We start from the raw sequence: 57671 nt of genomic DNA, 5'->3' as shown, positions 1-57671 counted from the left end.
GAAACCATTTTCATCGGGCAGGCTGTTCTGGCCGACAAGCGTTGGCATGGCCGAATCAGTCGAGATCGAAGCGGTACCTTTTGGATTCCACTCATGGTTGTTGGGGATATATAGGCAGGATGGCTCGTTGACGTCGAAGGGGATGGCGCCAATGGCGATGGGATTGTCCTGTCCGGCCCTTCGCGCCCTCTCAAAAGCGGCCTTTATCGCCTTCTGCAAAGGGCTTCCCGCGTCTTCAGCGCCATGGGCAGGAATCGTTATCCTTTCGCGAATGCCTCTGGCACGCAGTTCGCCCGAGCCAGAAGTGAACAGAAATTCTCTATCAAAATCAGTAATTTCGTCGGAATCGACGTCATTCGTCCTGAGTGCTCCCGTTTTCATGGGATGCCTCCTGTGCGAGTGGTTGACGGTGGCTTATACTTGATTATGATAATCATGTTTTGTCAATCGGTGCAAATTCACATGCTAAATTTAACCCCCATGCAGGTTGCCTACTGGGTTGGCCGAGAGGCGGACGGGATACTCGGAAAAGTTACGCCGCATCTCTATATCGAGTTCGAAGGCAGGGGGCTGGAGGCGGAAAGACTGGCTGTCGCGGTCGAAAGGCTTTGCCGGCGTCACCCCATGCTCAGCCTCAGGATTGATGCGGAAGGGCGACAGACGGCGGACCCCGCCGGCCGGCCGCTCCGCCTCGACGTGGAGGACATGGCGTCTCTCAATGAGGAGGCGCTTGCGCACCGTCTTGCCGCCAAACGTGAGGCGTGGAGCCATCGCCAGATCGATCTGCGCGTTGCCCCACCGGCGGCAGTATCGCTCAGCCTGCTGCCCGCAGGTCGCGCCAGGCTGCATGTGGATACCGACATGTTGGCCATCGATCCCGCCAGTATGCGTATCGTGCTGGAAGATCTCGCCCGCTTTTATGAAGCCGACGCGGACGAACTCGAGCCATTGGGGGATACACCACCATCGTTTTTCAGCTGGGCGGAACGTCTTGCATCCGATCCGGAACTCAAAGCCCAGCGTGAAAGGGACCGGCTGTGGTGGCGGCAACATATTGCCGATATTCCGGAGGCACCGCCATTGCCGTTTTTGCCCGAGGACCCGTCACGCGCCGTTCACACCGATCGCCTTGCAGCAAGACTTTCTCCGGCTGAACGCAGCAGTCTGGAACGGGTGGCGCGGCGCTGCGGCGTGACCACGTCGACCCTGTTGCTTGGTATCTTTGCAGTGGTGCTTTCGCAGGCGACGAATACGGAAAAGTTCCGGCTTTCCGTGCCGGCTTTCTGGCGCGCGCCGCTGGTGGAAGGGGTCGATGGCATCGTCGGCGAATTCTCCAATGTGCTCATTCTTGGCGTTGATATCCGGCCTGAGGAGAGCCTTGAGCGACTGCTTGGACGGCTGCTCGGAGAGATGAACGGGCTTCTGGCGCACCAGTCCTATCCCGGGGTCAGCGTCATGCGCGACCTGTCCCGCCTGCGCGGCGGTTTGCAGACCTCACCGGTTGTCTTTACCGCGGGTGTCGATTTGCCCGGGGGCGAGTTGTTTTCGGAAAATGTGGGGCGCGTGTTCGGCCCGATGATCCACACCGTCTCGCAGGGGCCTGGAGTTGCGCTGGATGCGCAGGTCGCAGCGCTCGATGGCGGGCTTTTGATCAACTGGGATGTGCGGCTCGATGCGCTGCCGGAAAGCTGGCTGCAAGCCCTGTTCGACGCCTATACCGCCCTTCTTCGCCACCTCGCCGCCAGCCCCGATCTCGTTTCCGAGACCGTGGAGCGATTAGGCTTGCAAGCGCCTGAAGCGATAGCGCAGACAAAAGGAAAATCCATGGAACGGCCACTCTCAGCCTTGCAAAAGGCCTATCTGCTCGGTCGCGGCACCCATCTGCCGCTGAGCGGCGTGGCGATGCAGGAGTTCCGCGAATATCGCGGCAATATCGATCCCGCATTGCTTCGCTCGCGCCTTACCGCAATGGTCGAGCGGCATGAAAGCCTGCGCACCCACATCGATGAGCGGCGTCTGGTGCAGGTGGTCTCGGATGAGCCGAAGCTAAACCTTGATATTCTTGATCTTTCGGACCTGTCCGTTGCCGAAGCCGAACAGCGGATCGACACCGTGCGGCAGGATTTCTCCCATGCCCATTTCGATCTTGCCGCTTCTCCCTGGCAGGTCACGGTGTTTCGTCTGCCGGAGGTTGCAGTGGGGGACAGCGTGGCGGTCTTGCTGCGCTTCGACGCCCTCATTCTCGACGGACGGGGAATAGCCAGCCTTGCGGCGGAACTCTTCGATGATGTCGTGCCGCCCGCATCAGCCGTCGCAGCCACCGCCGCGCAGCAAGATGTAGCAGCGGCCCGTGCCGAGGATGCCGCATACTGGGCTGAGAAACTTGAGGGTGCGGAAGTGCCCTCGCAACTGCCTTGGAAAGCCCCGCTCGAAACCATTGCCGTTTCGCGTTACAGCCGCCAGAGCCTGACCGTGGAAAAACAACGCTTTACCGCCTTTTCACGGATCGGCGCGAAAGAGCGGCTGTTCAAGAATTCGGCGCTGACGGCGGTAATCCTCGATGTGCTGTCGCTTTGGCTGAACGAAGGTGCCCTCGTCGTCGGCATTCCCGTCGCCCCGCAGGTGGAAGGCGCGTTTGCCAATCGCTCGAGCTTCATCGCGGTCAAATGGGATGCGGCCAGGGGCGATTTTGCGGAGCGGGCCGCAGCTTTGCAAACCGATGTGCTTGAGGGCCTCAATCATCTGGCTTTTTCAGGGGTAGATCTCAATCGCATCCTTCTCAACGCCAATCCCGGCGGGCTCGCCCTGCCTGTCGTCATCACCAACGGCCTCTCATGGCCGACGCTTTCGCAAGATTCCACGCTTCGTTGGACGGACGGGCTGACCCAAACACCACAGGTGGCGCTGGATTTCCGGTTTTCGCAAAACCCGAATGGCGATCTCGTCCTCGATATCGATTATGCGGAGCAGGCGATCGATGCCGCAATGGTGGCGGACATTCTCGGTGCGATAGAGCGTGCGATTGCCGCGATCACCGCCAGCGGGACGTTCTCGATGAATTCCCGTGAGATCGTCGACCTGTCGCACTATCGGCTGAATGGCGACGAGCGGAACTTCGTCTGCCCGCCATTACTGGAACGGATCGCCTCGCATCTTTTCGAAGGAGACGGATCGCGCACGGCCCTGATCAACGGCAAACGGCGCGTGTCATATGGCGAGCTCGGCGATACGGTGGCGCGGGCGATGGCGGGCCTTAAGACGCGCGGCATTGGCCGGGGCGATGTCGTAGCGGTGTGCCTGCCGCGCAGTCCGGAGCATACAGCCGTCACGCTGGCCGCTGCACTTATCGGCGCCATCTGGGTGCCGATCGATGCGAGCTCGCCGGAAGATCGCCTGCACTATCTGCTGACCAATTGCCGCCCGGCCATGATCGTCGCCCGTTCCGTTCCGCAAGGATTCGACGCTGTCGGTCCCGAGCAGCTTCTCGCAGCGCCAGCCGCCTCCGGCGTGCCCGTTAACGCGGCGGAACTGGCGGCACTTTCAGCAAGCGAAGCACCCGCTTATTACCTCTATACCTCCGGTACCACTGGCAAGCCGAAATGCGTCGTGCTCTCTAACAGGGCCACGGCCAATGTCATCGGCAGCACGCTTTCGGAATGGGCGGTGACAGAAAACGACGTCTTCATCTCCGTCACGCCCTTGCACCACGACATGTCGGTCTTCGATGTTTTTGGGTCGCTTGCCGCCGGTGCGACACTGGTGCTGCCGGAACCTGGCGAGGAGAAGGATGCGGTCCGCTGGAACGAGTTGGTGGCCGAACACGGCGTTACGCTGTGGTGCTCGGTGCCGGCGATCCTTGAGATGCTCCTGTCCTGCCGTCGTGGCGACCAGCTCGGCTCTCTCCGGCTCGTCGCGCAGGGCGGTGATTACATCAAGCCCGTGGTTGTCGAGGAGTTGCGCCGGCTGAAACCTGAGCTGCGGCTGATATCGCTGGGCGGGCCGACGGAAACGACCATCTGGAGCATCTGGCACGAGATCGTGGCAGCCGATACCACGGCGATACCCTATGGGCACCCTCTACCCAGCAATCGATATTTCATCCTCAATGATCAGGGCGGCCATTGCCCGACGGGCGTTGTCGGGCGCATCCACACAGTGGGCGTGAATGTGGCGATCGGCTATCTTGAAGATGGTGCCATTACCCAGACGGATTTCGTCACGGTCAGCGATCCCGGTGGACATGCGGTGCGCGCTTTCCGCACCGGAGACCGGGGCCGTTACCGGCCGGATGGCAAGATCATGTTCGCCAGCCGGGTCAACGGTTACGTCAAGGTGCGCGGGGTACGGGTCTCGCTGCCGGATGTGGAAAATGAACTTATCCGCCACCCCTCCATCCAGCGTGTACTGGTGGTGGATTACGGTGCCGAGCAAAAGGGGGAGGCCGCTATCGGCGTGCTTTATGTTCCGATGCCCGGCCTTGAGCTTTCCACCGCCGATCTGCGCAATTTTGCCCGCAGGCATCTGCCGGAATCGCATGTGCCCGGCCGCTTTCTCAATGTGGCCGATCTGCCGCTCTCGGCTAATGGCAAGCCGGATCGCCGCCGCGCCCGCGAATTGCTGACGGCAGTGGAACCGGCAAAGGCACCTGCGGCTGTAACAATCAAAGTCGCCGATCAGGGTGATCGCAGGGTGCTGGATATCTATCTCGGCGTACTGGGCAAAAACCCGGCGAATGTGGACACGAGCAGTGATCTGCTGGCGCTTGGCCTTTTGCCCTCGCATCTGAAAACCGTCTCGGCCGAAATTCGCAGCGCCTTCGGCGTGGAGCTTTCGCCGCAGCAACTCCTGCGTTGCCGAAACGCCAAACAGGTCAGTTCGCTTTTACCCGCTTCGGCGGCATGAGCCGCGTTATTGCGGCCCAAATCACGGAAATAATTCAAGGAAAAACAGATGGCGCATATCGATCCTGCCGGCGGCTGGCTTCCCCTGACCCAGCCGCAACTCGATTTTTGGGAGGAGTTTTCCTTCCATCCCGACGAACCGGTCTCTACCGTCGCCCATTACATCGAGCTTTCCGGTGCCGTGAACGAGGGCGCTCTGCTTGAGGCAATCAGGCGCACCGTGCGCGAATCGGAAGTTCTGTCTATCCGTTTTCGCGTCGGTGAGGATGGCGAGACGCCGCAGCAATGCTGCGATCCGCTCCACGCTCCGATGGTCGAGCTTGTCGATCTCCGTGCCCATCCCGCGCCTTTCGAGGAAGCGCTGGGGCGCATGAACGCGGATGTCGAGGCAAGGCTTGATCTTCGAACCGACAAGCTGTCCGCCCAGGTGCTTTACCGCATCGCCGACGATCGCTACCTCTGGTATATCCGTGCCCATCATATCGTCGTCGACGGTTATGGTCTTACGCTGGTGGAGCAGCGCTGCGGGCAGCTTTACGGGCACTATTGCGGCAAGGGCGAGGCGGGTCCGGATTTCCATCCTTTCCCCAGTTTTCTTGCCGAAGAGGACGCCTACCGGCAAAGCCGCCGTTTCGAAAAGGACCGCGAGTTCTGGGCGGCCTATCTCGCGCCGCCGGTGGATTTGCCGGTGCTGGACAAGGATTGCGAGGATTACGGTGGCGGCGGCCTGCATGCCGATGCGGGATTGCCGGAAGGTTTCAGCACAAGACTGCAACAGATATCCGGCGCACTGGAGATAGGCTGGCCGGACCTGCTGGTGCTGCTTTCAGGCCTTTATCTTCACCGCGTATTGCCGCGCCCGGATCGCGATGTGCTGACGCTGTGGCTGCCCTTCATGAGCCGCTGGGGCAGCGTCGGCGCGCATATGCCCGCCATGCTCGTCAACATCCTGCCTTTCCATCTGACGATAGAACCGCAGGAGAGCCTCGGGAGCTTCCTTGCGCGCAATGCCGCCAATCTGCGCCGGCAGCGCCTGCATGGCCGCTACCGCATCGAACAGATCGCCGCCGATCGCAACATATCAAAGGGCCGGCGGTTTTTCTTCTCACCGCTTATCAACGTCCTGCCCTTCAGCGCGCCGGTATTTGCAGGGCTTGCCGTTATCAGGCACATTCTCGCCAATGGTCCGGGCGACGGGTTCAACCTGACCTTCCGTGGCGAGGATGACGGCAGTGATCTGAACCTGCATATCGACGCAGATTCCGCACTGACCGAAGCCGACGATTTCGCGCGTTACCGCGAGGAGTTGCCGCTGTTTCTGGATGCCATGCTGCGCGACGAGGCGCTGGCGGCTCCGGCCGAAGAGGTTTCCGCGGCCTTCCGTCTGGCGGTTTGAGAAGCCGGGTGCTCTGCAAAAAGGGGACGGAAATCTCTCTGCCGTCACTCTGCATTTGGTCGGGAGTGACTGGGTGCGGATGTGATAAACCCGGCTCCGTTATGCAAAACCCTGCCTGATGGGGTGACATGCTCTCCTCCCACACAACGTCATCCTTGGGTTTGTCCCAAGGATCCAATCACGTCCAATTAAATCCAGACGTCGCAGATGCTGGGGACAGGCCCGAGCATGACGGAAGAGAGCTTTCCGGACATTTGTTAAAAAGCAAAACCCGGCGCCGCCATGCGGAGCCGGGTTTATTGGGAAGCCTGGCCAGCACTCAGGCTAGCGTGGTCAGCACACGGCCCGAAGCGCCTGCTTCGGCGAAACGGCTGAAGACGCCGCTGGTGGTCGTGCGCAGCCGGTCGACATCCTCGGGGCCGTAGCGGTCGGAGCGGTAGCTCATCAACACGCGGATGGAGCGTTCGCCGCCAATCGTTTCTTCCATTACCTCGAATTGCAGCCCCAGCATGGATTCGTGCTTGTCGGGATCGATCTGCCGGAACTCGACGGTTTTGCCGTCCGGCCCTGAAAGCGTGCCGTTCAGCTTGTTCTTGGCGTGGATCTGGATGAATACCTCGAACAGATGGTCGCGGCCGGGCGTCATGCCGAGCGCCTCTTCGACGAGATCGATTGGAATTTCGCTGTGTTCCAGAGAGCCATTGACCGTGTTCTTCACCGAGGAAATCAGTTCGCCGACCGTCATCTCCTCGCGGAAACGCACACGATGGGCAACGACTGTGGTGAAATAGCCGATCGTATCGAAATAGCCGCTGTCGGTGCGCCCGGACGCCGATGTGCCGACCACGAGATCGCTCAGCCCGCCCAGATGGCGCAGCGACGCGGCGATGGCGGCATAAACGACGTTGAACAGGGAAGCGCTGTTCTGCTTGGCGATGGCGTAAAGTCCGTCGCTGACGTGTTTTTCCAGCTTGAACTCGATCCAGCCGCCCGCCGGCGCCTCGTCGTGTGCAGCATCTGTCGGCGTGCTGTTCTGTCCGGTAAGGACCAGGCCCTTCGGTGCGTCCCGCAGCATATCGGTCCAGTAGGCAAGGTGGTCGCCGTTGACGCCGGATGCCACCTGTTTTCTGGCGAACTCATGGAAGGGTGCGGGCTTGTTCGCAAAGACGGGAGCCTTGCCGGTGGCTCTTGCCCTATAGGCCTCGGTCAACTCGTCCATCATCAGGTTTACCGACCATTCGTCCAGTACGATATGGTGGAAGAGGAAAGAGAGCACCTTGCCGCCGGTTTGGGGATTGCGCAGGAAACGCAGCCGCATCGGCAATTCGCGGGCAAGGTCGAACCGCCAGGACGCTTCCGTGTGCCGGTCCACGCCTTCGCTTTCCTCGCTCGTCCAGAACCATTTGTAGCCGGGCAGGTCGTGCATCGGCACGATCTTTTGCAGAACCGTGCCATCCTCGACATAGAAATGGGTTCGCAGACCGGGATGACGCTCGATAATATCGAGGAATGCACATTCGAAAGCGCTCTCATCCACCGGATCGAGGAAATCGAGCGCGAAGGGGATGTTGAAAATCTCGCCGAAACCGAAGGCGGCATAGGCTTTCCAGAGCGACATCTGCGCAAGCGAAAGCGGTGCCGTCAGCGAGCCGGTCGCGGTTGCTTCCGCCTGTGCAGGGGCGGCGGTTTCGAGACGCGTCGCCTGTTTTGCGAGCGATGCGGCGGTGGGATAGCTGAACAGGTCGTTGAAACGTAGCTCGATGCCGTGATTGCTCAAGAGGCGTCCGATGATGCGGGTCGCGATCAGCGAATGGCCGCCAAAATCGAAGAAATCGTCATCCGGTCCCATGTCTGGCGACGCAAGCGCTTCGCGGAATTCGGCAAGAATTGCCGCGGCAGTCTCGTCGTCGCTGGAGCGGGAGGCGGCGGGCAGGGATGCTGCAGCCTCCGGCCCTGCGGACGAGGTTTGATGCGTAATGCCGGAAAAATCCGCACCGCCTTCGAGATGGGCGATGAAACGCTCCAGCAGGAATGCCGTCGCGTGCGGCGAGGCCTCCTTGCCGCCGGTCAGTTCCAGACGGATGTGGCCATCAACCGTGCTGCCGGCAGCGAGCGTCAGGCCAAGGCCGGACTGGAGAGAGGGGAGCGGCAGGCGCTCGAACCGGAGCCGCTCGACGGATGAGGTTTCAGCCGATGTTGCCAGCGTCTGAAGCGTGAAGGTGGCAACCTCGTCGTTGTTTTCGCCATGTCGGGCCAACCCAGCCAGCACGGCTTTTTCGGCCTCCTGCGGCGACTGGCCACGTGAGATCGAGACGCGGGCGACCGCATCTGCCGGAAGCGGCAAGCCGGCCTCGCTCCCGGGTTGCAGGGGCAGGCGCAGGGTAACAGTGTCGAGATCGCCATTGGTCGCCAGAAAAAGCGCGAAACGGGCACCGGTGCGTGCCAGAAGCGCGTCCGGTGTGGCCGAGCCGTTTGGGTCGAGAAGGGCAGCCGGAAGATCGACGCCGTGGCAGTGGCTCGCCGGCTTGGTCCCGTTATTACGCAGAGAGACGACGGGCGTGCTGGAGGCCGGTCCTTGCAGCCAGGGGAGCGGAACTGGATTGACGATGGCGTTTTCGGCGATGCGTGGCGAAAGCGGCTTTGGTGCCTCGCCAGCATAGGCTGCGGCAACAGCGCCCAGCAAAATCTGCGGCGAGAGGGATTCACCAAGCAGGCCATGCACCAGAAGCGCCAGCAGTACCTCTCCTTCGCTCAAGAGCACGATGGCCTGAAACGGCGCATCGATTTCCGCGTCGAACGGGCTTGCCTGAAGGTCGTGCAGAAGGGCCACCGCTTCGTCTTTCGATGCCGTCTGAAACAGTTGCACGAGAGATGCCGAAGGGGCCTCTACGCTCTTGGCAAGGGTGCCGTCTTCTCCAAAGGAAAACCGCACGCGCAGTTCGGGCCATGCCTCGCAAACCGTCTCCAGTGCCGATGTCAGGCGCAGAAGGTCGCTCTCGCCGCCGATGCGGTAGGTGAGAATATGCCGGAAGACCTGATCGGGGTCCTGAAACTGCTGGAACCAGACCCGCTCCTCATATTGGCTTGGCTGCGATCCGCTCCGTGGGGCTTCGTCCGCATTGTCGAAGGTTTGTTCGATGCGGCGCGCAAGCATGCGCGAATTATCTGCTGCCATGGTCCTCTCCTTGGAAGTATAATGTTGAGGTAGGTCGCGCTTGGCGGGAAAAGTCCCCTCTTGCGGGGATCAGCAGCCCGCGCGCGACTGCTCGATCAGCGCCTGCCAGGCGGCAAGCGTGGGCTGACGGGCGAGATCGTCATAGTGAAGTCGCGTGCCGGCGAGCTGCGAAAGCGGCGGGATCAGGCGCATGAGAGCGAGGGAATGAAGTCCGCAGCCGAACAGGTTGGCGTTCGGGCCGATATGTCCCACCTCATCGTCCAGAACCCTGGCGAGATGGGCTTTGAGTTCCGTCGTCATCATGTCCGCCTCCAGCTTGCCAGCCGCCGCGATTGCCGGTTCATTCATCGAAATGATCGTGAACGCCGCTTGCCCCGCGCCGCCAGTAGCCGGAAGCGCGCGTCCATTTGGGGTTCGCGCCGTACTCGCCGATCAGGATGGCGCGCAGGTCTTTCGCCGCTTTCGATTCGCAGGCGACCCAGCTGAAGAAATCGCCCTCAGGCAGTTCAAGCCTACGCAGCGCCTCCGTCAGGGCGTCGTGATTGGCGCCGCCCGCGGCCTCCTGCGTTACCCAGATGATCGACGCGTCAGCTTTCGTGGCGAGGTCCAGGCGATCAGCCTCCGTCTCAACTTCGATCAGCGCTACGACGCGGGTGCCCTCGGGCATTTCTTCCAGTCGCCGTGCAAGGGCGGGAAGGCCGGTATCGTCGGCAATCAGCAGATGCCAGTCGAACGTGAAGGGAATGGTGAACGAGCCGCGCGGGCCTGCAATCCATGCCTTGTCACCCACCCTGGCGGATTTTGCCCAGTTGCTGGCGGGGCCATCATGGTGCGTGGCGAAATCGACGGCGAGTTCACCCTTCTCGGCATCGAAGCTGCGCGGCGTGTAATCGCGTGCGAGCGGGCGCGGCGCGCCTTCGGGAAATTCGAGGCCGTTCGGGCCGACCACTGGCAGGTTAGGTTCGGTTTCGCCGGGAAGCGGGAAGAACATCTTGACGTGGTCGTCAAAACCGAGACTGGCAAAGCCTTCAAGCTCAGGCCCGGTCAATACGATGCGCACCATGGACCGGCTGAGTTTTTCCACCCGGGCCACGTCAAGGCAGCGTAGCTTGACGGCGTAACGATGGCGTTTGGGGGTCCGGTCCGGAACGCCGGTTTCAATGCTTTGTGCAATGCTCATGTTGCTGTCTTCCCTGGGATATCGCCGATGGGGATCGGCAGTTTCGCTGTCCCGGATCGGCATGCCGGACAATCGCGCACCGGAGTTTTCCGGCGGGAGATCCGACGTCGTTGTGTCAAGATGCGCGAACCATAACAGGCGGTTCCGGCGGTCGCAATATAAGTTTCTTCAAAAACTCAAGTTTATGTCCGGCGCATGGTTTGCGCCGGAATTGCGCTTGTCGAAAAGGCGTTTAACGACGGCCTGCCCAGCTTTCCACCGCGTCCAGCGTGTGCAGCGCGCTTGGGATGGACGGCGTCGTGACCCGGCTGGAATCGAGAAAGACGATCCGGCCGTCACGCGCCGGTTTGACGAAGCGTTCCCAGCCGGGAATGATCTTTTCAAGTGCGGCGCGCGTTCCGGCTTCGCCTCGGGCGGGGCTGTTATAGCTGTTCATCACCACCAGCAGATCCGGGTTGAGCTTGCCAAAAGCCTCGGCACTGAGCGGCATCGCCAGGGTGGAACCCAGCCCACCCGACGAGGTGGCGTTGTCGATTTTCAGCCGTGCGTAACCCAGATCCTCGAGCGCCTGCACCGCACCGGACATGTCGCCGACCGCGTTGATCTGGTCGGTCAGTAGAATTGCGAGATAGGTCTTGCCTTTTGCGTCTTCGCCGAGTGCTTTTTTGACGGTGGCGAGTTTCTCGTCATAAGTCTTCCGGCGCTCGGCAAAAGCGTCACTTCTGCCAACGAGACCCGAAAGATTCTCTTCGACGCTGAAGCCATAGGTGTGTCCAGTGCTTACCTTCTGCAGATAGACGGGCGCGATGGTGGAAAGCTGCTCGGCCTTGCCGCTGTCCATTTCCGTGGCGACGATCAGGTCAGGTTGCAGCGCTCTCAGCTTTTCGAGATCGATCTGACCCACCGCGCCGAAACCTTTCGGTTTCGTGCGGCCTTCACCGAGAACGGTGTCGATGAAATCAACGGCGGTTGCGAATTTGCCGTCGCTGTTGCGGCCATAGGCGCCTACAACGTTGGCGCCAAGATCCATCAGCGGCACGCCCAGCAGCGGTTCGTGCATGACGACGATGCGCTGCGGCTGCTCGGGGATGGAGACCGTGCGGCCGGCGGCATCGGTGACGGTTCGCTCTGCGGCAAGGCTGCTTCCGGCGGTCAGAAGTGCTGCTAAGAGGATGGCAAATCGCATGGCATACCCTTTGTTCAATTTCTTCAGTGGCGGTTGGTTCTGCGCAGCGCCTGCAGGCGCAGCGTGAGGATGAAAAGCGGCACGCCGATCAGCGTCAGCGCAAGACCTATCGGCATCGGCGTATCGGCCACCAGCCCACGCGAAAGCGTATCGGCGGTCACCACCAGAATGCCGCCCGTCAGCCCCGACAGGAAAAGCCTGGCGCGACCGACGGCGGGCGACACGAAGGTGGCGAGATGCGGGGCGATGACGCCGAGAAAGGTCAAGGGGCCGACAGCGGTGACGGAAGCGGAGCTGAGGATGACCGCAAAAACGATGACGAGCGGGCGCGAACGTTTGACCGTTTCGCCGAGCGCCATGGCCATCTCGTTACCGAGATCAAAAACCGCAAGCGCCCGGCCGATGAGGAAAATGCCCACAAGGCTGACCGCGAAAAGAGGCGCGAACACGAGGATGATCGGCCAGCTCGCCTGAAACAGCGAACCCGCCATCCAGTCTGCAAGCGACAGCGATGTTTCCGTTGGCGTGTAGAGCAGAAGCACTGAGGAGACGGATGAAAGGGCGGATTCGATTGCGATGCCCATCAGCAGGATGGCGAGCCCGCTGGAACGTTCGCGCCCCACGAGCGCGATGAGCAGGAAAGCTACCGCAAGGCCGCCGCCGACGGCCGCAAGCGCCACCATGGTCTTGGGCGCCGCCGGCACCAGCACCAGAAGCAGCATGATGGTGGTCATTGATCCTTGGCTCAGACCGAACAGGCCGGGATCGGCAAGCGGATTGCGGGCGACCGATTGCAGCATGGCCCCGGCCAGCGCAACGCTCCATCCGGCCATGAAACCAAGCAGGATGCGCGGCAGCCGCACCGTCCACAGCGCATAGGCCTGATCGTCGCTCAAATGCCCGCCGGCAACGCCGTGGAGAAGGTCAATGAGACCGGTCTGTGTATTTCCGAGACTAACGGAAATGGCGGCCATCACCAACGCCAGCAGGATCAGTGCAAGGCCGGCCTTTAGGTTGCCGATGCCGATCTGCAGACCGCTCGGCAGCCGCAGGACCGCTTTGCCATCGGTGGCCAATTGCCTTTTCATGACAGCCCTCTTCATGACAGTTTATTGGCAGAAGGCGAAAGATAGAAGCGCTTGACGATGACGATGAAGACGAGGCCGCCGAGCAGGTCCATGAACAGTCCGGTATTGACCACATACGGCCTGAACAGGGTTTGCGCGCCGAGATCGGCCACCACGCACAGACTCGCCCCGACAAGGGCGGAAGCGGGTAAAGCGAGCGTGAAATTCACCCCGACCAGCGGCCGGACCATATGCGGAACGATGAGGCCGACGAAGCCGATGGGACCGCAGATGGCCACGGCCGAGCCGGACGCCAGCATGGTGGCGAAAAGTGCCACCCGGGAAACGCGCGTGACGTTGACGCCGGCGGAGGCGGCTTTTTCCGCACCCAGCAGAACCAGCGTCAGCGGGCGGGCGACCGACCAGAGCATCACCATCGCAATGGCGCCAATCCACCAGAAATCGGTGAGCCGCTCGGCATAGACGTGGTTGATATTGCCGCCGACCCAGCTCAGGAATTCGGCGCGACGTGTGGGGTTTGACAAAAGGAGGGCATTGGTGATGCCGATCAGCAGCATGGAGACAAGCGCACCGGACAGGATGAGCGACAGGCCGCGCGGATCGTTTGACCGCCCGGCCAGCCGGGCAACAAGGAAGCAGGCGCCAAAGCCGAAGCCGGCGCCGATAAGCGCGATGAGCCCCTGTATTTCGGGCGAGAAATCGAACACCAGCGCACCGGCGACCACAAAAAGCGTCGCACCGGCATTCAGGCCCAGGGTGGAGGGCGAGGCGAGAGGATTGCGGGCAAGCCCCTGCAGCACGCAGCCACTGACGGCCGTGGTGGCGCCGACATAGATCGCAATCAGTGAGCGCGGGATTTGCTGATAGAGGAGAACCGACTGTTCATAGGTTTCGGCCTCGCCATGCAGGAGCGTCGTCGCGATTTCGGCAAGTGGCAGGTCGCCAGTCATCAGCACGAAGTTGATGACGAGAACAACGGCCAGCAAGATCGCGGCGGCAAAGATCAGCATTATTTTAGATGTCATGCCGGAATGGCCTGTTCCTGCCGCTCCAGCCGCGGCACGCAGATGAGCCGCCCCTGCCGGGAAAATATGTCGGCCTCGAGATCAAAGACGTCGGCAACATTGGCTGATGTGACCGTATTCGCGACAGGCCCGGAGGCGAGAACCCGTCCGGCTTTCAGCATGATGACGTCATCGGCGAAGGTGGAGGCGAGGTTGAGATCATGCAGCACGACGATAACAGTTTTGCCGTGCCTGTCCGTCAGTTCGCGCACAAGGCTGAGAACGGCATATTGATATTTCATGTCGAGATGGTTGACCGGCTCGTCCATCAGGATCACCTCCGTGTCCTGAGCGAGCACCATGGCGATGAAGGCGCGCTGGCGCTGGCCGCCGGACAGCGTGTTGACCTGCGCCCTGGCCTTGTCTTCCAGCCCGACGGTCTTCAGCGCTTCGGCAAAAAGCGCCCGGTCGCGTTCGGATGGACCGCCGCCAAGCCCGTAACGTGCATAACCCGCAAGCTCGATCAATTCGCCAAGCGTCATATAGTCAGGGCAATGGCATTCCTGCGGCAGATAGGAGATGCGGCGGGCGAGTTCGCGGCGTCCGATCTCGCCGATCAGGCGGTCACCGAGGCTTATCCTGCCTGAAGATAAAGGCACGAAACCCATGATCGTCTTCAACAGCGTCGACTTGCCACAGCCGTTGGGTCCGACCAGCGCTGTGACGCGGCCGGTTTGAAAGCGGGCAGACAGGCCCTGCAATACGGGGATGTGTCCGTAACTCGCATGAAGGTCCGTGGCATCAAGCACCGGATTACAACTCCTGTTATTCATAGGGCCATGCGTCGACTCGACGCACGTCCTACCTAAGCTGTTGAATTCACGTATCGAACTTGCGGAAATCGGGTTCTGTACCGGCAAGCGCGACAGGCTGGTCTTGATGCGACACTAAACTATAGTAAAATTCTCCACAAATCGAAATTTGCCGATTCACATCGCGGATTTCGTGATGATTTTTTCATTCGAGGTGTTTCATGTCAGTCGCGCTCAAGCTTCACGTCGGCATGTCGCTGGCGCCAACCTGGCTCAGCGGCGAGGCATGGCGGCGTCAAGACAGCGGTATAGACGGGGTTTTCTCCAGCGATTATTTCGTCGATCTTGCAAAGCGCGCCGAGGCTGCGCATGTGGATTTTGTCTTCCGGCCCGACACGCTGTTCCTGCGCACCGAGGGGCTGGAGACCGGCGGCGGATTTGCGAGCATGGACCCGAACATGCTTCTGGCCGCCATCGCACGGGAGACCAGCCATGTCGGCCTGTTATCCACGGTTTCAACGACATTCCTGCCGCCTTATGTGGTTGCCCGCCAACTGCAATCGCTGAACTGGCTGAGCAATGGCCGGGCGGGATGGAACATCGTCACGGCGCTGGACGGCCACGAAAATTTCGGCCTGAAAGAAATGCCGTCGCCACAGGAGCGTTATGAACGCGCCGCCGAGTTCACGCAGGTAGTACAGCAGCTCTGGGCGAGCTTTCCCAACGAGGCGCTGAAGCTGGACAAAGAGAGCGGGCGTTTTGCAGATTCGTCGCTGGTCCAGCCAATCGCGCATGAAGGAAAGCACTTCAGCGTCAAAGGCCCGCTCAACCTGCCGGCCCATTCCAGCCGTATTCCACTGGTGCAGGCTGGAGCTTCCCCCGAGGGCCGCGATTTCGCAGCCTCCGTTGCGGATGCGGTCTTTGCCTCGACGCCGGATATGCAGGCGGCAATCGAGCTTCGGGCGGATTTACGGCAAAGAGCGGAGCGGCATGGGCGCTCACCAGATGTGGTGAAGCTGATGCCGGGTCTCAGTCTTTATCTGGCCGACACCAAGAACGAGGCGCTGGAGCTGTTTGCGGAGACCCACGCAAGGGCCAACCATGGCCGCATATTTGCATCCATTCAAAATCTGACGGGTCTTGACCTTTCCGACTGGTCGCTCACGCGGATCGTCACCCCTTCTGACTTGCCGCCGCCGCCCGAGACACCGAGAAGCCGCACCCATGCCAATCTGCTCCGCCGGCTGATCGAACGGGAAACGCTGAGCGTTGCCGAATTGTTGCGGCGTCCGGAAGTGATGGGGTCGGGCCATTGGCAGATCATCGGCACGGTTGAGGATGCTTTTGAAAGCATCCGCGAATGGGTGGCGGCCGGCGCGATAGACGGCTTTGTCGCGGTGCCTGGCGGTTCGGTCGCGTCGATGCGGCTGGTGCTGGAGCGGCTGCTTCCGAGGCTCGGTGATGCCGGGCTCTTCCGCACCGCCTATTCCGGCAGCACCTTCGCCGACCACCTGGCCGGATAGGTTTACGAGCCGCCGGATTCTGCCGTCGCCTTTCCGGCCGCTTCAAGAAGCTGCGGAAAGTGCCGCTCGGTCTCGGCGGTCGCGAGGAAAGAAACGGTGGTGACGACGCAACAGATTTCCCCCTGCGCGTCGAAAACCGGGGCGGCCTTGCCGGTCAGGGCGGAGAACAGGTGTTCGTTGAGTTCCGCGCCGCCTGTCTCACGAATGGCGTGCAGGACTTTAGCGTCTGGGCGGGACCCGCGAAAGGCGGGCGGCTGCAGCTTGCGCACCGACGCCGTCCTATCCGGTGGCAAATAAGCCTGAAAAACCAGCCCGCAGGCGCTGTTATCCAGCGGTAGAACATCCCCCAGCGCCACGGTGCTGATGGAGAAGCTGGCACTCCTGTACCATTGCACCACGGTCGGGCCGCGATCGGTCCAGATCGCCACGCCGCAACTGGCGCCGATCTGCGAGGCCAGTGCTTTCATCTGTCGACCGGCGGTTTCGACCGGATTGATTCGTCTGAGCGCGCTGACGCCTATCGAGAGCGCGGTTGGGCCGAGGTCGTAGCTGCCGGTTGCAGGGTCCTGGGCCACCAGTCCTTCCCGCACGAGGCTTTGCAGGTAACGATGAGCTGTGGAACGGCCTGTGCCGGCGCGTTTGGCGAGTTCGCCGAGTGCAAGCGCCCCGTCCGATTTTGCCAGAAGGTCGAGAAAACGGGCAGCAATAGAGACCGACTGAATGAGGGCAGAGCGCTTCTCTCCGTCGTTTTCAGGCAGATTGTCCGGCTCGTCATCCATGGCGTCCAAGTCCGCTCCCCGATTTATGTCGTGAACATGCCTAGCGCATCCGACCGGAAATCGGAATCGATTTCTGAGCTATTTCAACGCCTTCCCCTTGAGGCGGGGAACGACACGACAACGGCCAGTCGATAAACTTTGTTGTAAATATGGCACATCCCGTTACGGAACCCTATCCGTCCACAATACGGAACGCATTCTCTATTGCGAAACGGATAACGCTTCCGTTACTTGAATATGACTTTGATACTCATGTTTATTAGGGGTGTGTTATGGGGTTTCGTTCTAGCGGCCGTTTGATGGGCGGGGTCAGCGTTTTGACGCTGGCCGCCCTGTTTGTGACGCCGGTTTTCGCCCAAGAGCAACAGGCCGAGGCCTCGGGAACTACCGTTCTCAAGCCGATTGTGGTGACCGGCGAAAAAGTCGCGCGCGACATGAAGAACACGGCGTCTTCCGTTTCGGTCAAATCCAGCGATGAACTGAAAAAGGAAAAGACCGGCGATCCAACCGTCTCAGACGCGATCAAGGACATTCCAAACGTTGTTTATACCGACAATGTCAGCGCCCCGATCATTCGCGGTCTCGACACGCAGGGCCCGAACACCGGGGCAACGGCGTTCTTCGCCGGCACCGTGCCGCGCGCCACCATCAATGTCGATGGTCACTATCTCGGTTATAACGAGTTCATCTATGGCGCGACGTCCATCTGGGATGTCGAAAGCATCGAGGTCTTCCGTGGGCCGCAGACCACATCGCAGGGCGCTAACGCCATTGCCGGCGCCATTCTCGTCAATACCAAGGACCCGACGTTTACGCCGGAAGCAAGCTATCAGGCCGAAATCGGGAATTATCACCAGAAGCGGGCGTCCTTTGCGGTCTCAGGCCCGTTGATCGAAGACGAGCTGGCGGCGCGTCTGGCAATCGATTATTCGGGTCGCGATACCTTTATCGATTACATCAATTCCGGTTTTGCCCACGCAGGCACCAACCAGGATTTCAAGGAATTCAACGCGCGTTTCAAGCTTCTGTGGGAACCGCCGGAAATTCCGGGCCTGACGACCAAGCTGACTTATTCCTATAACGCCGCCAACCGGCCGAGTCAGGAAGCGGCGTCGCGTCCTTTCGAGGATCTCAACCACGTCACCACCACCATGCCGAGCTGGAGCCAGAATACCCACACCGGTATTCTCGACATCAATTACGACTTTGAAAACGGCGTAAAACTCTTCAACCAGACGCAATTTTCCGCTTCGGATGCGCGCCGCAGGGTGGGTGTGGTCAATAATGGCGACGCCAATATCGATCAGAAGAATGTGTCCCACGAGACCCGTGTGACCTTCGGTGACCAGGAAGACGTTCTGAGTGGCGTCGCGGGCATCTATTACGCCCATACGCAGGCCGATGAAATTCTCTATCTTCTGAACCCGGCAAACAGAAGAACCCTTTCGACATTTGACGATACCAAGGACAATCTCGGCATTTTCAGCGAGTTGAGCTACCGTCTGACCGACCAGTGGACGCTTACCGGCGGCCTGCGTTACCAGACCGATCGTATTCAGCGCGCGGGCCGCTCCGTCTATTCCAACGTCGCGGTTGATTTTGACGAGACCTTTTCCGAATTGCTTCCCAAGGCCTCGCTTGCCTATGCGATCAATGATGACTGGACCGTTGGCGGCATGATCAGCCGTGGTTACAATCCCGGCGGCATATCGCTGAACATCTCGTCGGGCCAATGGTTGCCCTTCGAGAAGGAAACCATCTGGAACTACGAACTCTACACGCGCGCGAAGCTGCTGGATGACAGGCTGACGCTCAACAGCAACCTGTTCTACATGGATTACAAGAACGCCCAGTACAATATTCCGGTCGTTATCTCGTCAGGCATTACTCAATCCTACACCATCAATGCGCAGAAAGCGCATGCCTATGGTCTGGAAGTCGGCGCCGACTATCAGGTTCTCGACAATCTGACGCTGAAGGCAAGTGCCGGCGTGCTGAAGACCGAAATCGACCAGATTTCCAGCAATGCCAGCTATGCAGGCAATGAATTCGCGAAATCGCCTGGTTACATGTTCAGCATCGGGGCAAGCTGGGATGTGACCGACAAGTTCACCGTCTCGGGTCAGGTGCGTCATATCGACGGTTATTATTCCGATACGGCCAACACGGCTGCCTATGCGATCGACCCCTACACCATCGCCGATGTGCGTGCGAGCTACAAGTTCCAGGAGGAGATGGAGGTCTACGCTTACGTGAAGAACGTCTTCGACGAGCGTGCGCCGACCTATATGCAGCAGAACCGCGGCATTGGCGGCATCGAGGCCAGCATGACCGAACCGCGCATGTTCGGCATTGGTGTCAGAGGCGCGTTCTAAGCGATTGCCTGACCCGGAAAAGTAAAAAGGCCTTCGAAGTGATTTTCGAAGGCCTTTTTTCATGAAGGAAATGATGCGGAGAAGGTCTTAGAAAAACGCCTGAATGCCCGTCTGCGCCCGGCCGAGGATAAGCGCGTGAACGTCGTGCGTGCCCTCGTAGGTGTTGACCGTTTCGAGGTTCTGGGCGTGGCGCATCACGTGGTACTCGATCTGGATGCCGTTGCCGCCATGCATGTCGCGGGCCTGGCGGGCGATATCCAGCGCCTTGCCGCAATTGTTGCGCTTGATGATGGAGATCATTTCCGGCGCCATTTTGTGCTCGTCCATCAGGCGGCCGACGCGCAGCGATGCCTGGAGGCCGAGAGCGATCTCGGTCTGCATGTCGGCGAGCTTTTTCTGGTAAAGCTGCATGCCGGCCAGCGGCTTGCCGAACTGCTTGCGGTCGAGACCATATTGCAGGGCGCGGAACCAACAATCTTCCGCAGCGCCCATCACGCCCCAGGAAATGCCGTAGCGGGCGCGGTTGAGGCAGCCGAACGGGCCTTTCAGGCCGGAAACATTCGGAAGCAGCGCATCTTCGCCCACTTCCACGCCTTCCATGACGATCTCGCCTGTTATGGAGGCGCGCAGCGAAAGCTTGCCGCCGATCTTCGGTGCAGACAGACCCTTCATGCCTTTTTCCAGCACGAAGCCCCGAATCTGGTTGTCGTGGGCTTCGGATTTCGCCCAGACGACGAAGACATCGGCGATGGGCGCATTGGAAATCCACATTTTCGAACCACGCAGGCGATATCCGCCGGCGATCTTTTCGGCGCGGGTCTTCATTCCGCCCGGATCGGAGCCGGCATCCGGTTCGGTCAGGCCGAAACAGCCGATCAGCTCGCCGGAGACGAGGCCGGGCAGGTATTTCTTCTTCTGTTCGTCCGAGCCATAAGCGAAGATCGGATGGATGACGAGCGAGGACTGCACGCTCATCATCGAGCGATAACCGCTGTCGATCCGCTCCACCTCGCGGGCCACGAGACCATAGGCCACGTAGCTGGCATTTGCGGCGCCATATTCTTCCGGCAGGGTGACGCCCAGAAGGCCGGTGCGGCCCATCAGGCGGAACAGTTCCGGTTCGGTGGTCTCAGAAAGATAGGCCTCGGACACACGCGGCATAAGTTCCGATTTGCCGAAGGCTGCGGCGGCGTCGCGGATCATCCGCTCGTCGTCGGTCAGTTGGTCTTCCAGCAGAAAAGGGTCCTGCCAATTGAATGCTGCGCGTTCGCTCACTGTGTGCCTCCGGATTTGCTGGCCGGATTATTCGTGTTAGCCCCTGATGGCACAAGCCATGTTTACTCATTTTTGCATTACATATAGTAATGGCTCATGACGTCTCTCAGCCGCAAACTCCTGCCTTCCACCAGTGCGCTTGCCGCCTTTGATTCCGTTGCCCGGCTTGGCAGCTTTTCAGCCGCTGCCGATGAACTTGCCTTGACGCAAGGGGCGATCAGCCGTCAGGTTATGTCACTGGAAGAACAGCTTGGCGTGCGCCTGTTCGAGCGCGGCGCGCGTGGTGTGTCACTGACGACCGAGGGTGGTGCTTACGCGAAATCGATTGCCGCAGCCCTTGGCGAGATACGTGCCGCCTCGTTGCAGATCATGACCAAAACGCATGGCAATACGCTCAATCTAGCGATGCTGCCGACATTCGGCACCCGCTGGCTTCTGCCGCGCATTCCTGATTTCGTCTCCAGTCATCCGGAAATCACCATCAATTTCGCCACCCGCATCGGCCAGTTCGACTTCGAGCGTGAGCAACTGGATATGGCGATCCACATCGGGCAGGCGGATTGGCCGGGGGCGGAATGCACCTTTCTAATGCATGAGATGGTTGCGCCGGTATGCAGCCCCGAATTCCTGAAGGCGCATCCGGTCGAAAAGGGTGAGGATATTGCCAGCCTGCCTCTGCTGCACATGGCCTCGCGGCCTGGTGCCTGGAGCCACTGGTTCGAGAGCCTCGGCCATTCGCTTGCCTTGCCGCAGGGCATGCGGTTCGAGCAGTTTTCCAGCGTGGCACAGGCCTGTATCGCCGGACTTGGCGTGGCTTTGATGCCGCTTTTCCTGATCGATAACGAACTGAAATCGCGGCAACTGGTGAAAGCCTACGATCATCAGGCCAAAAGCCCGAGTTCCTATTATGCGGTCGCGCCGCTATCCCGTGCCAACCACGTTCCAGTCGTGCTGTTTCGGGACTGGCTGGTACGGCAGGTCGAGGCCTATCGTGCGGCTGGCAATCTGCCACTGGAAAAATAAGCGCACTTTTTTCGGGCATTTAGACTTAGTGCTTCAATTTTTGCCCGGTTTTGTCTCTGGCCGGACTCGACAGGACGGTTTTGGTCGATTATCGTGATTAAACGTTTAATCAGCCCTTTCGGACCATCATGGCGTCTTCACGGCCTGCCACCAATCTGAGCGCGATAGCAGCGGCACTCGGCGTGTCGGTTGCAACCGTGTCCAATGCGCTGTCGGGCAAGGGCCGTGTTTCGCCGGAACTGGTGGAGCGCATCCGCAAGACCGCAAGCGAACTTGGTTATGTGCCGAGTTCGGCGGGCAGGGCGCTGCGCACCGGCAGGTCAGGAGTTCTCGGGCTGGTGCTGCCGGATATCGCCAATCCACTCTTCCCACAGATCGCGCAGGCCATCGAAAAGGCAGCCGTCAATGCCGGTTATGGTGTTTTGATCGCCGACTCCCGCGGCGAGATCGCCATGCAGACGGACGCCATCAACCGGCTGATCGAGCGTGGAGTGGATGGCATGGTCGTCGTTCCCCGCCGCGGCACGCGTATCGCGGATGTCGATTGCCCGGTGGCGGTGATCGACAGCCCCTCGACGCCCGGAAACACCGTAGCCGCTGACCACTGGGACGGCGGCCGGCAGATCGGCGAATATCTCTCAGCCCTCGGACACGACAAGGTGGTGCTGATCGGCAAGAACCGCGACTCAAATGTGCAGAACGACCGACTCGGCGGCATTCGCGATGGTTTGGGCAAGGCCTGCGTCACGGAGACGCTGTGGGTGGACGCCATTGAAAAGGCGGATGGTGCGGGTTGCCGTCTCGGCCTTACCGAAAAGGTGAGGGATGGTTTCACTGCCTTTGCTGCCGTATCCGACCTGCATGCGTTGCGCGCGCTCACTGAATTGCAGCGCGAGGGCATCGAGGTGCCGGAAGAGGCGAGTGTCACCGGCTTCGACGATCTGATTTTCTCCGCCGTGGTGACGCCGCCGCTGACGACGATGCGCATGGATATGCGCCGCATCGCCGATCTGGCCGTGGATGCGCTGTTGCGCGCGATCGATGGCGAGGCGGGCTTCGAAAACGGCATAGCTGCCGAGGTCACGGCAGAAATCTCGAAAGTACCGATGGCGCTGATCATGCGCGGCTCCACCGGCGAAAAAAAGCATGATGCGATTGAAGCCAAAAACACGACAGCAGGAGAACTCATACCATGAAAAAAATCATTCTTGCATCGGGCACCGCCCTGATGCTGACGATGGGTGCCGCGCAGGCGCAGGACAAGACGCTGACGATCTCGGTCTACGCCTTCGCGCAGGACGAATTCAAGGAACTGGTCTATACACCGTTCGAAAAGCAATGCGGCTGCAAGCTGGTCGTCGAGACCGGCAACAGCGTTGAGCGCCTCGCCAAGATGGAGGCCAACAAGGCCAATCCGGTGGTCGATCTCGCCATTGTTTCCATGGCGGATGCGCTTTCCGCCACCCGCAAGGACCTGATCCAGAAGATCGATGCCGCCAAGGTGCCGAATATCGGCAAGCTCTATGACATCGCCAAGGATCCGAATGGCGACGGCATGAGCGTCGGCGTCAACTTCTACGCCACGTCAATCGTTTACCGCACAGACAAGATGAAGATCGATAGCTGGGCCGATCTTTTGAAGGACGGTATCGTTGACCACGTCGCTTTCCCGAATGTCACTACCAATCAGGGCCCGCCGGCGCTTTACATGCTGGGAAAGGCCATCGGCAAGGACACGCCTGATCTCTCCGGCGCTATCGAAGCCGTGGGCGAAAAGAAGGACGATATCGTCACGTTCTACGTGAAATCGTCGCAGCTGGTGCAGCTAATGCAGCAGGAAGAAATCTGGGCCGCCCCCATCGGCCGCTTCTCCTGGGCGCCCTTTACCAAGCTCGATCTGCCGCTTGCCTGGGCAACCCCCAAGGAAGGCCAGACCGGCGGCATGAACGTGCTCGTGGTGCCGAAGGGCACGAAGAACGAAGATCTGGCGCTGCAGTTCATGGATTTCTGGCTCTCGACCGACGTTCAGAAGGCGCTGGCCGAAAAGCTCGTGGACAGCCCGACCAACAAGGAAGTCAAGGTGTCCGACGAGGTGGCGAACAACATCACCTATGGCGACGAAACCGCAAAAAGCCTGCAGCTCATTCCTTCCGCCGTGACGCTCGACAACCGTGACAAGTGGCTGTCGGAGTGGAACGCCAAGGTCGGTCAGTAAGTCCTTATCAAGGTTTGGAATGGGGCATTTAAAACGTCCGAAAGGGCGGCTCCATTCCCGGAAAAGCGGTTTGGTCGTCCCCTGACCGCTTTTCCACCTCTCAATTCCGCAAGCTGGCCCTGGCCGCTTGCAGTAACAATCGGCCGCAGGCCGTTCAGGGAATAAAGCGATGTTTCAGAACCGGGCCGAAGCGCTGGCGCTTGCATTGCCCGCCGCTATTTTCGCGGCGGCGGTCTTTCTTGTGCCGGTCTTCATGCTTCTGTCGGAGGGCTTTCACACCACTGACGGCTGGACATTGTCCGCTTACGCCGATTTCTTCTCCGATCCGCTGAACAGGGCGGTTTTCCTGCGCACCCTGAAGCTTGGCGCGCTCGTCACCATCGTATCTGCGGTGGTGGGTTATGCGGCGGCCTTCGCCATCGTCAATCTGTCGCAGGGCGCGAAAGGACATGTCGTCAATCTGGTCGTCTTGCCGCTGATGATCTCGCCGGTTGCCCGAACCTATGCCTGGATCGTCATTCTCGGAAGAACCGGCATCGTCAACCAGGCGCTTCAGGCTGTAGGACTGAGCGATGCGCCGATCCGTATACTGTTTTCCGAAACGGCTGTTTTCATCGGCCTTCTGCAATTGTTCCTGCCATTGATGATCATTTCCCTCATCAGTGCGCTGGAGAATATGCCCAAGGATACGATCGCAGCCGCTCGCGTTCTCGGCGCAAACTGGCTGCAGGTGTTCTGGAAGGTCATCCTGCCGCTCACCAAGGAGGGGCTTGTTGTCGGCGGCACGCTGGTCTTCACCGGTTCGCTCACGGCCTATATCACGCCGGCCATTCTCGGCGGCTCCAAGGTGCTGATGCTGGAAACCCTGCTCTATCAGCAGGTGACGGTCTCCAACAATTTCGTCGCCGCCAGCGTCATCGCCTTCATCCTGATCGTCATGAGCTTTGCCGCCAATATCCTGCTGAAGCGCATCGCCACCGCAAGGAACAAGAAATGACCCGGCAGCTCTTCATTCCGCTCACGCTCCTGCTCGTTGTCGGCTTCCTGATCGGGCCGTTCCTCATCATCGTTGCGGCCTCATTTTCGGCCGGCGACACGCTCGCCTTTCCGCCGCAGGGCTTTTCACTGAAATGGATCGCGAAGGTCTTCACCGTCGAAAGTTTCCGTGAAAGCTTCGCGATGTCGATGTTCCTCGCCATTGGCGGCACATTCACGGCGCTCGTCCTCGGTATTCCCGCTTCCTACGCCATGTCGCGCTACAAGCTGCCCTTTGCGGAAACCGTGCGCACGATCGTTTCGGCGCCGATCATCGTGCCTGGTATCATCGTCGGTCTGGCGCTGCTGCGCTATTTCGTCGTTCCCTTCGGCATCGGCATCACGCTTGCCCTGTTCCTCGCGCACACGGCTCTCATCCTGCCCTATGCGGTACGGGTGGTTTCGGCCAGCCTCAACAATCTGCGTTCGGATATCGAGGAGGCGGCGGTGCTGCTCGGCTCGTCGCGGTTTGGCGCATTTTTCCGTGTGGTGCTGCCCAATATTCGCGGCGGCATCCTGTCGGCCTTCATCCTCGGTTTCGTGACGAGTTTCAATCAGGTGCCCGTGTCGCTGTTCCTGTCGGGTCCGGGCGTGCGCACGCTGCCAATCGATATGCTGGGCTACATGGAAATCGTCTTCGATCCGTCTGTCGCCGCACTCTCATCGCTGCTCGCCTTCCTTTCCATCGGCATCGTCTTCCTGGCCGAACGTTTTCTGGGGTTCTCCCGTTATGTCTGACGCAAATTACCTTTCGCTCCAAAAAGTCTCGCTCGCCTACGGCAACAGCATCGCCGTCAAGGCTCTCGACCTCGATATCCGCAAGGGTGAACTTCTCGCGCTGCTCGGTCCTTCCGGCTGTGGCAAGACCACCACGATGCGCGCCATTGCCGGGCTGATGCCGGTGGCGGGCGGGTGCATCGATCTCGACGGCGCCGATATCACCCGCGTCGCCGCCAACAAGCGCGCCGTCGGGCTGGTGTTTCAGTCCTATGCGCTGTTTCCGCACCTGACGGTTTACGAAAACGTCGCCTTCGGCCTGAAACTCAAGGGCATGAACGGCAAGGCGCTTGATGACAAGGTCGCCTCCGGTCTGAAGTCCGTGGGATTGTCGAACTTCGCATCGCGCAAGCCGGCCGAGCTTTCCGGCGGCCAGCAGCAGCGCGTGGCGCTGGCGCGCTCCATGGTCATGGAGCCGAAGGTGCTGCTGCTCGATGAGCCGCTCTCCAACCTCGATGCGCGCCTCAGGCTTGAAATGCGCACCGAATTGCAGCGCGTGCAGAAGGAAACCGGTGTGACTATGATCTTCGTCACCCATGACCAGATCGAGGCGCTCGCACTGGCCGACCGTATTGTCGTCATGAAGGGCGGAAAGATTGAGCAGATCGGTACACCGGAAGAGATCTATAATGCGCCGGTTTCCGCCTTCGTGGCGGATTTCGTCGGCTTTGAAAACATCTTCGCGCTGGAAGGCGGCGCGTTGAAAACCGAAAACGGCACAACACCGCTTACCGGACCAGTCCCTTCAGCATCTGGACTGGCCTGGCGGCCGCGCATGGTCACCCTTGGTTCAGGTCCTTTCCAGGGAACCGTGCGCGGCACATCCTTTGCCGGAAATACCCGTGAGTACCTGCTGGATACGCTGCTTGGTCCCATCAAGGCGGAGACCGATGCTGCGCTGACCGCCCATACGATCGGTGATACGCTCGCCTTCGACCTTCCGGTCGAAAAGGCGGCAAGCCTCAAGGTGTTTGGCTGATCATGGGTGTGTGGATCGATACCGATATGGGCTTTGACGATATCGCCGCCATCATGGTGGTGCAATCGGCAGGCCTTGCCATAGACGGCATTTCGCTGGTCTTCGGCAATGCGACGCTGGATGTTGTCTGCAGCAACGCCGCAGGCGCGGTCGCCGCCTTCGGCTGGTCCATGCCGCTCCATCAGGGCCGTGCCAAACCCGTCCTTGGCGCGCTCGAAACCGCACAATGCATTCTGGGTGACAGCGGCATTCCGACCGTCGGCCGTAGCCTGCCGGATGCCCCCGCTCTGCCGCAAAGCGACGCTTTCACTGCGCTGTGCGGCTGGCTTGAGGGGGCAGGCGAAAAGCGTATCCTCGCGCTCGGCCCGCTTACCAATATCGCCGCCCTTTGCCTTGCCCGGCCCGATCTTGTTGCCAGAATTTCCGATCTGACCTGGATGGGTGGCGGCGTGACGAGCGGCAACCACACCGCATCTGCCGAATTCAACGCCTTTGCCGATCCGGAAGCGCTGGCCATCGTGCTTTCTCACGGCCTGCCGCTGCGCATGGTCGATCTGGACGCCTGCCGCAAGGTCACCGCCTCGCCAGCCGATGTGCTGCCGATCCGAAATGCTGGCGGCAAAAACGCCGGCCTGATTGCCGACCTGTTGGAAGGTTTCATCGGCATCGCCACGAGACGCGGCAGACCAGCCATGGCGCTTTACGATCCCGTTGCCGCTGTCGGCTTCACCTCCGAGCTGCTTGGCTGGCGCCATACGCGGATCGATGTCGAGCTTCACGCGGCGCTAACGCGCGGGCGAACGGTGGTTGAGCCGCGTGCCGACAAGGTTGCCGCCTTCAACGCGCATTTCGCCGACACCGTGAATGCCGAAGCGGCAAAGGCTGCGGTTCTCGAGGCGTTGCGCCGCGAGGCTGCCCGATGAGTGCACAATCCCCGATACGCGAGCCGGTCGATCTCAACGACGATGCGCTGCGCGCCCGCGCGGTTGCCGCTGCGCGCGGCGATGCGGCTTTCGATGTTCTCATTACCGGCGGAACGCTGGTGGATGTGGTGACGGGGGAGCTTCGCGCCGCTGATATCGGCATTGTCGGTCCGCTAATCGCCAGCGTTCACGAACCGGCAAGCCGCAGCGATGCTGCGCAGCTCGTCGATGCGTCGGGCGCCTTTGTCTCGCCCGGCCTGATCGACACGCATATGCACATCGAAAGCTCGATGATAACGCCCGCTGCCTATGCGGCAGCAGTGGTTGCCCGCGGCGTCACCACTATCGTCTGGGACCCGCATGAATTCGGCAATGTCCATGGTGTCGAAGGGGTGCGCTGGGCGGCGAAATCCATCGAAAACCTGCCGCTGCGCGCCATTCTGCTTGCACCCTCTTCAGTGCCATCAGCACCGGGGCTGGAGCGCGGCGGCGCTGATTTCGATGCCGGAATTCTCGCTGATATCCTGTCATGGCCGCAGATTGGCGGGGTTGCGGAAATCATGAACATGCGCGGCGTCATCGACCGCGATCCGCGGATGAGTGGCATCGTACAGGCCGGTCTTGTCTCGGAAAAGCTCATCTGTGGCCATGCGCGCGGCCTGAAGGACGCCGATCTCAACGCCTTCATGGTGGCAGGCGTTTCTTCCGATCACGAGCTGGTCTCGGCTGAAGACCTGATGGCGAAGCTTCGGGCGGGGTTGACCATCGAGCTGCGCGGCTCGCACGATCATCTGCTGCCGGAATTTGTGGAGGCGCTGAATGCGCTCGGCCACCTGCCGCAGACGCTGACGCTCTGCACTGACGATGTTTTCCCGGACGATCTGTTGCGGGGCGGCGGGCTGGACGATGTGGTGCGCCGCCTTGTCCGTTATGGCCTGAAACCGGAATGGGCGCTGCGCGCCGCAACACTGAATGCTGCGCAAAGGCTTGGCCGTGCCGATCTCGGCCTCATCGCCGCCGGTCGCCGCGCCGATATCGTCGTTTTCGAGGATTTGAGTGGTTTTTCAGCCCGTCATGTCTTGGCCGGTGGCAGGGCGGTTGCGGAAGCCGGGCATATGCTCGTCGACATTCCAGCCTGCGATGCGGCGGCGCTCGAAGGCTCGATGAAGCTGCCGCTGCGCGCAGCCGATGATTTCCGGGTTGCCTGCGAGGGCGCAAGGGTGCGCCTTGCCACCATCGACCGCCCACGCTTCACGCAATGGGGCGAGGCGGAAGCCGAGGTGAAGGATGGTTTCGTCGTTCCCCCCGAAGGCGCCACGATGATTTCCGTCACCCACCGCCACGGCAAGGCCGAGCCAGTTACCAGGACCGGCTTCCTTACCGGCTGGGGACGCTGGAACGGCGCCTTCGCCACCACCGTCTCGCATGACAGCCACAACCTCACTGTCTTCGGCGGTAATGCCGAAGACATGGCGCTGGCCGCCAATGCGGTGATTGCGACAGGCGGCGGCATGGCTGTCGCCTCTGAGGGTAAGGTGACCGCGCTTTTACCCCTGCCGCTCTCAGGCCTCGTTTCCGATGCGCCGCTTGAAGACGTGGCACAGGCTTTAGAGGAATTACGCACCGCTGTCGGCAAGGTGGTGGAATGGCAGCCGCCCTATCTCGTCTTCAAGGCCTGCTTCGGCGCCACGCTCGCCTGCAATATCGGCCCGCACCAGACGGATATGGGCATTGCCGATGTGTTGACGGGACGGGTGATGGAAAGCCCGGTGCTTGCGGTTCTCGAATAGCGGCGGTTCGCATCTGCGGGCTGCGATTTATTCCACCTTGGGCCCGTCAGGCGTCTGTGTTTCACGCGCGGCAATGCGCGCTGCCATCACGAAATTCTTCACCACGGGCGATGTCGTTCCGCGCCGATAGGCGAGCGATATGGAAAGCTGTGGCGGCGGACCGCTGGAGGGCAGCAGGACGATGTTGTGCATTTTGACTTGTGCGACGGATTCCGGAACGAGGGAAACCCCGAGTTCGGCCGCGACCAGCGACAATATCGAGACGATTTGCGGTGCAGCCGGCCCGAGACGCGGCGTGAATCCAGCCTCCTCGCAGGCTTTTATCGATGCATCGTGAAGGCTGGTGCCGATGCTGCGTGGCGTCAGAATGAAAGGGTCGTCGCGCAGTTCCATCAGGTCTATGGCGGTTCCGCGCCGCGCGAGTGGATGGGATGCCGGCAGGGCGACCAGAAGCGGTTCGTCAGTGAGCACTTCCTCGAGCAACGTATCAGGGTCGGATTGTGAGGGGCGCAGCAGCGCCACGTCCAGCCGATCTTCAAGTAGGGCCGGCGTCAGTGCGAGAGCAGCTGCCTCCATCACCTGAAGTTCTACGTCAGGGTATTTGCGTCTGTAAGTGCGGATGCACGCCGGAACCAGAGGGTTGAGCGCCGCCGTGCCGGTAACGCCTATTCTCAGGATACCGGTTTCACCGGCCGCCGCCCTGCGTGCAAGCCGGATACCTTCGCTCACCTGATGCGGAATATGGGTCACCGCGATGCGAAACGCATGACCCGCCGGCGTTAGTTCCGCGCCATGCGCGAGACGCCGGAATAGCCGCACGCCGATTTCCTGTTCCAGAACCTTTATCTGCTGGCTGAGCGGCGGCTGCGCGATTCCCAGATGTTCTGCCGCCCGCGTGAAGCTGCCTTCATTGGCGATGGCCAGAAAATAGCGGATGTGCCTGAGTTCCATGATATTAGATCCAGATATGACAGGAACGCCTTCCATATATTAGAATGAAAGACGGAGCTGCGCTATAGCTGGGAGCGAAAAGGACAAACCCGATGCGCCAGCTCAAAAAACAGGATTTCACCCCGCCGATCGTCATGACGGAGGAGCCGCCGGATGTGCTCTGGATCCGGCAGGGAAGCCGCCAGTTTCGCCGGGCGAGTTGGGCGCTCTTTCTGGCCGGCTTCGCCAGCTTTTCGCTGATTTATTGCGTGCAGCCGCTGCTGCCGGAATTTCCGGCGGAATTCGGCATAAACCCCGCAACCGCATCGCTCGCCCTGTCGCTGACGACGGGAACGCTGGCCTTCGCCATTCTTCTCAGCGGTGCTTTTGCCCAGCTCTTCACCCGCCGAAATCTGATGTTCGTTTCGATGATGCTGGCCGCTATCGCCAATATCATTGCAGCAAGCACGGAAGGTTGGGCATGGCTGCTTGCCGCCCGCGCGCTGGAAGGGTTCGTGCTCGGCGGCGTTCCCGCCGTCGCCATGGCTTATCTTGCCGAGGAGATCGAACCTTCCAGTCTCGGCAAGGCGATGGGGCTTTATGTCGGCGGCACGGCCTTCGGCTCCATGGCCGGGCGTGTCGGCATGGGGCTGGTGTCCGCCTATACGTCCTGGCAGGTCGCAATGTATGCGCTGGGGGCGGTCTGCATCCTTGCGGCCATCGGCTTCCTGCTGCTTCTTCCGCCCTCGCGGAATTTCCGGCCGCAGCACATGCCGCTGAAAAATCATCTGAGAATATGGGCGCAACATCTTGGAAATCCTGAACTTCGGCGGTTCTATTTCCTTGGCGCGATGCTGACGAGCGTGTTCACCACCGTTTTCAACTATTGCGCCTTTCGCCTCGTCGCGCCGCCTTACGAATTGGGCCGCACCGCCGTCAGCATGATCTTCCTGACCTTTGCCCTGGGTATCGTCGCTTCCTCCTATGGCGGTGCTCTGGTCGACCGGTTCAGCCGGCGGATCATGCTGGTGGTTGCCTTTTCCACCATCCTTGCCGGTATCCTGCTGACCTTCGCCTCAAGCATCATCCTCATCGTGGCGGGGATTGCGGCGATAACCGTCGGATTTTTCATTGGGCATTCGGCTGCCAGCAGTGGTGTGGGTGCCAATGCGGGAGGCGCCAAAAGCCATGCTTCCGCGCTTTATCTGCTGTTTTATTATTGCGGAGCGAGCATCACCGGCTGGATCGGTGGCTGGTTCTGGATCCATGCCGGCTGGCCCGGCATCATGGCCATCACCGCCGGCTGCGCGCTTGCCGGAATTTTCGCCAGCCTTGCCGGTCCGAGCGCGCGGCGCGTCTGAGCGGCCATCGCCGATGCATCCGGCCGTTTTTACTCCGCCGCCAGTTCCTGCTCCACCAGCGTCGCCCAGAAAGCGACGCCGGGAACGATTGCCGCGTCGTTGAAGTCGTAGGAGGTGTTGTGGTGCAGCGCGCCGTCCACCGCGGGGCCATTGCCGAGCCAGACGTAGCAGCCGGGGGCCTCGCCCGCGAAAAAGGCGAAGTCGTCGCCGGCGGTCGAGGGCGGGAAGGCGGTGCGGGATTTGTTGCCGAAGACGGTCTTGGCGGCTCGCAGCGCCCGTTTCGTCGCATCGGCATCGTTGATGACGGGCGGAATGCGGCGGATGAATTCATAGCTTGCTTCAATGCCGAACATCGCCGCCGTACCCTTCGCGAGCCTGCCGATTTCCGTTTCAAGCTGGCTGCGCACCTCAGGCGCGTAGGCGCGTGCGGTGCCGCCGATTTCGACGAGATCGGGAATGACGTTGAGCGCCTTGGGGTCACCCGCCTGCACCGAGCAGGCGCTGACGACGGCAGGTTGCAGCGGATCGACGACGCGGCCGACGATGGTTTGCAGCGAAGCGAGGAAGGTGCCCGCTGCCGTCACCGGGTCGCGGCCGAGATGAGGCTTGGCGCCGTGGGTGCCGATGCCCCTGAAGGTGACGCGCCAGCTATCGGAAGAGGCAAGCTGCGGTCCTTCCACCACGGCCATTTCGTCAATGCCAAGCCCCGGCATGTTGTGCAGGCCATAAACTGCATCGCAGGGAAACAGGTCGAAAAGCCCGTCCTCAACCATTTTTTTGGCGCCGCCACGGCCTTCTTCGGCCGGCTGGAAGATGAAATGGACGGTGCCGGAAAAATCGCGGGTACTGGCGAGATAACGCGCAGCGCCCAGCAGCATGGCGGTGTGGCCGTCATGGCCGCAGGCATGCATCTTGCCGGGGAACTTCGATTTATAGGGCCGGTCGGGAATTTCCGGCATGGCCAGCGCATCCATGTCGGCGCGAAGACCGATACTGCGGGTGCCGTTGCCCACCTGCAGCGTGCCGACCACGCCGGTGCCGCCCAAGCCGCGATGCACCTTCACTCCCGCCCTTTCGAGAAGATCGGCGACGATGGCGCTGGTTCTCTCCTCTTCAAAGCCCAGTTCCGGATGGGCGTGGAGGTCGTGGCGAAGCTCCGTCAGGAATGGCAGGTCCTCGCCGATGCGGTCCAGCAGTCTCATGGGTAGCTTGTCCTTGAATATGGGAAAAACCCACGCCATAGGTGGGCTTGTCCGAATGCCTGTTGCTTTGTTTCCTTCTAGCTGAAAAACCCAATGAAATGAACCCGCCGCATGCCTGCGGTTGTCGAAATGCCTGATATGCCGAACGGGGATGGCGCGGATGAAAATCACTTCCGCTTTTGCTGTCCCGCTTCTGAAAGGAAAACCGATGCCGCAATCCGCATCGCCCGCCGCATCATCCCCCGCCGCGCCGCATGAGTTCTGGCAGGATGTTCTACCGCCCCGTTCATTCGATACTACAGGCCCGCATTCGGCTTTCTTTCCGGCGGAGCTGGATGACGGGCGGCAGATCTGCCTGCCGATCCGGCCCTTGGCGGATGGCGAACATGCGCTCGCCTCGCTCATCGTCAATCAGGCCTCTTTTGACGTGCTGGAAGTGCTGGCCGCCGACCTGGCGGAAAAGCTTCGCCCCCTCAAGCCAGATGTCGTGATCGGCCTGCCGACTCTGGGGCTGACGCTTGCCGCAGCCGTTGCCCGTCACCTCGGCCATTCACGATATGTGCCGCTCGGCACTTCGCGCAAATTCTGGTATCTGGAGGAATTGTCGGTGCCGATGTCCTCCATCACCACCAAACAGGAAAAACGGCTTTACATCGATCCGCGCATGTTGCCACTCATCGAGGGCAGGCGGGTGGTGCTGGTGGACGATGTCATCTCCAGCGGCAGTTCCATCATTTCAGGTCTTTCGCTTCTCGCCTCATCCGGCATCAAGCCGGTGGCAATCGGCGCTGCCATGCTGCAATCGGATCGCTGGATGCAAAAAATCGCTGCTTTCGGGCCGGAATGGCCGGAGCGGGTGAGGGGTGTTTTCGCGACGCCGCTGCTGAAAAAAGCCGAAGGCGGCTGGCAGGCTTGACGTTGCGCAATTCCCGGCAAAAGGCAAGTGGTGATAATTTCATCGTTGCCTAATTTGCGTCTTGCGGAGCCGTGAGAGATCGTCCTAAGATCGTTTCTGACAGACTATAGCAGTCGGCGAAAAATGCGCCGGTTTGCTCTCGCGCGGTGTTATTCCGGCGTCTGCCCGCCCCCTTTGGTTTTGCCGCTTACTGGAATTTCTTGACATGCATGCAGTGTTCGACGGTCATAATGATGTGCTGCTTCGGTTGTGGCGCAACAGCAAGGCCGGTGGCGATCCGGTGGCTGAATTCAAGAACGGCACGCGCGAAGGCCATATCGATGGTCCGCGTGCACGTACAGGCGGTCTCGGCGGCGGCATCTGCGCCATCTACATTCCCTCCGGCGATCTGGTCCTGCAGGAGCCGGACGCGCAGGGTCATTACGATACACCGCTTGCGGCGCCGCTCGAACGCCAGCCCTCGCTCGATATTGCGATGGAAAAGGCTGCGATCGCGCTCAGGCTTGACCGTGCCGGCGCCTGGCGCCTTTGCCGCTCGACGGCCGATATCCGCAAGGCCTTTGCCGAGGATATTTTCGCGGCCGTGCTGCACATGGAAGGCTGTGAGGCGATCGGTGCCGATCTCGATGCGCTTGAGGTTTTTTATGCCGCCGGCCTGCGCTCGCTCGGTCCGGTCTGGAGCCGGCACAATATTTTCGGTCACGGCGTTCCCTTCTCCTATCCAATGTCGCCCGATACCGCGCCCGGCCTCACCGATGCCGGTTTTGCGCTGGTCAGGGAGTGCAACCGGCTCGGCATTCTCATCGATCTCGCCCACATCACCGAAAAGGGCTTCTGGGATGTGGCGAAGACCACGAACCAGCCTTTAATCGCCAGCCATTCCAACGCACATGCGCTCACCCCCGTCGCCCGCAATCTTACTGACCGGCAGATGGATGCCATCAAGGAGAGCGGCGGTCTGGTGGGCCTCAACTACGCGGTCACCATGTTGCGGGCGGATGCGCGCGACATTGCCGACACGCCGCTTTCCGACATGGTGCGCCACATCGACTACATGGTGGAGCGTATGGGCGTCGATTGCGTGGCGCTCGGATCGGATTTCGACGGTGCGACGGTACCCGTTGGCGTTGCCGATGCCAGCGGCAACCACAATCTGGTTGCGGCGCTGAAATCGGCGGGCTACGGTGATGGAGAACTTGCTAAAATATGCCGGGAAAACTGGCTGCGCGTCCTATCCCAGGCCTGGCACGAGCCGGCCTGAAGGCAAATAAAAGCGAACTAAATCAATCTCATAACAAAAGGGGAGATCCTATGATCAAATCGCTCAACAAGTCCATGCGTATCCTCAGCACCAGCGCTGCTCTGTCGCTGATGATGCTGTCTGCGCCGCACGCTTTTGCCGCCACGCCGGCCGATACGCTGGTTGAAGGTTTCGCCATCGACGACATCATCACGCTCGATCCGGGTGAGGCATTCGAGCTTTCGGCAGCTGAAGTTACCGGCAACACCTACAGCAAGCTGGTTTCCATCGATCTCAACGACACGTCCAAGGTGATCGGCGATCTGGCCGAGAGCTGGACGACCTCTGAAGACGGTCTCACCTATACCTTCAAGCTGAAGACCGGCCTGAAATTCGCCTCCGGCAATCTGGTGACGGCAGATGATGTTGCCTTTTCCTTTGAACGTGCCATCAAGCTCGACAAGTCGCCAGCATTCCTTCTGACGCAGTTCGGTCTCAAGGGCGACAACGTCACTGAGAAGGCGAAAGCGACGGATGCCAACACCTTCGTGCTGACGGTCGACAAGCCCTACGCACCAAGCTTCGTGCTGAACGTTCTGACCGCGACCGTTGCCGCAGTTGTCGACAAGAAGCTGGTGACCGAAAAGGCCAAGCCCGTCACGCCGAGCGCCGATTACAAATACGACACCGATTTCGGCAATGCGTTCCTGAAAACAGGTTATGCCGGTTCCGGCCCCTACAAGATCCTTGGCTGGAAGGCCAACGAAGCCGTCATTCTGGAGGCCAACCCCAACTATTACGGTGAGAAGCCGAAGTTGAAGCGCGTGGTCTATCGTCACATGAAGGAAAGCTCCGGCCAGCGCCTGGCGCTTGAAAACGGTGATATCGACGTTGCCCGCAACCTCGAGCCGGGTGATATGGAAGCCGTTTCCAAGAAGGAAGGCCTTGCCGTCACCTCCGCGCCCAAGGGCACCGTTTATTACTTCAGCCTCAACCAGAAGAACGAGAACCTGAAGAAGCCTGAGGTCGTCGAGGCCTTTAAATATCTTGTCGACTACGACGCGATCGGCGCGACGATCATCAAGGGCATCGGCGAAATCCATCAGACCTTCCTGCCAAAGGGCCAGCTTGGCGCGCTTGACGAGAACCCATACAAGCTCGACGTCGCCAAGGCCAAGGAACTGCTGGCGAAGGCCGGCCTGAAGGACGGCTTCACCGTGACCATGGATGTGCGTAACACGCAGCCGGTAACCGGAATTGCCGAAAGCGTACAGCAGACGCTGGCGCAGGCTGGCATCAAGCTGGAAATCATTCCCGGCGACGGCAAGCAGACGCTGACCAAGTACCGCGCCCGCACGCACGATATCTACATCGGCCAGTGGGGTTCGGACTATTTCGACCCGAACTCGAATGCCGAGACCTTCACGATCAACTACGACAACTCCGAAGAAGGCAAGAACAAGACGCTTGCCTGGCGTAACGCCTGGGACGTTCCGGAGTTGACGAAGGAAACGCAGTCGGCACTTCTGGAAAAGGATAATGCCAAACGCGCCGCCATCTATCAGAACCTCCAGAAGGAAGTTCTCGAAAAAGGCCCGTTCGTCATCATCTTCCAGCAGACGGAAGTGGCGGGATACTCCGCGAAGCTCAAGGGCCTGAAGCTCGGACCGAGCTTCGACACCAACTATGTCTATACGATCTCCAAGGAATGATCCGGAAGGATCGGTCTCTTGAGCATCGTTGAAGCAAACAGCCGGGCGAGGCAGGGCAAACGCCGTGCCAACGCCCGCGCGAAGGCCATTCTCGGCTTCGCCGTCACCGTCATCACCACCTTTCTGGGGCTGATGGCGGTCACATTTTTCATTGGCCGCGTTGTGCCGATCGATCCCGCACTGGCGATCGTCGGCGACCGCGCTCCTGCGCATGTGGTCGAGCGCGTGCGTGAGCAGCTCGGCCTCAACCTGCCGCTCTGGCAGCAGTTCTTCATCTATCTGAAGCAGGCGCTGTCGGGTGATTTCGGCATCTCAGTCCTCACCACCAACCCGGTGATGGAGGATATCAAGCGGGTTTTCCCGGCGACCATAGAGCTTGCCACGCTCGGCACCATCATCGGCGCCGTTTTTGGCATTCCGCTCGGCGTGCTTGCCGCGGTCAAGCGCGGTAGCTTTGCCGACCAGGTCGTGCGCGTCATTGGCCTTATCGGCTATTCCGTGCCGATTTTCTGGCTTGGCCTCCTGGCGCTGCTGGTGTTTTACGCCCGGTTGCAATGGGTCGCCTATCCCGGCCGGATGGATATCGTCTACGAATTCACCTTTACGCCGGTCACGGGTTTCTTCCTGATCGACGCGATCTGGCAACGGCAATGGGACGTATTGTGGGATCTGTTCCGCCACATCATCTTGCCCGCCTCTCTGCTCGGCTATTTTTCGCTGGCCTATATCAGCCGCATGACGCGTTCGTTCATGCTGAATGAGCTCGCCCAGGAATATATCGTTGCGGCGCGCGCCAAGGGGCTTTCTGAAACGCGCATCATCTGGTTTCACGCTCTGCGCAACGCCGCCGTGCCGCTGGTGACCGTGATTGCGCTATCTTACGCCGGTCTGCTGGAAGGTTCGGTGCTGACCGAAACCATCTTCGCGTGGCCGGGGCTCGGCCTCTACATCACCAATTCCCTGCAGAATGCGGATATGAATGCCGTTCTTGGCGGCACGATCGTGATCGGCGCCATCTTCGTCGGCATCAATCTCTTCTCCGATCTGCTTTACCGGACGCTCGACCCAAGGACGCGCAGCCGATGACGATTTCGACCGATACACTCAAACCCTACAGCCGCGAATGGCTGCTCTCCGACCGTCCTGCCTCGCGCAGGCAGGCACGGCTTGGCCGTGCCTATGTCATCTGGCGGCGCTTTTCGGAAAACCGGCTGGCGCTGCTTGGCCTCGGCATTATCATTGCGCTGCTGCTTGTCGCACTGTTTGCCAATGTGCTTGCACCACACGATCCGGTGCAGGGCGATCTGCGCAATGCTCGGCTTCTGCCTCCGGGGACAGAAGGTTACCTGCTCGGCACTGACGATCAGGGGCGTGATATTCTCTCGCGCCTCATCCACGGTTCGCGGCTGACCCTGTTCGTCGTGCTTCTGGTGGCCATCATCGCCGCACCCATCGGACTCATCGTCGGCACCGTCTCGGGTTATGCCGGCGGCTGGGTGGATGCCGTTCTGATGCGCATCACCGATATTTTTCTGGCCTTTCCGAAGCTGGTTCTGGCGCTTGCGCTGGTGGCCGCACTTGGACCGGGCATTGAAAACGCGGTGCTCGCCATCGCGGTCACCTCATGGCCGCCCTATGCGCGCATCGCGCGCGCCGAAACCATGACCTTCCGCAATTCCGATTTCATCGCGGCGGTCAAGCTCATGGGCGCGTCGCCGTTTCGCATCGTCCTGAAACACGTCATGCCGCTTTGCATGTCGTCGCTCATCGTGCGTGTCACGCTCGATATGGCGGGCATCATCCTCACAGCAGCCGGCCTCGGCTTCCTTGGCCTCGGTGCACAGCCGCCGCTGCCGGAATGGGGCGCGATGATTGCTTCCGGACGCCGTTTCATTCTCGACCAATGGTGGGTTGCCGCCATGCCGGGCATTGCGATCCTGATCGTCAGCCTCGGTTTCAACCTTCTGGGCGATGGCCTGCGCGATGCGCTGGACCCCAAGGAGGCGAACCAATGAGCGCGCCGCTTCTGACCGTCGAGAATCTACGCGTTTCCTTCCCCACCCGCACCGGGCTGGTGGAGGCGGTGCGTGGCGTCTCGTTCACGCTGGGACGCGAACGCCTAGGCATCGTCGGCGAGTCCGGCTCCGGCAAATCGCAGACCGGCCGCGCCATCATGGGGCTGACCCCGAAAAGCGCTCGCATCGAGGCCGATGTGTTGCGCTTCGGCGATGTCGATCTTCTCGGTGCTTCGGCAAAGGAGCGGCGGCTCATGCGCGGCAAGCGCCTGGCCATGATCCTGCAGGATCCGAAATATTCGTTGAACCCGGTCATGCCCATCGGCCGCCAGATCATGGAAACGCTGCGTACCCATGAAAGCATCGGTTCCGGCGAGGCGCGCCAACGCACGCTCGCCATGCTGGAGGCCGTGCAGATCCGCGATCCCGAGCGCGTGTTCGATCTTTACCCGCACGAGGTTTCCGGCGGAATGGGCCAACGCGTCATGATTGCCATGATGCTGGTCTGCGGCCCGGAACTTCTGATCGCCGATGAGCCGACTTCCGCGCTCGACGTGACGGTGCAGCTCGAAGTGCTCGATATTCTCGACAAGCTGGTTCGCGACCGCGGCATGGGGCTGATTTTCGTCAGCCACGATCTGCGGCTGGTGTCATCTTTCTGCGACCGCGTTCTGGTCATGTATGCGGGCAAGGTCGTTGAGGAGCTGTCTTCTGCCAATCTTAAAGAGGCGAAGCATCCCTATACGCAGGGTCTTTTGAACTGCCTGCCGGAAATTGGCGGCCACCGGCATCCGCTGCCGGTTCTGGAACGCAAGGCGGAGTGGCGCGCATGAGCACGGTTCTTTCTATCAAAAACATGGTGGTCGATTTCGACGGATATATCGCGCTCGACAGTGTCAGCATCGATGTGGCCGAGGGTGAGTCCTTCGGTATCGTCGGCGAGTCCGGTTCCGGCAAGTCGACGCTGCTTCGGGCAATTGCCGGCCTCAACCATTTCGATGAAGGCTCGTTGATGGTGGCTGGTCGCTCCTATTCGAGCAAGCACCGCGACAAGAGCTTTTATAGCGATGTGCAGATGGTGTTTCAGGACCCTTACGGTTCCCTGCACCCCCGCCAGACAGTGGATGCGCTGCTGCTGGAACCACTCGTCATCCATGGTCTCGACAATCGCGAGCATCGAATCGCGCGCGCGCTTGATGAGGTGGGTCTCGGCACCGGTTTCCGCTTCCGCTATTCGCACCAGCTTTCGGGCGGTCAGCGGCAGCGTATCGCCATTGCCCGCGCGCTGATCGTCGAGCCGAAGATACTGCTACTGGATGAGCCGACCTCGGCGCTCGACGCGTCCATCCAGGCGGAAATCCTCAATCTGCTGGAACAGGCCCGCAAGGACCGCAACCTCACCTTCGTTATGGTCAGCCACGATCTCGGCGTCATCAGCCACATGTGCGATCGCCTTGCGGTGATGAAAAGCGGCAAGGTGGTGGAAATGCTGGAGGCGGAAGCGCTGGAAAGCCGCGAGTTTACTGCGGATTATACCAGGCAGCTGCTGGTGGCGAGCGAGGGCTTCAAGCGCGCTTGAGCTGCCGCTATAGTCGGGTCAAGCCCGGCATGACGGACAGTGTCGGCCAAAACAGGGTATCCCGACCATGCAATTGCGCGCATTGATGTATTTCGACGAACTTGTCCGCACCAATTCCATGCGCGCCGCTGCCGAAAATCTGAATATCGCGCCGACGGCAGTCAGCCGCCAGATCGAGAACCTCGAATATTATTTTGGCTCGCCTTTGGTGGAGCGTTCCAGCCGGGGCGTGAAGCTGACGGCGGCGGGGGAATTGCTGGCTGCCCGCGCCGGCAAGACGCTGCGCGAACTCGACCATGTGCACCAGCTGATCGATGACCTGAAGGGGCTTCAGCGCGGCCGGGTCACCGTTTATGCCAATGGCGCGACGGTGGCGAACCTTCTGGCGCCGGTGCTGGCGCAGTTCAGCCTCAAATATCCGCAGTTGCGCTTCGAGGTGCACATCACCAGCGCGCGCCAGGCGATGGAAGCACTGGGTGCAGCCGAAGCGGATCTGGTCGTCAGCCTTTTTGCGCCCAAGGTCTCCGGCGTGAAAGTGCGCTCGCGCACCCGTATCAGTTACGATGCTATTTTTCCGACCGGCCATGCGCTTGCCGCGCAGGCGGAAGTCTCGTTGAAGGAACTGGCCGGCCTGCCGCTTGCCCTGCCGGACAAGAGTTTCGCGGCGCGTCAGGCCTTCGATACACTGTTTGCCGATGCCGGTATCGAGCTTGATCCCGTCTTTATCACCAGTTCGCTGGAAATGCTGAAGGAACTGGTTCTGGGCCATGCCGCGGCCACGCTGTTGCCGGCCTTGTCGGTGGCGCGTGAAATCCGCAGCGGCCAGATGGTTGCTGTTCCGCTTTCCGGCAAGAAGGGCATCCACACCCAGATCGATCTCTGCGTGGCGCCCGACCGTCAACTATCCTTCGCCGCCTCTAAGCTTGCCGATTTCATCGAGCGTTTCATGCGCGAGGCGACAGCGGGGTAGGGGAATTCGCCAGCCTGGAGAATTGTCCATCCCGGTTGATTTCCATCCGTATTTCCGTGTAGCCATTTCAGCTACACGGAGCACACAAAAATCACGATTGTGTGTGCGCCTGCAACATGACACTCTTTTTGCAACGGGTGGTCTTCGAAAGGCAAAAATGCCTCGGCCGCCAGACAGGGGACAATGATGCCACGCACTTATTTTTCGCAGCCGCTGAAAGTTACGCGGCGCGCCGCGCTTGCGCTTGCACTGGGGACGGCGCTCTGGATGCCGCTTTCTATGACGGACGCCGCGGCCGCGCCGAAGACCGCCTTGACGCTGGGCATGACAGTGGAGCCGACGGGTCTCGACCCGACAATTGCGGCACCCGTCGCCATCGGTCAGGTCAGCTGGCAGAACATATTCGAAGGTCTCGTCACCATCGACCATGACGGCAAGGTGAAACCGCAGCTTGCCGAAAGCTGGGAAATTTCAGCCGATGGCAAGACCTATACGTTCAAGCTGCGCCAGGGGGTTACCTTCCACGACGGCGAGGCCTTCGATTCCTCCGTTGCGAAATTTTCGCTCGACCGGGCACGCGGTGAAACGTCGGTAAACCCACAAAAACGCTTCTTCACCGCCATCGAGAGCATAGAAACGCCGGATGCCGCGACGCTGGTACTGAAGCTGAAGCAGCCGGCGGGCAGCCTGATCTACTGGCTCGGCTGGCCGGCCTCCGTCATGGTTGCGCCGAAGAGCGCTGACAATAACCGTACCACGCCTATCGGCACCGGCCCGTTCAAGTTCGCAAACTGGGCCAAGGGCGACAAGGTGGAATTGGAGAAGAACGCGGCCTATTGGGACAAGGCGGTGGCGGTGAAGCTTGAAAAGGCCACCTTCCGCTTCGTTTCCGATCCGCAGGCGCAGGCAGCGGCACTGAAATCCGGCGATATCGATGCCTTCCCGGAATTCGGCGCGCCGGAACTGATGACGTCCTTCGACGGCGATGCGCGTCTCGGTACCTTCGTCGGGAATACGGAACTCAAGGTCGTGGCTGGCATGAACAATGCCCGCAAACCCTTCAACGACAAGCGCGTGCGCCAGGCGCTGATGATGGCGGTGGACCGCGGCACGGTGATTGAAGGCGCATGGTCGGGTTACGGCACGGCCATCGGCAGCCACTACACGCCGAACGATCGCGGTTACATCGATACGACCGGTGTTCATTCTTACGATATAGACAAGGCAAAGGCGCTTCTTGCCGAAGCGGGTTACCCCGACGGTTTCAGCTTCACGATCAAGGCCCCGCAAATGGCCTATGCCCAGCGGACCTCGCAAATCCTCCAGGCGATGCTGGCCGAAATCGGTGTCACCATGACCATCGAGACCACGGAATTTCCGGCAAAATGGGTGGCGGATGTTTTGAAGGGCGCGGATTACGACATGACCATCGTCGCCCACGCTGAGCCGATGGATATCGATATCTACTCCCGTGATCCCTATTATTTCAACTATAAGAACCCTGCCTTCAACGAGGTCATCGCCAATGTCGAAAAGACGGCGGATGCGGCCGAGCAGGAAAAGCTTTACGGCGAAGCGCAGAAAATCCTCGCCGAAGATGTGCCGGCGCTGTTCTTGTTCGTGATGCCGAAACTCGGCGTCTGGGACAAGAAGTTGAAGGGGTTGTGGGAAAACGAACCCATTCCGTCCAATGTGCTGACGGATGTGCATTGGGAAGAGTGACGTTTGTTGTGAACGGCGAGGCGCATTCCTACCCACCACCTCATTCCCGTGCCTGTCACAGGAATCCAGCCAGCCCAAGTCGTTGGGCTGAAAGGAACCTTTCCGCCGCGCAGGCACGCTTCGGCTGGATCCCTGTGACAAGCACAGGGGTGAGGGAAGAGTGTGCGGGGATGACAATAAATCCATCCGCCACATCCCGAAACGAAACAACGCAAGGAAAGAATGCCAGATGTTAGCCGTTCTCGTCCGGCGCCTTGCAAGCCTCATCGTCACGCTGTTTGCGGTGTCGCTCATCATCTACATCGTCATGGGGCTGTTGCCGGGTGATCCGGCGGCCATCATGCTCGGCACGTCGGCGAGCCCGGATACGCTTCTCGCGCTGCAAAAGCAGATGGGTCTCGATCAGCCCTTGCCATTGCGTTACATCCACTGGCTTGCAGGCGTATTCCGGGGTGATCTCGGACAATCCTATACCTACGGCGTGCCGGTAGCGGGGCTTATTGTCGAGCGGCTTGCCGTCACCCTGCCGCTTGCGCTGCTCGCGGTCTGCCTATCGGTCGCCATCGCCATTCCGCTCGGCGTCGCGGCAGCGAGAAGCCGAAACGGGCCGGTGGATTTCGCAGCCGGGCTCTTTTCCCATGTCGGCATTGCCGTTCCCGGTTTCTGGGTCGGGCTGCTGCTCATCATCGTCTTTTCCACCACGCTCGGCTGGATGCCATCAGGCGGTTTTCCCGGCTGGCGTCCGAGTTTTTCTGCCGGATTTATCGCGCTTGTGCTTCCAGCCATTGCGCTTGCGCTGTCGCAGGCAGGCGTCCTCACCCGCGTCTGCCGCTCGGCAGTACTTGAGGTAATGAACGAGGATTTCGTGCGCACCGCCCGCGCCAAGGGGCTGAGCGAGCGGGTAGCGCTGTGGCGACATGCGGTGCCGAACGCCATGATCCCCGTTGTCACCATGATCGGCCTGCAATTCACCTTCCTGATTGCCGGGGCAGTGCTGGTGGAGAATGTCTTCAATCTGCCGGGCCTCGGGCGGCTTGCGTATCAGGCGTTGACCCAGCGGGATATCGTCGTCATGCAGTCCGTCGTGCTGTTCTTCTCGGCGCTCGTCATCGTCATGAATTTTCTGGTTGATATCGCCTATCTCTTTATCGATCCAAGACTGCGGGCAGGTGCACGATGATGCGACTGATCCGCCGCCGCCCCGCTTTCGTCCTTGGCATCGCCGTCACTCTCTTTCTTGTAGCGGTTGCCCTGCTTTCGCTGGTCTGGACGCCGGTTTCTCCGACGAAGATACAGATTGCCCAGAAGCTGAAATCGCCCTTTGCCTATGGCGGGCTTGGCACCGACCATTTTGGCCGCGATGTGCTGTCCATGCTGATGGCGGGGGCATGGAATTCGCTCTCCACCTCCATCGCCGCCGTTGCCATCGGCGCGCTCATTGGCACGGCGCTTGGCGTATCGGTCGCGGCACTGCGCGGTTTCACTGAAACCCTGGTGATGCGCGCCTGCGATATCATCTTCGCCGTACCGCCGATTTTGTCGGCCATGATGCTCGGCGCGTTCATCGGTACGGGGCGGTTCACCGCCATCATCGCCATTGCCACCTTCATGGTGCCGGTCTTTGCGCGGCTGACGCTGGGTGCGGCCTTGCAGATATGGTCGCGGGAATATGTCACCGCCGCCACCAGCATCGGCCAGAACCGCGCCAAGATCACGCTGTTTCATATCGTGCCGAATATTTCCAACCAGATCATCGTGCAGGTGACCATCCAGCTCGGCCTTGCCATCCTTACCGAAGCGGGACTCTCATTCCTCGGTCTCGGCATGCCGCCGCCGGCCGCCACCTGGGGGCGGATGCTCGCCGATGCGCAGACCTATCTAGGTGCTGCACCCTGGCTTGCCATCATGCCCGGCCTTGCCATTGCGCTCGCGGTCTTCGGCCTCAATCTGCTTGGCGATGGCCTGCGCGACCTGCTGGACCCACGCGATACCAGCTGACCGCTTCAAGCCGATATCGCCCATATTATCTGTTTTCTGACGAGACGAAGCTTATGACCGATCTCATACACCTCAACACGCTCGAAATCCTGGCGCTTTACGGGCAAAAGAAGCTGTCGCCATCGGAATATTGGCAGGCGGTAGAGGCCCGTATCGACGCATTCGAGCCCACGGTGAACGCGCTTTACGCCTATGATCCCGAGGATGCCCGCAAGCAGGCGCTGGCCTCGACGATGCGCTGGCAAAAAGGTGAAACGCTTGGGCCCCTCGATGGGATTCCGGTGTCGCTGAAGGAATTGATCGCCACTAAAGGCCAGCCGGTTCCGCTTGGCACCAAAGCGGTGGAACTGGTGCCGGCCCTGGAAGACGCGCCGGTTGCGGCCCGCTGCCGCGAGGACGGCGCCATCATTTACGCCAAAACCACCTGCCCGGATTACGGCATGTTGTCATCGGGCCTTTCCAGTTTTCACAAGCTCAGCCGCAACCCATGGGACCCGACACAGAACCCCGGCGGCTCCAGTGCCGGTGCGGCTTCTGCCGGTGCTGCGGGTTACGGCACCCTGCATATCGGCACGGATATTGGCGGCTCGGTGCGGCTACCGGCGGGGTGGACGGGGCTGTTCGGCTTCAAGCCCAGCCAGGGCCGCATACCCGTCGATCCCTATTATACCGGCCGCTGCGCCGGGCCGATGACCCGCACCGTCGTCGACGCCGCCTATGCCATGGCCACGCTTTCCCGCCCGGACTGGCGTGACGGCACCGCGCTGCCGCCCAACGATATCAACTGGATGGACCTCGATATCGACGTAAAGGGCCTGAGGATCGGCCTGATGCTGGATGCCGGCTGCGGCTTGGCCCTGGACGATGAGGTGCGGGATGCTGTTGTGGCGTCCGCAAAGCTGTTCGAAGATGCAGGTGCCATCGTGGTCCCGGTCGAGCCGGTGCTGTCTCGGGACATGCTTGATGGGCTGGATGATTTCTGGCGGGCGAAATTCTGGGGCGATATGGCGGCGCTGAGTGACGAACGACGCGCGGCGATCCTTCCCTATATTCACGAATGGGCGCTGAAGGGCGCTGATGTTTCCGGCGCGCGGGCCGTTTTCGGTTTCAACCAGACCATGGAAATGCGCAAAGCCTGCGGGCGGTTGATGCAATCGGTTGATGTGGTGATTTCACCCGTCAATCCCATCGTCTCCTATCCGGCCGACTGGGCCTCGCCCACCAACGACCCCGAGCTACCCTTCGAACATATCGCCTTCACCGTCCCTTGGAACATGTCGGAACAGCCGGCATCCTCGATCAATTGCGGCTTCTCAAAATCCGGGATGCCCATCGGCTTGCAGATCGTCGGCCCGCGTTACGCGGATCTGCTCGTTCTCAAGCTTTCCAAGGCCTTCGAGGATTGGGGCGGCGGTGTTCGGCGCTGGCCGGAGCCGCCCAAAGCGCGCTGATCCCGTCTTTATCGGCCCTGTAGTATAGCCATAATACCCGCTTCTCCGCCCCTCCTGTTACGGTGCCCCGGGCATTCGAAATGGGAGGAGCAAGCATGCCGAAGAAGATTTTGATGATCACCGGCGATTTCGCCGAGGATTACGAGACCATGGTGCCGTTCCAGACGCTGCTTGCGGTTGGTCACACGGTGCATGCCGTCTGCCCCGGCAAGAAGGCTGGCCAGACGATCGCGACCGCGATCCATGATTTCGAGGGCGACCAGACCTATTCAGAAAAACGCGGCCATAATTTCGCGCTCAACGCAACTTTTGCCGATATCAAGGTCGCGGATTACGACGCGCTGGTCATTCCGGGTGGTCGCGCGCCGGAATATCTGCGGCTGAATGCGGATGTGCTTGCCGCCGTGAAGCATTTCTTCGAGGCTGACAAGCCGGTCGCGGCCGTCTGCCACGGTGCCCAATTGCTGGCGGCTGCGGGTGTCCTCAAGGGCCGCACCTGCTCGGCCTATCCGGCCTGCCGCCCCGAGGTGGAACTGGCGGGCGGCACCTATGCCGATATCGCCATCGATGCGGCGGTTACCGACGGCAAGCTGGTGACGGCGCCCGCATGGCCGGCGCATCCGGCATGGCTTTCGCAATTCATGGCGGTGCTCGGCAGATAAGGCCGGCGGAATGGGGCTTTTACCGGTCCCGTTTCCCGTCTATCTTCTGCAGCTTGCTGAGGGAGGACACAATGTGCAAGCTTTTCATCAAGGCAGACCCGACGCTTTGGGAAAGCCATACCCGGTCTTTGCGGATCGATGGCATGGTCACCAGTGTCAGACTTGAAAACTTCTTCTGGACGACTCTGGACGAGATTTCACGCCGCGATGGCATGAACAGCGCGCAGCTCATTGCCAAGCTTTATAATGAATCGATCGATGCCAGGCATGATCTCGGCAACTTCACCTCGTTTCTACGAGTCTGCTGCGGGCGTTATCTGGCCTTGCAGCTTTCCGGCGATATTCCGGCGCGCAGCGACATTCCGATTGCTGCGCTGGATGCAGACAGCATTCTCGACGCGGAAAAGATGAATTATCACTGAGGTAAAGGGAAGGGCGCAGCCACCGCGCCCTTCGCCTCAGCTCTTAAGCGCCCTTGGATCAAGCGCATCGCGCACGGCATCGCCGATATAGTTGACGCTCAGAACCGTCAGCGAGATTGCCAGTCCAGGCCACAGCACGCGCGAGGGCGTCAGCTGCAGGAAGTTGGCGCCATCGAACAACAGTCGTCCCCAGGTCGGAAAGTCGGACGGAAAACCGAGGCCGAGGAAGGACAGCGCCGATTCCGTGATGATGGCCGAGGCGATGCCGAGCGTGGCTGAGACCATGATCGAACTCAACACATTCGGCAGGATATGGCGCAGGATAATGCGGTATTCGCGCATGCCGCTCGATTTCGCCGCCATGATAAACTCCTGGCTTTTGATCGTCAGCACGTCGCCGCGCACGATGCGTGCGGTATGCATCCAGCTGGTTACCCCGATCACGAAGACGATGAGGATGAAGATACCGGTTTCCGGCCCGAAGGCGGCACGCAGCGTATCACGGAACAGCATGAGAATGACGAGCAGCAGTGGCAGCAGCGGCAGGGCCAGGAACAGGTCCGTCAGCCGCATCAGCGGCCCGTCAAGTCTTCGGAAATAGCCTGACAGCACCCCCACGAGCGTGCCGAGAAACAGCGCCAGCAGCATGGCGGTGATGCCGACGGCAAGCGAGATGCGCCCGCCCGCCAGCACCTGCGCCAGCATGTCCTTGCCCAGATTGTCGGTGCCGAAGGGATGCGCCAGCGACGGCCACTGGTTGCGTTCCTTCACATTGATGGCATTGGGCGCGACAGTGTGGATATAGGGCCCGACATAGACCGCAAGCAAAATAAAGATGAAAACGAACAGGCCTGCCACGCCGCCCTTGTGGACCCGGAACTGTTTCCAGATATCGGCAAGTGCCGATTGCACAGGCGTGGCGGCAACGGCTGGTGCTGCGAGGGTGGCGTCAGTCATAGCGGATCCTCGGGTCGAGAATGCCGTAAAGCACGTCGGCAATCAGGTTGAAGAGCACGATAAGCACCGCGAAAATGAAGGTCAGCGTCTGCACCAGCGGAATATCCGCGCCCTGAACGGCGGTGATCAGCAATTGGCCAAGCCCGTTCACGCGGAAAATCTGTTCGGTAATGATGGCGCCGGAAAAGATCGTCGGCACGCCGAGTGCGATGACGGTGACGACGGGTATAAGGCTGTTGCGCAGGACGTGAACGAGCAGAACGGATTTTTCCTTCACGCCCTTGGCACGCGCGGTGCGTACATAGTCTTGATGGAGATTGTCCAGCATGGAGGCGCGCACGAAACGGCTGATCTGCGAGACGTTGTAAAGGGTCAGCACCAGAACCGGCATGAACATCTGTTTGATCTGTGCCACGAGGCTTCCCCAGTCAGTCACCTGCAGATTGGTGTCGTAGACGGAAGGGAACCATTGCAGATAGGAGCTGAAGATGACGACCAGCAGCACGCCGGTGAAGAAGGTGGGAACCGAATAACCCACCATCGAGACGAAGGTGCCGATCTGATCGAAGATCGAATATTGTTTGTAGGCGGAAATGACGCCGATCGGGATCGCCAGAAGCGCGCCGAAGAGATAGGCAAGGCCGACGACCCAAAGCGTTTGCGGCATGCGCTGGATGACAAGATCAACCACCGGGCTGCGCGTTGCCCAGGACAGCACACGCATGCGACTGCCGTCGCCGATCTGCCAGCCTGTCAGCTTCTCGAACAGGTTCAGCGGTTCATTGATGAAGAATTGCTGCAGCCACAGCATGTAACGGATGAAGAAGGGCTGGTCGAGACCGAGCGAGGCGCGGATCTGCTCGCGCACTTCGGGTGGAATGGTCAGCGGCAGGTCGCCGGTCGGATCATTCGGCGCCAGATCGAGCAGGGCGAAGATGACGAAGCTGATGACGAGCAACGTCGGTACGGCAAAGGCAAGCCGCCGGAGCGTAAAGGTAAACATCGGAAAGTCTCCAGACCGTCAGGGTCTCGCAAAATGAGCGCGGTCCCCCCGTCAGGGGCGACCGCGCATTTGCGGGTTACTTCTTGCGGGACCAGTCCGCGACGTTCCAGAGTTCCGAATCCCAGGCGTTCATGCGAACGCCTTCGAGTGTCAACGAATGCGAGGAGACGCTGCCGCGATGGATGAGCGGAATATGCGCGCCTTCTTCGGTCAGCATATCGTTCAGCTGCTTGGAAATCTCACCGCGCTTGGCAAGGTCTGCGGTTTTGGACAGTTCGCCTACCAGCTTGTCGAATTCCGGGTTGCAATAACGCGGAATGTTCTGTCCCTGCCAGCCGTTAGCCGGAGCCGGGATCTTGTCGCATAGCCATTCCGCCAGATATTTTTCCGGGTCGGTACCGTCGAAATTGTTGGTGTACATTTCAACGTCGGCGAAAAATTTCTGGAAGGTGTCGGGGCTTGCCGGATCGCCGCCGAAGAAGACGGAGGCGCTGACATTGCGCAGTTCGGAAGCAACGCCAATCTGCGACCACATGTCCTTCACCAGTTCCTGCGTGGCCTGGCGAACGGAGTTTGTGGAGGTCTGGTAGAGGAAGGACAGTTTCACACCGTTCTTGGCGCGGATGCCATCGGCGCCCTTTACCCAGCCCGCATCGTCCAGCAGCTTGTTTGCGCCTTCCAGATCCTGTTTCAGGCACCAGCTGTCATTCTTGGTCGAAGCGACGGCTTCCGGAGCCGGCACGATATTGCAGGTCGGCTTGCCTGCCTCGCCATAACCTGCCTCATCAATAATATCACGGTCGATGGCAAGCGAGAGCGCGCGGCGCACGGCCGGGTCGGAAAGGGCCGGATGCGGGCCGCCTTCCTTGGTGGAGCGCTTGTCACCCAGCGCAGGATCGGCGTTGTACCAGTTGAGATTGATACGCTCGACCTGCGTGCCGAAGGCAGTTTCCAGCTTGCCCTTGCCGGCAGCTACCATGGTGGCCAGAATTTCCGGCTCCACCTGCATGTTCCAGGCGTAGTCGAATTCGCCGGTTTCAAGAACGGCACGTGCAGCGGAAGCTGCGTCACCGCCGCCCTTCAGGGTAGCCGTGGCGAAGGCGGGCTTGGCCGGATCGCGATAATTGGGGTTGGCCACGAAGCTGATGACGTCGTTCGGCTTGAAATCCTTGACCACGAAGGGGCCGGTGCCGATGGGGCCGAAATTGGCGGATGTGCAGCCGGGTGCCGCAGCGCCGACGCATTTTTCAAACTGTTTCTTCTGGATGACAGGCGATTGTGCGCCAACAAATGCGGAGTAGGGGTAGGGCTTCGGTTCGTTGAAGCTGATCTTGATGGTGTGGGCGTCGATCGCCTCGACGTTCTTCACGCCTTCATATTGTGCCGCCTGCGCGCAGCCGCCGTCTGGTGCGATGCAATATTTCCAGGTGAAGATGACGTCGTCAGCGGTAAAGGGCGTGCCATCAGACCATTTGACGTCGCTCTTCAGTTTCCACGTCATGCTGAGCAGATCTTTCGCGATGCCGCCATTGTCGACCGTCGGAATTTCGCTCACCAGCATCGGCACCAGCTCGCCTTTTTCGTCGTAGCGCGCCAGCGGCTCGATCACCATGGACGAGCTGTAGACTTCCTTCGTGCCAGCGGAAAGATATGGGTTGAGTGTCGATACAGCCTGCCAGAAAAGGATTTTCAGTTCGCCGTCACTGCCACGCTCGGCATGGGCGGCAGAGCCTGCCATGGCCAAGGCCGCCACCGTGCTGGCAAAGAGAACGCTGCGCTTCTTCATTGTGATTTTCCCCTTTGAAGATTTTATCTGTTTGAATGTTTGACGCTTTTCCTCAACGTCATTTGCAAGTCTTTTGTTTTAAGTGTTTGACTTTGCTAACGAATATTCTTCCGTTCCCAGTGATGCTATTGTCAGTTTTTTTGAAATGCAAGCCCCAAACTCTGATTGATGAACAAAATTTGAGCCGATTGGCTTCGGGCCTATTTTTCACTCATCTAGCGAAATTCATACTTGCAAAAGCAGAAATTCCAAACGCAATATGGTTCCCGACAACCCGGCGGGGAACAAAAAAAGGAAAAATGGGAATGCCGATATTGAACCGTGTGGCCGAGATGCAGGAAGAAGTAGCCGGTTGGAGGCGCCACCTGCACGAGACGCCGGAGCTGCTCTACGACGTCTTCGAAACCTCAAAATTCGTGGCGGAGAAACTCAAATCCTTCGGATGCGATATCGTCGAAACCGGCATTGGCAAGACCGGCGTGGTGGGCATCATCAAGGGGCGGCACGGGGACGGCCCGACCATCGGTTTCCGCTCCGACATGGATGCGCTGCCGATCCTCGAAACCAGCGGCAAGCCCTGGGCTTCCAAGGTTCCGGGCAAGGCCCATTCCTGTGGCCATGACGGGCATACGGCCATGCTTTTGGGTGCGGCGCAATATCTGGCGGAGACCCGTAATTTCAAAGGGTCCGTGGCCGTCATCTTCCAGCCGGCTGAAGAGGGTGGCGCAGGGGCACTTGCCATGCTGAACGACGGCATGATGGAGAAATTCGGCATTTCTCAGGTCTATGGCATGCATAACGAGCCGGGCATTCCGGTCGGCAACTTCGCCATCCGCAAGGGTTCGACGATGGCGGCGGCGGATAGTTTCGAGATCGTCATTACCGGTAAGGGTAGCCATGCGGCGGCCCCCCATCTTTCCGTCGATCCGGTGCTGACCTCGGCCTATATCATCATCGCCCTGCAATCCATCGTCTCGCGGGAAACGGACCCGTTGAAATCGCTGGTCGTCACCGTCGCCACCACCCACGGCGGCACAGCGGGCAATGTCATCCCCGGTTCGGTGACGCTGACCGGCACGGTGCGCACCCTGCTGCCGGAAACCCGCGATTTCGCCGAAAAACGGTTGAAGGAAGTGGCGACAGCCACCGCCATGGCGCATGGCGCGACGGCGGAGGTGAGATATGATCGCGGTTATCCCGTCACCTTCAATCACAATGACGAAACCGAATTCGCAACCAGCGTGGCGGCAGGTGTGGCAGGCGCAAACGCCGTCAACACCAATCCCAACCCGCATATGGGCGCGGAAGATTTTTCCTACATGCTGGAAGCACGCCCCGGCGCCTTCATCTTCATCGGTAACGGCGACACGGCCGGGCTGCACAATGCCGCCTATGACTTCAATGACGAGGCCCTGCCTTACGGCATCAGCTACTGGGTCTCGATGGCCGAAACCGCGCTTGCTGCGTAAGACATCCGGCGGCCTTCACGGCCGCCTTTCGCTTTTCAGGAGATCGGCATGCTTTTGGCGGCAACATCCATGGAACAGACCGGCGGTTCGGTAAGTCCGGTTCTTTCGGTTCAAAATCTGACTACGTCCTTCCGCGTTGATGGCGGCTGGAAATCGGTGGTCCGCAATATGAGTTTCGACATTGCGCCCCGCGAGACGGTGGCGATCGTTGGCGAAAGCGGCTCGGGTAAAAGCGTGACGTCGCTGTCGATCATGCGGCTTCTCGATAAGAAAACGAGCCGCATCGAGGGCAAGGTCATGCTCGGCGGGCGCGATTTGCTGGCACTTCCGGAAGAGGAGATGCGCAAGGTTCGCGGCAAGGACATTTCGATGATCTTCCAGGAGCCGATGACCAGCCTCAATCCGATCTTCCCGATCGGCAAGCAGATCGCCGAAGCGCTGACCGTGCACCAGGATATTTCCTCATCTGCTGCCAAGGCCGAAGTTGTCAGGCTTCTGGAAAAAGTCCGCATTCCCAATGCGAAGAACCGTTTCGACGACTATCCGCACCAATTTTCCGGCGGCATGCGCCAGCGCGTGATGATTGCCATGGCGCTTGCCTCCAAGCCGAAGCTCCTGATTGCAGACGAGCCGACGACGGCGCTCGACGTGACCATTCAGGGCCAGATTCTCGACCTTATCAAGCAATTGCAGGAAGAGGAGGGCATGTCGGTCCTGTTCATCACCCATGATATGGGCGTGGTGGCGGAAGTGGCGGACCGCACCATCGTCATGTTCCGCGGCGACGTGGTGGAAACCGGCACGACGGACGATATCTTCCATCGCGGGAACCATCCCTATACGCGCGCCCTGCTTTCGGCGGTGCCGAAGCTCGGTTCGATGAAAGAGCGGGTACTGCCCGCCCGTTTTCCGATCATCGATATCAAGACCGGCGAAAGCCAACCGGTTGAAGAGGTCAGGAACACGGTTTCCGGTGGTCGCACGCCCATTCTTTCGGTCCGGGACCTGACGACCCGCTTCGATATCCGCTCCGGTCTTCTCGGCCGCAAGTCCGGTGCCGTGCATGCGGTGGAGAAGGTCTCTTTCGATCTGGCTGAGGGCGAGACACTATCGCTGGTCGGTGAATCCGGCTGCGGCAAGTCCACCACGGGGCGGTCGATCACCCGGCTGATCGAACCGACCTCCGGTAACGTGACGCTCGACGGTTACGAGGTGATGAAACTCGACAAGACAACGTTGCGCACCATGCGCCGCAGCGTGCAGATGATCTTTCAGGACCCCTTCGCCAGTCTCGATCCGCGCATGAGCATCGGCACGGCGATCATGGAGCCCTTCATCGAACACCGGCTTGGACCGAAGGCGCAGGCGCGTGAAAAGGCGGCGGACCTGATGGAGAAGGTTGGCCTCAGCCCGGATATGATGCGGCGCTTCCCGCATGAGTTTTCCGGCGGCCAGCGCCAGCGCATTGCCATTGCCCGTTCGCTGATGCTTGACCCCAAGGTCATCGTTGCCGATGAAGCGGTGTCGGCGCTTGATGTCTCCATCAAGGCGCAGGTCTGTAACCTGCTGCTCGATCTGCAACAGAGCCTCAACCTCGCCTTCCTGTTCATTTCCCACGATATGGCTGTGGTGGAGCGTGTCAGCCATCGTGTCGCGGTGATGTATCTCGGCGAGATCGTCGAAATCGGCCCACGCGCCGCCGTCTTCGATAATCCGCAGCACCCCTATACGAAAAAGCTGATGTCCGCCGTTCCGGTGCCGGATCCGGCCCGGCGCCAGATCAGGCGCAACATGGCAACGGACGAGATCAAAAGCCCGATCCGTCCTGTGAACTATGTTCCGCCGCAACGCCATTACCGCGAGGTTTCGGAAGGGCATCTGGTGCAGGAAGCGGCTTGATATAGAGGAAACTGCGCAGGGATAGGTGCCTCTGTGTTCACAACGTCATCCTGGGTCTTGTGCCGAGGATCTGCCAATGTCTCGTAAATCGGTGCATTGCAGATGCTCGGGACAGGCCCGAGCATGACGGAGGAAATGTTTTGCATCTTCTTTAGAGGTGCCCGGTCCCGCCAAACGCTTCGCTCAGTCGCTGTGCCGTTTGACAGGCGGCCTGAAAAAATGCCAGCAAATGCTCGAGCATAATTCTTAGAGGGCGGCGGCATGGCCAGACGGAACGACGCACATGGACGGCTGGATGATGCGGCGCGTGCTGGCTGGCTTTATTATGTCGCGGGCCGCACGCAGGACGAGATCGCCGCTGCCATGGGCATATCCCGGCAATCGGCGCAGCGTCTGGTATCGCTGGCCGTCGCCGAGCGGCTGATCAAGGTCCGGCTCGATCACCCCATCGCCGCCTGTCTCGAAAAGGCGGAGCGGCTGAAGCAGAAATTCGACCTTAGATATATCGAGGTGGTGCCGAGCGATCCCGCTGGCGTTTCCTCCACGGTCGGCATTGCCGAGGCCGGCGCGGCGGAAATCGAGCGCTGGCTGAAAAATGCCGATCCCATCGTGCTTGCCATCGGCACCGGCCGTACGCTGAAGGCTGCTGTGGACCAACTGCCGCCGATGGAATGTCCGCAGCACCGCATCGTGTCACTGACAGGCAATATCGGGCCGGATGGATCGGCCGCCTATTACAACGTCATCTTCAGTATGGCCGATGCCATCAAGGCGCGGCATTTCCCGATGCCGCTGCCGGTTCTCTGCTCGTCTGCGGAAGAGCGGGAACTACTGCACGACCAGTCCATGGTGCGCTCCACGCTGGCGCTGGGTGCAGCCGCCAATGTCACCTTCGTCGGCGTCGGCGAACTGGGAGAAAATGCACCGCTCTGCGTTGATGGTTTTCTCGGTGTCGATGAGATGAAGGCCCTGATGGCAAGCGGTGCGATCGGCGAAATCTGCGGCTGGATGTATGATGCCAACGGCCGCATTCTCGACCATTCCGTCAACGAGCGCGTCGCCTCTGTTCCCATTCCGTCCAGAGAGACCTGCACGGTCATCGGCATGGCCCAGGGCGCGCGCAAGAACGCTTCGATTCTCGCGGCACTGAGGGGTGGTCTTTTGAACGGCCTCATCACCGACGAAGCGACAAGTGAATATTTGCTCACGCATTGAGCAAAAATTAATCTATTAAAATCAATGGCTTGATTTTTCCATGTGCGCCGCAGCACAGGATGTTGCTTGACTTTTTTTGGCTGTGGGTGAGTAAATGCCCCAGAGCAAAGCGAATGCTCATAAATTTCTTCTGGGAGGAAGATATGACATTGAAGACCATTTTGCTGGGCGCATGCTCGGCACTCGCCTTTTCGACCCTTGCTTCCGCCGAAACGCTGACCATCGCCACCGTCAACAACGGCGACATGATCCGCATGCAGGGTCTGACCTCCGACTTCACCACCAAGAACCCCGACATCAAGGTGGAATGGGTCACGCTTGAAGAAAACGTCCTGCGCGAGCGCGTGACGACCGATATCGCCACCAATGGCGGTCAGTACGACATCATGACCATCGGCAACTATGAAGTGCCGATCTGGGCCAAGCAGGGCTGGCTGCTGCCGCTCGAAAAGCTTGGCGACAAATACGACGTGGATGATATTCTGCCGGCGATCCGTGGTGGTCTTTCCAGCGAAGGCAAGCTTTATGCGGCGCCGTTCTACGGCGAATCCGCCATGATCATGTATCGCAAGGACCTGTTTGAAAAAGCCGGCCTGAAGATGCCTGAAAACCCGACCTGGGAATTCATCGGTGACGCTGCCCGCAAGATTACCGATCGCAAGACGGATATCAACGGCATGTGCCTGCGCGGCAAGGCTGGCTGGGGCGAGAACATGGCCTTCATCAGCGCGCTCACCAACTCCTTTGGCGGCCGCTGGTTCGATGAGAACTGGAAGCCGCAGTTCGATCAGCCGGAATGGAAGAGTGCTCTTCAGTTCTACGTCGATCTGATGAAGGATGCCGGTCCGTCGGGTGCTTCCTCCAACGGCTTCAACGAAAACCTGACGCTGTTCCAGCAGGGCAAATGCGGCATGTGGATCGATGCCACGGTGGCTGCTTCCTTCGTTTCAAACCCGAAGGATTCGACCGTTGCCGACAAGGTCGGTTATGCGCTCTTCCCGACGCATGGCGAACTGAAGAACCACGGCAACTGGTTGTGGTCATGGAACCTTGCTATCCCGAAGAGCTCGCAGAAGGCGGATGCCGCCGAGAAGTTCATCTCCTGGGCAACCAGCAAGGAATATACCCAACTCGTCGCTGCCAAGGAAGGCTGGGCAAACGTGCCTCCGGGTACCCGCACCTCGCTTTACAAGAATGCTGATTATGAAAAAGCAGCCGCCTTCGCCAAGCCGACGCTTGCTGCGATGGATGCCGCCGACATCACCAAACCGACCGTAAAGCCCGTGCCTTACACCGGCGGTCAGTTCGTGGCGATCCCTGAATTCCAGGCGCTCGGCACCACGGTCGGTCAGCTGTTCTCGGCGGTCGTTGCCGGCCAGTCCAGTGTCGACGATGCGCTTGCCAGCGCCCAGTCGACAGCGACGCGTGAAATGACCCGCGCCGGTTACATCAAGTAATCCTCCTGAAGATCGCTGTCCGGCGCCAATGCCGGGCAGCGAACCTTGGGGGCGCAAGCCGCGAGCTGCGCGGTGGCCTTTAAGCCTTTCAAATCAAAACTGGAATGAGCCGGTTCTTCCGGATATGCCGGGGGCATTTCGTGATGCCCGAGCCCATGGGGAGGTTAGTGCAATGGCAACACGAAACACGAGCGGTCTGGCGCGGGTTATGCTTGCGCCTTCGGTGCTGCTTTTGCTGGTGTGGATGATCGTGCCCCTGGCGATGACGC

The 57671-nt window shown here is 60.2% G+C and carries 46 protein-coding genes and 1 pseudogene (1 of these 47 running past the window's edge); 32 read left to right on the top strand and 15 right to left on the bottom strand.

The annotated features are described in order from the left end of the window. On the bottom strand, nucleotides 1–381 hold the start of the coding sequence (locus ACQZ5Y_RS25020) for an isochorismate synthase (protein WP_174012305.1). The gene continues 795 nt to the left of window position 1, outside the view; only the first 381 of its 1176 coding nucleotides appear in the window; the start codon lies at nucleotides 379–381; the stop codon falls past the left edge of the window. An 81-nt stretch (nucleotides 382–462) separates the two neighbouring features. Between ACQZ5Y_RS25020 and ACQZ5Y_RS25015 the strand changes: the two genes are divergently transcribed. Then, nucleotides 463–4902, top strand: coding sequence for an amino acid adenylation domain-containing protein (locus tag ACQZ5Y_RS25015; protein WP_174050984.1), 4440 nt, complete (start codon nucleotides 463–465; stop codon nucleotides 4900–4902). A gap of 48 nt (nucleotides 4903–4950) precedes the next feature. Further along, on the top strand, nucleotides 4951–6297 hold the full coding sequence (locus ACQZ5Y_RS25010) for a condensation domain-containing protein (protein ID WP_174050985.1): 1347 nt from the start codon (nucleotides 4951–4953) through the stop codon (nucleotides 6295–6297). Between the two features lie 319 nt (nucleotides 6298–6616). On the opposite strand, the gene ACQZ5Y_RS25005 is transcribed toward ACQZ5Y_RS25010, so the two are convergent. The 7 genes from ACQZ5Y_RS25005 to ACQZ5Y_RS24975 form a co-directional block, all read right to left on the bottom strand. Then, entirely contained in the window at nucleotides 6617–9472 is a 2856-nt protein-coding gene (locus ACQZ5Y_RS25005; protein ID WP_174050988.1) for a condensation domain-containing protein, read from the bottom strand. Between the two features lie 69 nt (nucleotides 9473–9541). Continuing rightward, on the bottom strand, nucleotides 9542–9820 hold the full coding sequence (locus ACQZ5Y_RS25000) for a phosphopantetheine-binding protein (protein WP_003518124.1): 279 nt from the start codon (nucleotides 9818–9820) through the stop codon (nucleotides 9542–9544). Then, nucleotides 9813–10652 carry a siderophore-interacting protein gene (locus ACQZ5Y_RS24995; RefSeq protein ID WP_076846080.1) on the bottom strand — a complete coding sequence of 280 codons (840 nt, stop codon included), beginning with the start codon at nucleotides 10650–10652 and terminating at the stop codon, nucleotides 9813–9815. The genes ACQZ5Y_RS25000 and ACQZ5Y_RS24995 overlap by 8 nt, the downstream gene beginning before the upstream one ends. Before the next feature lie 232 nt (nucleotides 10653–10884). After that, nucleotides 10885–11838, bottom strand: a complete 954-nt coding sequence (locus ACQZ5Y_RS24990; protein ID WP_076846072.1) for an ABC transporter substrate-binding protein — start codon at nucleotides 11836–11838, stop codon at nucleotides 10885–10887. A 23-nt stretch (nucleotides 11839–11861) separates the two neighbouring features. Further along, nucleotides 11862–12926, bottom strand: a complete 1065-nt coding sequence (locus ACQZ5Y_RS24985; protein WP_111788719.1) for a FecCD family ABC transporter permease — start codon at nucleotides 12924–12926, stop codon at nucleotides 11862–11864. 11 nt (nucleotides 12927–12937) lie between these two features. Continuing rightward, nucleotides 12938–13951 (bottom strand): FecCD family ABC transporter permease, encoded by a 1014-nt coding sequence (locus tag ACQZ5Y_RS24980; RefSeq protein ID WP_025595083.1) that lies wholly within the window; start codon nucleotides 13949–13951, stop codon nucleotides 12938–12940. After that, on the bottom strand, nucleotides 13948–14763 hold the full coding sequence (locus tag ACQZ5Y_RS24975) for an ABC transporter ATP-binding protein (RefSeq protein WP_035252685.1): 816 nt from the start codon (nucleotides 14761–14763) through the stop codon (nucleotides 13948–13950). The genes ACQZ5Y_RS24980 and ACQZ5Y_RS24975 overlap by 4 nt, the downstream gene beginning before the upstream one ends. Nucleotides 14764–14963: 200 nt before the next feature. Here ACQZ5Y_RS24975 and ACQZ5Y_RS24970 point away from each other — a divergent pair, with 200 nt between their 5' ends. Beyond that, nucleotides 14964–16265: an NtaA/DmoA family FMN-dependent monooxygenase gene (locus ACQZ5Y_RS24970; RefSeq protein ID WP_065663463.1), complete on the top strand. Its 1302-nt coding sequence runs from the start codon at nucleotides 14964–14966 to the stop codon at nucleotides 16263–16265. A 2-nt stretch (nucleotides 16266–16267) separates the two neighbouring features. Here the strand turns inward: ACQZ5Y_RS24970 and ACQZ5Y_RS24965 are convergent, their stop codons facing one another. Further along, on the bottom strand, nucleotides 16268–17044 hold the full coding sequence (locus tag ACQZ5Y_RS24965; RefSeq protein ID WP_174051019.1) for an IclR family transcriptional regulator: 777 nt from the start codon (nucleotides 17042–17044) through the stop codon (nucleotides 16268–16270). Between the two features lie 272 nt (nucleotides 17045–17316). Here ACQZ5Y_RS24965 and ACQZ5Y_RS24960 point away from each other — a divergent pair, with 272 nt between their 5' ends. Then, the gene (locus ACQZ5Y_RS24960; protein WP_174050990.1) at nucleotides 17317–19419 is read left to right on the top strand and encodes a TonB-dependent receptor; all 2103 of its coding nucleotides are present in this window, start codon (nucleotides 17317–17319) and stop codon (nucleotides 19417–19419) included. A gap of 87 nt (nucleotides 19420–19506) precedes the next feature. Here ACQZ5Y_RS24960 and ACQZ5Y_RS24955 read toward each other — a convergent pair whose 3' ends face one another. After that, a complete protein-coding gene (locus ACQZ5Y_RS24955) occupies nucleotides 19507–20694 on the bottom strand; it encodes an acyl-CoA dehydrogenase (RefSeq protein ID WP_174050992.1) in 1188 nt (395 codons plus the stop codon). 96 nt (nucleotides 20695–20790) lie between these two features. Between ACQZ5Y_RS24955 and ACQZ5Y_RS24950 the strand changes: the two genes are divergently transcribed. From ACQZ5Y_RS24950 to ACQZ5Y_RS24915, 8 genes are all read left to right on the top strand, one after another. After that, entirely contained in the window at nucleotides 20791–21717 is a 927-nt protein-coding gene (locus ACQZ5Y_RS24950) for a LysR family transcriptional regulator (protein ID WP_174050994.1), read from the top strand. A gap of 128 nt (nucleotides 21718–21845) precedes the next feature. After that, a complete protein-coding gene (locus ACQZ5Y_RS24945; protein WP_174050997.1) occupies nucleotides 21846–22913 on the top strand; it encodes a LacI family DNA-binding transcriptional regulator in 1068 nt (355 codons plus the stop codon). Then, complete coding sequence (locus ACQZ5Y_RS24940) at nucleotides 22910–23932, top strand: ABC transporter substrate-binding protein (RefSeq protein ID WP_003518109.1); 1023 nt, start codon at nucleotides 22910–22912, stop codon at nucleotides 23930–23932. Before ACQZ5Y_RS24945 ends, ACQZ5Y_RS24940 begins: the two co-directional genes overlap by 4 nt. A gap of 169 nt (nucleotides 23933–24101) precedes the next feature. After that, nucleotides 24102–24929 carry an ABC transporter permease gene (locus ACQZ5Y_RS24935; protein WP_003504739.1) on the top strand — a complete coding sequence of 276 codons (828 nt, stop codon included), beginning with the start codon at nucleotides 24102–24104 and terminating at the stop codon, nucleotides 24927–24929. Then, nucleotides 24926–25705 carry an ABC transporter permease gene (locus ACQZ5Y_RS24930; RefSeq protein WP_003504740.1) on the top strand — a complete coding sequence of 260 codons (780 nt, stop codon included), beginning with the start codon at nucleotides 24926–24928 and terminating at the stop codon, nucleotides 25703–25705. Before ACQZ5Y_RS24935 ends, ACQZ5Y_RS24930 begins: the two co-directional genes overlap by 4 nt. Next, nucleotides 25698–26723 carry an ABC transporter ATP-binding protein gene (locus ACQZ5Y_RS24925; protein ID WP_174050999.1) on the top strand — a complete coding sequence of 342 codons (1026 nt, stop codon included), beginning with the start codon at nucleotides 25698–25700 and terminating at the stop codon, nucleotides 26721–26723. The genes ACQZ5Y_RS24930 and ACQZ5Y_RS24925 overlap by 8 nt, the downstream gene beginning before the upstream one ends. A 2-nt stretch (nucleotides 26724–26725) precedes the next feature. Then, nucleotides 26726–27646: a nucleoside hydrolase gene (locus ACQZ5Y_RS24920; RefSeq protein WP_174051001.1), complete on the top strand. Its 921-nt coding sequence runs from the start codon at nucleotides 26726–26728 to the stop codon at nucleotides 27644–27646. After that, the gene (locus ACQZ5Y_RS24915) at nucleotides 27643–29436 is read left to right on the top strand and encodes an adenine deaminase (protein ID WP_174051003.1); all 1794 of its coding nucleotides are present in this window, start codon (nucleotides 27643–27645) and stop codon (nucleotides 29434–29436) included. Before ACQZ5Y_RS24920 ends, ACQZ5Y_RS24915 begins: the two co-directional genes overlap by 4 nt. A 27-nt stretch (nucleotides 29437–29463) precedes the next feature. Here ACQZ5Y_RS24915 and ACQZ5Y_RS24910 read toward each other — a convergent pair whose 3' ends face one another. Continuing rightward, entirely contained in the window at nucleotides 29464–30387 is a 924-nt protein-coding gene (locus tag ACQZ5Y_RS24910) for a LysR family transcriptional regulator (RefSeq protein ID WP_003504744.1), read from the bottom strand. 92 nt (nucleotides 30388–30479) lie between these two features. On the opposite strand from ACQZ5Y_RS24910, the gene ACQZ5Y_RS24905 reads away from it, so the two are divergent. Beyond that, entirely contained in the window at nucleotides 30480–31727 is a 1248-nt protein-coding gene (locus ACQZ5Y_RS24905) for an MFS transporter (RefSeq protein ID WP_003518104.1), read from the top strand. 29 nt (nucleotides 31728–31756) lie between these two features. Here ACQZ5Y_RS24905 and ACQZ5Y_RS24900 read toward each other — a convergent pair whose 3' ends face one another. After that, the gene (locus ACQZ5Y_RS24900; RefSeq protein WP_065658507.1) at nucleotides 31757–32929 is read right to left on the bottom strand and encodes a M20 aminoacylase family protein; all 1173 of its coding nucleotides are present in this window, start codon (nucleotides 32927–32929) and stop codon (nucleotides 31757–31759) included. Between the two features lie 208 nt (nucleotides 32930–33137). Between ACQZ5Y_RS24900 and ACQZ5Y_RS24895 the strand changes: the two genes are divergently transcribed. From ACQZ5Y_RS24895 to ACQZ5Y_RS24830, 14 genes are all read left to right on the top strand, one after another. Then, complete coding sequence (locus tag ACQZ5Y_RS24895; RefSeq protein ID WP_174051021.1) at nucleotides 33138–33845, top strand: phosphoribosyltransferase; 708 nt, start codon at nucleotides 33138–33140, stop codon at nucleotides 33843–33845. A gap of 205 nt (nucleotides 33846–34050) precedes the next feature. Then, nucleotides 34051–35106 carry a dipeptidase gene (locus tag ACQZ5Y_RS24890; protein ID WP_174060243.1) on the top strand — a complete coding sequence of 352 codons (1056 nt, stop codon included), beginning with the start codon at nucleotides 34051–34053 and terminating at the stop codon, nucleotides 35104–35106. Between the two features lie 50 nt (nucleotides 35107–35156). Beyond that, nucleotides 35157–36797, top strand: coding sequence for an ABC transporter substrate-binding protein (locus tag ACQZ5Y_RS24885; RefSeq protein WP_174051007.1), 1641 nt, complete (start codon nucleotides 35157–35159; stop codon nucleotides 36795–36797). 18 nt (nucleotides 36798–36815) lie between these two features. Beyond that, the gene (locus tag ACQZ5Y_RS24880; protein ID WP_003518099.1) at nucleotides 36816–37883 is read left to right on the top strand and encodes an ABC transporter permease; all 1068 of its coding nucleotides are present in this window, start codon (nucleotides 36816–36818) and stop codon (nucleotides 37881–37883) included. Then, nucleotides 37880–38812 carry a nickel transporter permease gene (gene nikC / locus ACQZ5Y_RS24875; protein WP_003518097.1) on the top strand — a complete coding sequence of 311 codons (933 nt, stop codon included), beginning with the start codon at nucleotides 37880–37882 and terminating at the stop codon, nucleotides 38810–38812. The genes ACQZ5Y_RS24880 and nikC overlap by 4 nt, the downstream gene beginning before the upstream one ends. Next, complete coding sequence (locus ACQZ5Y_RS24870; protein WP_003518096.1) at nucleotides 38809–39645, top strand: ABC transporter ATP-binding protein; 837 nt, start codon at nucleotides 38809–38811, stop codon at nucleotides 39643–39645. The genes nikC and ACQZ5Y_RS24870 overlap by 4 nt, the downstream gene beginning before the upstream one ends. Continuing rightward, the gene (locus ACQZ5Y_RS24865) at nucleotides 39642–40391 is read left to right on the top strand and encodes an ABC transporter ATP-binding protein (RefSeq protein ID WP_174060244.1); all 750 of its coding nucleotides are present in this window, start codon (nucleotides 39642–39644) and stop codon (nucleotides 40389–40391) included. Before ACQZ5Y_RS24870 ends, ACQZ5Y_RS24865 begins: the two co-directional genes overlap by 4 nt. A gap of 67 nt (nucleotides 40392–40458) precedes the next feature. Continuing rightward, nucleotides 40459–41361: a LysR family transcriptional regulator gene (locus ACQZ5Y_RS24860; RefSeq protein WP_174051009.1), complete on the top strand. Its 903-nt coding sequence runs from the start codon at nucleotides 40459–40461 to the stop codon at nucleotides 41359–41361. Nucleotides 41362–41547: 186 nt separating this feature from the next. Beyond that, nucleotides 41548–43083 carry an ABC transporter substrate-binding protein gene (locus ACQZ5Y_RS24855; RefSeq protein ID WP_003518093.1) on the top strand — a complete coding sequence of 512 codons (1536 nt, stop codon included), beginning with the start codon at nucleotides 41548–41550 and terminating at the stop codon, nucleotides 43081–43083. Between the two features lie 229 nt (nucleotides 43084–43312). Then, nucleotides 43313–44263: an ABC transporter permease gene (locus tag ACQZ5Y_RS24850; RefSeq protein ID WP_111800087.1), complete on the top strand. Its 951-nt coding sequence runs from the start codon at nucleotides 43313–43315 to the stop codon at nucleotides 44261–44263. Further along, nucleotides 44260–45081, top strand: a complete 822-nt coding sequence (locus ACQZ5Y_RS24845) for an ABC transporter permease (protein WP_013762300.1) — start codon at nucleotides 44260–44262, stop codon at nucleotides 45079–45081. Before ACQZ5Y_RS24850 ends, ACQZ5Y_RS24845 begins: the two co-directional genes overlap by 4 nt. 53 nt (nucleotides 45082–45134) lie before the next feature. Beyond that, complete coding sequence (locus ACQZ5Y_RS24840) at nucleotides 45135–46532, top strand: amidase (protein ID WP_003518090.1); 1398 nt, start codon at nucleotides 45135–45137, stop codon at nucleotides 46530–46532. Nucleotides 46533–46627: 95 nt separating this feature from the next. Then, entirely contained in the window at nucleotides 46628–47194 is a 567-nt protein-coding gene (locus ACQZ5Y_RS24835; protein ID WP_003518089.1) for a DJ-1/PfpI family protein, read from the top strand. Nucleotides 47195–47265: 71 nt separating this feature from the next. Then, nucleotides 47266–47616, top strand: a complete 351-nt coding sequence (locus ACQZ5Y_RS24830; RefSeq protein ID WP_112959872.1) for a ribbon-helix-helix domain-containing protein — start codon at nucleotides 47266–47268, stop codon at nucleotides 47614–47616. Nucleotides 47617–47652: 36 nt separating this feature from the next. Here ACQZ5Y_RS24830 and ACQZ5Y_RS24825 read toward each other — a convergent pair whose 3' ends face one another. The 3 genes from ACQZ5Y_RS24825 to ACQZ5Y_RS24815 all read right to left on the bottom strand — a co-directional run bounded on the left by ACQZ5Y_RS24825 (nucleotide 47653) and on the right by ACQZ5Y_RS24815 (nucleotide 51362). After that, nucleotides 47653–48573, bottom strand: a complete 921-nt coding sequence (locus tag ACQZ5Y_RS24825) for an ABC transporter permease (protein WP_013762302.1) — start codon at nucleotides 48571–48573, stop codon at nucleotides 47653–47655. Next, on the bottom strand, nucleotides 48566–49576 hold the full coding sequence (locus ACQZ5Y_RS24820; protein WP_003518086.1) for an ABC transporter permease: 1011 nt from the start codon (nucleotides 49574–49576) through the stop codon (nucleotides 48566–48568). The genes ACQZ5Y_RS24825 and ACQZ5Y_RS24820 overlap by 8 nt, the downstream gene beginning before the upstream one ends. A 76-nt stretch (nucleotides 49577–49652) precedes the next feature. Beyond that, nucleotides 49653–51362 (bottom strand): peptide ABC transporter substrate-binding protein, encoded by a 1710-nt coding sequence (locus tag ACQZ5Y_RS24815; protein ID WP_097099520.1) that lies wholly within the window; start codon nucleotides 51360–51362, stop codon nucleotides 49653–49655. A gap of 305 nt (nucleotides 51363–51667) precedes the next feature. Here ACQZ5Y_RS24815 and ACQZ5Y_RS24810 point away from each other — a divergent pair, with 305 nt between their 5' ends. The 5 genes and pseudogenes from ACQZ5Y_RS24810 to ACQZ5Y_RS24790 form a co-directional block, all read left to right on the top strand. Then, on the top strand, nucleotides 51668–52831 hold the full coding sequence (locus ACQZ5Y_RS24810) for a M20 aminoacylase family protein (RefSeq protein WP_003518084.1): 1164 nt from the start codon (nucleotides 51668–51670) through the stop codon (nucleotides 52829–52831). Nucleotides 52832–52879: 48 nt separating this feature from the next. After that, a complete protein-coding gene (locus tag ACQZ5Y_RS24805; RefSeq protein WP_003518082.1) occupies nucleotides 52880–54730 on the top strand; it encodes an ABC transporter ATP-binding protein in 1851 nt (616 codons plus the stop codon). A 261-nt stretch (nucleotides 54731–54991) separates the two neighbouring features. Continuing rightward, on the top strand, nucleotides 54992–55945 hold the full coding sequence (locus ACQZ5Y_RS24800) for a sugar-binding transcriptional regulator (RefSeq protein WP_003518080.1): 954 nt from the start codon (nucleotides 54992–54994) through the stop codon (nucleotides 55943–55945). A 143-nt stretch (nucleotides 55946–56088) separates the two neighbouring features. After that, nucleotides 56089–57402 (top strand): ABC transporter substrate-binding protein, encoded by a 1314-nt coding sequence (locus ACQZ5Y_RS24795; protein ID WP_013762306.1) that lies wholly within the window; start codon nucleotides 56089–56091, stop codon nucleotides 57400–57402. 28 nt (nucleotides 57403–57430) lie between these two features. After that, nucleotides 57431–57671, top strand: a pseudogene (locus ACQZ5Y_RS24790) (sugar ABC transporter permease); the annotation flags it as partial.

The sequence above is a fragment of the Agrobacterium sp. A3-95 genome (assembly GCF_053521785.1).
Note: the sequence above shows the minus strand (reverse complement) of the source record. Positions and strands in the feature narration are given on the sequence as shown.

What these genes read in the sequence shown, in the direction of transcription:
- ACQZ5Y_RS24935 (WP_003504739.1), top strand. Translation starts at nt 24,102, where the DNA reads ATGTTTCAGAACCGGGCCGAAGCGCTGGCGCTTGCATTGCCCGCCGCT.
- ACQZ5Y_RS24965 (WP_174051019.1), bottom strand. Translation starts at nt 17,044, where the DNA reads ATGGATGACGAGCCGGACAATCTGCCTGAAAACGACGGAGAGAAGCGC.
- ACQZ5Y_RS24855 (WP_003518093.1), top strand. Translation starts at nt 41,548, where the DNA reads ATGCCACGCACTTATTTTTCGCAGCCGCTGAAAGTTACGCGGCGCGCC.
- ACQZ5Y_RS24820 (WP_003518086.1), bottom strand. Translation starts at nt 49,576, where the DNA reads ATGTTTACCTTTACGCTCCGGCGGCTTGCCTTTGCCGTACCGACGTTG.
- ACQZ5Y_RS24915 (WP_174051003.1), top strand. Translation starts at nt 27,643, where the DNA reads ATGAGTGCACAATCCCCGATACGCGAGCCGGTCGATCTCAACGACGAT.
- ACQZ5Y_RS24845 (WP_013762300.1), top strand. Translation starts at nt 44,260, where the DNA reads ATGATGCGACTGATCCGCCGCCGCCCCGCTTTCGTCCTTGGCATCGCC.
- ACQZ5Y_RS25005 (WP_174050988.1), bottom strand. Translation starts at nt 9,472, where the DNA reads ATGGCAGCAGATAATTCGCGCATGCTTGCGCGCCGCATCGAACAAACC.
- ACQZ5Y_RS24985 (WP_111788719.1), bottom strand. Translation starts at nt 12,926, where the DNA reads ATGAAAAGGCAATTGGCCACCGATGGCAAAGCGGTCCTGCGGCTGCCG.
- ACQZ5Y_RS24900 (WP_065658507.1), bottom strand. Translation starts at nt 32,929, where the DNA reads ATGAGACTGCTGGACCGCATCGGCGAGGACCTGCCATTCCTGACGGAG.
- ACQZ5Y_RS24910 (WP_003504744.1), bottom strand. Translation starts at nt 30,387, where the DNA reads ATGGAACTCAGGCACATCCGCTATTTTCTGGCCATCGCCAATGAAGGC.
- ACQZ5Y_RS24885 (WP_174051007.1), top strand. Translation starts at nt 35,157, where the DNA reads ATGATCAAATCGCTCAACAAGTCCATGCGTATCCTCAGCACCAGCGCT.
- ACQZ5Y_RS24995 (WP_076846080.1), bottom strand. Translation starts at nt 10,652, where the DNA reads ATGAGCATTGCACAAAGCATTGAAACCGGCGTTCCGGACCGGACCCCC.
- ACQZ5Y_RS24805 (WP_003518082.1), top strand. Translation starts at nt 52,880, where the DNA reads ATGCTTTTGGCGGCAACATCCATGGAACAGACCGGCGGTTCGGTAAGT.
- ACQZ5Y_RS24870 (WP_003518096.1), top strand. Translation starts at nt 38,809, where the DNA reads ATGAGCGCGCCGCTTCTGACCGTCGAGAATCTACGCGTTTCCTTCCCC.
- ACQZ5Y_RS24830 (WP_112959872.1), top strand. Translation starts at nt 47,266, where the DNA reads ATGTGCAAGCTTTTCATCAAGGCAGACCCGACGCTTTGGGAAAGCCAT.
- ACQZ5Y_RS24850 (WP_111800087.1), top strand. Translation starts at nt 43,313, where the DNA reads ATGTTAGCCGTTCTCGTCCGGCGCCTTGCAAGCCTCATCGTCACGCTG.
- ACQZ5Y_RS24890 (WP_174060243.1), top strand. Translation starts at nt 34,051, where the DNA reads ATGCATGCAGTGTTCGACGGTCATAATGATGTGCTGCTTCGGTTGTGG.
- ACQZ5Y_RS24920 (WP_174051001.1), top strand. Translation starts at nt 26,726, where the DNA reads ATGGGTGTGTGGATCGATACCGATATGGGCTTTGACGATATCGCCGCC.
- ACQZ5Y_RS24945 (WP_174050997.1), top strand. Translation starts at nt 21,846, where the DNA reads ATGGCGTCTTCACGGCCTGCCACCAATCTGAGCGCGATAGCAGCGGCA.
- ACQZ5Y_RS24950 (WP_174050994.1), top strand. Translation starts at nt 20,791, where the DNA reads ATGACGTCTCTCAGCCGCAAACTCCTGCCTTCCACCAGTGCGCTTGCC.
- ACQZ5Y_RS24800 (WP_003518080.1), top strand. Translation starts at nt 54,992, where the DNA reads ATGGCCAGACGGAACGACGCACATGGACGGCTGGATGATGCGGCGCGT.
- ACQZ5Y_RS24835 (WP_003518089.1), top strand. Translation starts at nt 46,628, where the DNA reads ATGCCGAAGAAGATTTTGATGATCACCGGCGATTTCGCCGAGGATTAC.
- ACQZ5Y_RS24860 (WP_174051009.1), top strand. Translation starts at nt 40,459, where the DNA reads ATGCAATTGCGCGCATTGATGTATTTCGACGAACTTGTCCGCACCAAT.
- ACQZ5Y_RS24810 (WP_003518084.1), top strand. Translation starts at nt 51,668, where the DNA reads ATGCCGATATTGAACCGTGTGGCCGAGATGCAGGAAGAAGTAGCCGGT.
- ACQZ5Y_RS24975 (WP_035252685.1), bottom strand. Translation starts at nt 14,763, where the DNA reads ATGAATAACAGGAGTTGTAATCCGGTGCTTGATGCCACGGACCTTCAT.
- ACQZ5Y_RS24895 (WP_174051021.1), top strand. Translation starts at nt 33,138, where the DNA reads ATGCCGCAATCCGCATCGCCCGCCGCATCATCCCCCGCCGCGCCGCAT.
- ACQZ5Y_RS24825 (WP_013762302.1), bottom strand. Translation starts at nt 48,573, where the DNA reads ATGACTGACGCCACCCTCGCAGCACCAGCCGTTGCCGCCACGCCTGTG.
- ACQZ5Y_RS24795 (WP_013762306.1), top strand. Translation starts at nt 56,089, where the DNA reads ATGACATTGAAGACCATTTTGCTGGGCGCATGCTCGGCACTCGCCTTT.
- ACQZ5Y_RS24970 (WP_065663463.1), top strand. Translation starts at nt 14,964, where the DNA reads ATGTCAGTCGCGCTCAAGCTTCACGTCGGCATGTCGCTGGCGCCAACC.
- nikC (WP_003518097.1), top strand. Translation starts at nt 37,880, where the DNA reads ATGACGATTTCGACCGATACACTCAAACCCTACAGCCGCGAATGGCTG.
- ACQZ5Y_RS25010 (WP_174050985.1), top strand. Translation starts at nt 4,951, where the DNA reads ATGGCGCATATCGATCCTGCCGGCGGCTGGCTTCCCCTGACCCAGCCG.
- ACQZ5Y_RS24905 (WP_003518104.1), top strand. Translation starts at nt 30,480, where the DNA reads ATGCGCCAGCTCAAAAAACAGGATTTCACCCCGCCGATCGTCATGACG.
- ACQZ5Y_RS24940 (WP_003518109.1), top strand. Translation starts at nt 22,910, where the DNA reads ATGAAAAAAATCATTCTTGCATCGGGCACCGCCCTGATGCTGACGATG.
- ACQZ5Y_RS24980 (WP_025595083.1), bottom strand. Translation starts at nt 13,951, where the DNA reads ATGACATCTAAAATAATGCTGATCTTTGCCGCCGCGATCTTGCTGGCC.
- ACQZ5Y_RS25000 (WP_003518124.1), bottom strand. Translation starts at nt 9,820, where the DNA reads ATGAATGAACCGGCAATCGCGGCGGCTGGCAAGCTGGAGGCGGACATG.
- ACQZ5Y_RS24930 (WP_003504740.1), top strand. Translation starts at nt 24,926, where the DNA reads ATGACCCGGCAGCTCTTCATTCCGCTCACGCTCCTGCTCGTTGTCGGC.
- ACQZ5Y_RS24840 (WP_003518090.1), top strand. Translation starts at nt 45,135, where the DNA reads ATGACCGATCTCATACACCTCAACACGCTCGAAATCCTGGCGCTTTAC.
- ACQZ5Y_RS24815 (WP_097099520.1), bottom strand. Translation starts at nt 51,362, where the DNA reads ATGAAGAAGCGCAGCGTTCTCTTTGCCAGCACGGTGGCGGCCTTGGCC.
- ACQZ5Y_RS24925 (WP_174050999.1), top strand. Translation starts at nt 25,698, where the DNA reads ATGTCTGACGCAAATTACCTTTCGCTCCAAAAAGTCTCGCTCGCCTAC.
- ACQZ5Y_RS24865 (WP_174060244.1), top strand. Translation starts at nt 39,642, where the DNA reads ATGAGCACGGTTCTTTCTATCAAAAACATGGTGGTCGATTTCGACGGA.
- ACQZ5Y_RS24960 (WP_174050990.1), top strand. Translation starts at nt 17,317, where the DNA reads ATGGGGTTTCGTTCTAGCGGCCGTTTGATGGGCGGGGTCAGCGTTTTG.
- ACQZ5Y_RS24990 (WP_076846072.1), bottom strand. Translation starts at nt 11,838, where the DNA reads ATGCGATTTGCCATCCTCTTAGCAGCACTTCTGACCGCCGGAAGCAGC.
- ACQZ5Y_RS25015 (WP_174050984.1), top strand. Translation starts at nt 463, where the DNA reads ATGCTAAATTTAACCCCCATGCAGGTTGCCTACTGGGTTGGCCGAGAG.